Source organism: Magnetococcales bacterium (genome assembly GCA_015228935.1).
In the GTDB taxonomy this organism is placed as follows: domain Bacteria; phylum Pseudomonadota; class Magnetococcia; order Magnetococcales; family DC0425bin3; genus HA3dbin3.
Genome location: JADGCO010000006.1, coordinates 9,516 through 59,121, shown reverse-complemented (window position 1 = coordinate 59,121; position 49,606 = coordinate 9,516). Strand labels below are relative to the sequence as shown.

The 49,606-nt window shown below is 55.1% G+C and carries 35 protein-coding genes, 1 tRNA gene and 1 pseudogene; 26 read left to right on the top strand and 11 right to left on the bottom strand.

Annotation, left to right across the window (positions count from 1 at the left end):
• On the top strand, nucleotides 1–235 hold a 235-nt coding region (locus HQL65_03265; GenBank protein ID MBF0135231.1), incomplete at its 5' end, for a hypothetical protein.
• A gap of 422 nt (nucleotides 236–657) precedes the next feature.
• Here HQL65_03265 and HQL65_03260 read toward each other — a convergent pair.
• From HQL65_03260 to HQL65_03250, 3 genes are all read right to left on the bottom strand, one after another.
• Complete coding sequence (locus HQL65_03260) at nucleotides 658–2,139, bottom strand: S41 family peptidase (protein ID MBF0135230.1); 1,482 nt, start codon at nucleotides 2,137–2,139, stop codon at nucleotides 658–660.
• Nucleotides 2,140–2,207: 68 nt separating this feature from the next.
• Complete coding sequence (locus HQL65_03255; protein ID MBF0135229.1) at nucleotides 2,208–3,617, bottom strand: peptidoglycan DD-metalloendopeptidase family protein; 1,410 nt, start codon at nucleotides 3,615–3,617, stop codon at nucleotides 2,208–2,210.
• Nucleotides 3,618–3,785: 168 nt separating this feature from the next.
• Nucleotides 3,786–5,330 carry a 2,3-bisphosphoglycerate-independent phosphoglycerate mutase gene (locus tag HQL65_03250; protein MBF0135228.1) on the bottom strand — a complete coding sequence of 515 codons (1,545 nt, stop codon included), beginning with the start codon at nucleotides 5,328–5,330 and terminating at the stop codon, nucleotides 3,786–3,788.
• Nucleotides 5,331–5,489: 159 nt separating this feature from the next.
• Here HQL65_03250 and HQL65_03245 point away from each other — a divergent pair.
• A tRNA-Ser gene (locus HQL65_03245) sits at nucleotides 5,490–5,579 on the top strand.
• A gap of 379 nt (nucleotides 5,580–5,958) precedes the next feature.
• Nucleotides 5,959–6,234, top strand: coding sequence for a hypothetical protein (locus tag HQL65_03240; GenBank protein ID MBF0135227.1), 276 nt, complete (start codon nucleotides 5,959–5,961; stop codon nucleotides 6,232–6,234).
• A 113-nt stretch (nucleotides 6,235–6,347) separates the two neighbouring features.
• Here HQL65_03240 and HQL65_03235 read toward each other — a convergent pair whose 3' ends face one another.
• Nucleotides 6,348–6,584, bottom strand: coding sequence for a hypothetical protein (locus HQL65_03235; GenBank protein MBF0135226.1), 237 nt, complete (start codon nucleotides 6,582–6,584; stop codon nucleotides 6,348–6,350).
• A 418-nt stretch (nucleotides 6,585–7,002) separates the two neighbouring features.
• On the opposite strand from HQL65_03235, the gene HQL65_03230 reads away from it, so the two are divergent.
• Nucleotides 7,003–7,548, top strand: a complete 546-nt coding sequence (locus tag HQL65_03230) for a hypothetical protein (protein MBF0135225.1) — start codon at nucleotides 7,003–7,005, stop codon at nucleotides 7,546–7,548.
• Between the two features lie 494 nt (nucleotides 7,549–8,042).
• A complete protein-coding gene (locus HQL65_03225; GenBank protein ID MBF0135224.1) occupies nucleotides 8,043–11,831 on the top strand; it encodes an ATP-dependent helicase in 3,789 nt (1,262 codons plus the stop codon).
• Nucleotides 11,832–12,028: 197 nt separating this feature from the next.
• Here HQL65_03225 and HQL65_03220 read toward each other — a convergent pair whose 3' ends face one another.
• Nucleotides 12,029–12,436, bottom strand: coding sequence for a glycosyltransferase (locus tag HQL65_03220; protein ID MBF0135223.1), 408 nt, complete (start codon nucleotides 12,434–12,436; stop codon nucleotides 12,029–12,031).
• 261 nt (nucleotides 12,437–12,697) lie between these two features.
• Between HQL65_03220 and HQL65_03215 the strand changes: the two genes are divergently transcribed.
• The 16 genes and pseudogenes from HQL65_03215 (at nucleotide 12,698) to HQL65_03140 (ending at nucleotide 35,713) form a co-directional block, all read left to right on the top strand.
• Nucleotides 12,698–13,651, top strand: coding sequence for an NAD-dependent epimerase/dehydratase family protein (locus HQL65_03215; protein ID MBF0135222.1), 954 nt, complete (start codon nucleotides 12,698–12,700; stop codon nucleotides 13,649–13,651).
• A gap of 60 nt (nucleotides 13,652–13,711) precedes the next feature.
• On the top strand, nucleotides 13,712–16,933 hold the full coding sequence (locus HQL65_03210; GenBank protein MBF0135221.1) for a PAS domain S-box protein: 3,222 nt from the start codon (nucleotides 13,712–13,714) through the stop codon (nucleotides 16,931–16,933).
• 54 nt (nucleotides 16,934–16,987) lie between these two features.
• Nucleotides 16,988–17,959, top strand: a pseudogene (locus HQL65_03205) (diguanylate cyclase).
• A gap of 81 nt (nucleotides 17,960–18,040) precedes the next feature.
• Complete coding sequence (locus HQL65_03200) at nucleotides 18,041–21,703, top strand: CHASE domain-containing protein (GenBank protein MBF0135220.1); 3,663 nt, start codon at nucleotides 18,041–18,043, stop codon at nucleotides 21,701–21,703.
• A 6-nt stretch (nucleotides 21,704–21,709) separates the two neighbouring features.
• A complete protein-coding gene (locus HQL65_03195) occupies nucleotides 21,710–22,693 on the top strand; it encodes a response regulator (GenBank protein ID MBF0135219.1) in 984 nt (327 codons plus the stop codon).
• Nucleotides 22,668–23,612, top strand: a complete 945-nt coding sequence (locus HQL65_03190) for a hybrid sensor histidine kinase/response regulator (GenBank protein ID MBF0135218.1) — start codon at nucleotides 22,668–22,670, stop codon at nucleotides 23,610–23,612. Before HQL65_03195 ends, HQL65_03190 begins: the two co-directional genes overlap by 26 nt.
• A gap of 634 nt (nucleotides 23,613–24,246) precedes the next feature.
• On the top strand, nucleotides 24,247–25,359 hold the full coding sequence (locus HQL65_03185; protein ID MBF0135217.1) for a cobalt-precorrin-5B (C(1))-methyltransferase: 1,113 nt from the start codon (nucleotides 24,247–24,249) through the stop codon (nucleotides 25,357–25,359).
• A 299-nt stretch (nucleotides 25,360–25,658) separates the two neighbouring features.
• A complete protein-coding gene (locus HQL65_03180; GenBank protein MBF0135216.1) occupies nucleotides 25,659–25,856 on the top strand; it encodes a hypothetical protein in 198 nt (65 codons plus the stop codon).
• A gap of 192 nt (nucleotides 25,857–26,048) precedes the next feature.
• Entirely contained in the window at nucleotides 26,049–26,825 is a 777-nt protein-coding gene (gene rfbF, locus HQL65_03175) for a glucose-1-phosphate cytidylyltransferase (GenBank protein MBF0135215.1), read from the top strand.
• A 134-nt stretch (nucleotides 26,826–26,959) separates the two neighbouring features.
• Nucleotides 26,960–28,084: a CDP-glucose 4,6-dehydratase gene (gene rfbG / locus HQL65_03170; protein MBF0135214.1), complete on the top strand. Its 1,125-nt coding sequence runs from the start codon at nucleotides 26,960–26,962 to the stop codon at nucleotides 28,082–28,084.
• 130 nt (nucleotides 28,085–28,214) lie between these two features.
• Nucleotides 28,215–30,812 (top strand): CRISPR-associated helicase Cas3', encoded by a 2,598-nt coding sequence (gene cas3 / locus HQL65_03165; protein ID MBF0135213.1) that lies wholly within the window; start codon nucleotides 28,215–28,217, stop codon nucleotides 30,810–30,812.
• The gene (locus HQL65_03160; protein ID MBF0135212.1) at nucleotides 30,809–32,566 is read left to right on the top strand and encodes a CRISPR-associated protein Cse1; all 1,758 of its coding nucleotides are present in this window, start codon (nucleotides 30,809–30,811) and stop codon (nucleotides 32,564–32,566) included. The genes cas3 and HQL65_03160 overlap by 4 nt, the downstream gene beginning before the upstream one ends.
• On the top strand, nucleotides 32,553–33,125 hold the full coding sequence (locus tag HQL65_03155; GenBank protein ID MBF0135211.1) for a hypothetical protein: 573 nt from the start codon (nucleotides 32,553–32,555) through the stop codon (nucleotides 33,123–33,125). The genes HQL65_03160 and HQL65_03155 overlap by 14 nt, the downstream gene beginning before the upstream one ends.
• Nucleotides 33,122–34,264: a type I-E CRISPR-associated protein Cas7/Cse4/CasC gene (gene cas7e / locus HQL65_03150; GenBank protein MBF0135210.1), complete on the top strand. Its 1,143-nt coding sequence runs from the start codon at nucleotides 33,122–33,124 to the stop codon at nucleotides 34,262–34,264. The genes HQL65_03155 and cas7e overlap by 4 nt, the downstream gene beginning before the upstream one ends.
• Nucleotides 34,257–34,976, top strand: coding sequence for a type I-E CRISPR-associated protein Cas5/CasD (gene cas5e / locus HQL65_03145; GenBank protein MBF0135209.1), 720 nt, complete (start codon nucleotides 34,257–34,259; stop codon nucleotides 34,974–34,976). Before cas7e ends, cas5e begins: the two co-directional genes overlap by 8 nt.
• Entirely contained in the window at nucleotides 34,973–35,713 is a 741-nt protein-coding gene (locus HQL65_03140; protein ID MBF0135208.1) for a type I-E CRISPR-associated protein Cas6/Cse3/CasE, read from the top strand. Before cas5e ends, HQL65_03140 begins: the two co-directional genes overlap by 4 nt.
• A 15-nt stretch (nucleotides 35,714–35,728) precedes the next feature.
• Here the strand turns inward: HQL65_03140 and HQL65_03135 are convergent, their stop codons facing one another.
• The 3 genes from HQL65_03135 to HQL65_03125 form a co-directional block, all read right to left on the bottom strand.
• Nucleotides 35,729–36,997 (bottom strand): hypothetical protein, encoded by a 1,269-nt coding sequence (locus HQL65_03135; protein ID MBF0135207.1) that lies wholly within the window; start codon nucleotides 36,995–36,997, stop codon nucleotides 35,729–35,731.
• 299 nt (nucleotides 36,998–37,296) lie between these two features.
• Nucleotides 37,297–39,012, bottom strand: coding sequence for a chemotaxis protein (locus tag HQL65_03130; protein ID MBF0135206.1), 1,716 nt, complete (start codon nucleotides 39,010–39,012; stop codon nucleotides 37,297–37,299).
• A 352-nt stretch (nucleotides 39,013–39,364) separates the two neighbouring features.
• On the bottom strand, nucleotides 39,365–41,182 hold the full coding sequence (locus HQL65_03125; protein ID MBF0135205.1) for a methyl-accepting chemotaxis protein: 1,818 nt from the start codon (nucleotides 41,180–41,182) through the stop codon (nucleotides 39,365–39,367).
• Between the two features lie 541 nt (nucleotides 41,183–41,723).
• On the opposite strand from HQL65_03125, the gene HQL65_03120 reads away from it, so the two are divergent.
• From HQL65_03120 to HQL65_03105, 4 genes are all read left to right on the top strand, one after another.
• A complete protein-coding gene (locus HQL65_03120) occupies nucleotides 41,724–42,020 on the top strand; it encodes an antibiotic biosynthesis monooxygenase (protein MBF0135204.1) in 297 nt (98 codons plus the stop codon).
• Nucleotides 42,021–42,025: 5 nt separating this feature from the next.
• Nucleotides 42,026–43,219 carry an iron-containing alcohol dehydrogenase gene (locus HQL65_03115; protein ID MBF0135203.1) on the top strand — a complete coding sequence of 398 codons (1,194 nt, stop codon included), beginning with the start codon at nucleotides 42,026–42,028 and terminating at the stop codon, nucleotides 43,217–43,219.
• Between the two features lie 263 nt (nucleotides 43,220–43,482).
• Nucleotides 43,483–43,779: a BrnT family toxin gene (locus HQL65_03110; protein ID MBF0135202.1), complete on the top strand. Its 297-nt coding sequence runs from the start codon at nucleotides 43,483–43,485 to the stop codon at nucleotides 43,777–43,779.
• Nucleotides 43,766–44,053 (top strand): hypothetical protein, encoded by a 288-nt coding sequence (locus HQL65_03105; protein ID MBF0135201.1) that lies wholly within the window; start codon nucleotides 43,766–43,768, stop codon nucleotides 44,051–44,053. The genes HQL65_03110 and HQL65_03105 overlap by 14 nt, the downstream gene beginning before the upstream one ends.
• Nucleotides 44,054–44,134: 81 nt before the next feature.
• Here the strand turns inward: HQL65_03105 and ppk2 are convergent, their stop codons facing one another.
• From ppk2 to HQL65_03090, 3 genes are all read right to left on the bottom strand, one after another.
• Complete coding sequence (gene ppk2, locus HQL65_03100) at nucleotides 44,135–45,091, bottom strand: polyphosphate kinase 2 (protein ID MBF0135200.1); 957 nt, start codon at nucleotides 45,089–45,091, stop codon at nucleotides 44,135–44,137.
• Nucleotides 45,088–48,522 carry a class I tRNA ligase family protein gene (locus HQL65_03095; protein ID MBF0135199.1) on the bottom strand — a complete coding sequence of 1,145 codons (3,435 nt, stop codon included), beginning with the start codon at nucleotides 48,520–48,522 and terminating at the stop codon, nucleotides 45,088–45,090. Before HQL65_03095 ends, ppk2 begins: the two co-directional genes overlap by 4 nt.
• Before the next feature lie 112 nt (nucleotides 48,523–48,634).
• Entirely contained in the window at nucleotides 48,635–48,799 is a 165-nt protein-coding gene (locus HQL65_03090; protein ID MBF0135198.1) for a hypothetical protein, read from the bottom strand.
• On the opposite strand from HQL65_03090, the gene HQL65_03085 reads away from it, so the two are divergent.
• Entirely contained in the window at nucleotides 48,798–49,400 is a 603-nt protein-coding gene (locus HQL65_03085; protein MBF0135197.1) for a DedA family protein, read from the top strand. The two genes, HQL65_03090 and HQL65_03085, sit on opposite strands and share 2 nt — an antisense overlap.
• The last annotated feature ends 206 nt before the right edge of the window (nucleotides 49,401–49,606 follow it).

Here is a 49,606-nt window from a genome sequence, read left to right as displayed (position 1 = left end):
GCTGACCGAAGATGCGGATCCTCCCGACGGGACGCCCTGGCTGACCGAAGATGCGGATCCCCCCGACGGGACGCCCTGGCTGACCGAAGATGCGGACCCCCCCGACGGGACGCCCTGGCTGACCGAAGATGCGGATCCCCCTGATGGGACGTTTTGGCTGGCTGCGGATGCAGACCCTCCCGATGGGACGTTCTGGCTGACTGTGGGCGCAGGTTCTCCCGTCGGGATGGTCTGACTGACCGAAGATACGGGTCTCCCTGATGGTGCTGCATCACGCATTGCCGTCTCAAATGCCTGAGTCGTGGATGGCGTCGTAGAAAATGCAGCTTCCGAATGAGACGTTCTGATATCCGCATTGCCGGGTTCGTTGGTACCGAATGAATTGTCCAGAATACCACGATCAGCATCATCTCCCCAGGCTGGCAGCACGCTTTCCAGCGAAGAAGAAGCCATGGCCAGACGTTGCGGATCTCGCAACACTGGCCACAGATAGACACCGATACCGATCCAGGCAATCAGCAAAAGACCGAAAGTCAAAACTCCCTTTTTGTGGAAGGGACCCTTCTGTTCAGAAGCTTCATGGTCCGCGGACTCCTGGTCCGCATCTGGCACTTGCTCGGAATTGTCCAAAGTCATCCCCGGTTGTGGTCATTGTTCCTACTCCTCGACGGCGGGAGCGGATTCCAGACCCAACCGACGGGAGAACACCTGGTACCCCCGCAACAGATCCAAAGCCCTTTGCAACTGATAATCTTCCTTGCTCCGACCGGTTATCTTGTCGGTATCGGCGGGATCTTTTTCTTTATCTTTGTTCTTGTCGTCATCCTTGTTTTTATCTTTCTCCCTGGCTTTATCTTTGTCTTTATCTTTGTCTTTGTCTTTGTCTTTGTCTTTGTCTTTATGGGTCTCTTTGCCCTGCTCCGCAAAATCATCCTCGCCTGGCATCAAATCCCCTTCATCTTCGCTTCTCAGATGTCCCTTCAAATCTTTTTCTTTGGGACGGTCACCGACCTCCTGCTTGGCGGTGAAGCTTAAATCCTCGACAACCAGATCCGGCGCAATGCCCTTGGCCTGAATGGAGCGACCATTTGGAGTGTAATACTGGGCTGTGGTCAGACGCAGCCCGGATCCATCCGGCAAGGGGAATATGGTTTGCACCGACCCCTTGCCAAAGGACTGTGTTCCCATGATCACGGCCCGTTTATGATCCTGGAGCGCTCCTGCCACGATTTCCGATGCCGATGCCGAGCCGCCATTGATCAACACGACCATAGGCACGCCATCTGTCAAATCTCCTGGTTGGGCGTCAAAGGACATATCCTTTCCCGGGATGCGTCCCTTGGTATAGACGATTCGGCCACCATCCATGAAGGCGTCTGCCACTTGCACGGCCTGGTCCAGCAGACCGCCCGGATCGTTACGCAAATCCAGTACCAAACCTTGGATACCGCGTTTATCGACCTGTCTCTTCATCTCTTCCAGGGATGTTTGCAACAGGGGGAACGCCTGCTCATTGAATTGGATGATCCGGACGTAGCCAATATTGCCGGATTCCATCCGCCATTTGACGCTGTGAACCTTGATGATGGCTCTGACCAGATTGAAAATCAGAGGTTTGCTCTCGCCCCGGCGCATGATGGTCAAATTGATGCCGGTGCCGGGTTTGCCGCGCATCCGCTTGACCGCTTCCATGAGGTCCATGTCCTGGGTGCTTTCCTCTTCGATCTTGATGATCATGTCGCCGGCCTTCATTCCGGCCCGGAAAGCAGGCGTATCCTCGATGGGCGATACCACCTTGATGGCCCGGTTTCCCCGGGTGATCTCAATGCCGAGGCCACCAAACACCCCCTGGGTTTCTGTCTTCATCTCCTTGAAACTTTCCGGCGGCAGAAATGAAGAGTGGGGATCCAGGGTTTTCAGCATGCCATGAATGGCACCGTAGAGAACTTTCTTGTTATCGATCTCTTCGACATAATTTTGTTTGATCTGATCATAAACCTCTGAAAATACTTTAAGTTTTTCGTAGGCCACCTGATCAAAAGCCAGGACCTTCTCCGAGGCCACATGCAGTCCCACCAGGACGGCCAGTGCCACAAAGACATACCAGAAACGACTGCCTTTTTTGAACGATACGATCATCGATGACTCCTGCCTGCTCGGCTCACACAAATTCAATCCAGCAAACGTATTTGATTGTTACCGCGTTTTCAACCGCCACTTGCCAGCCATTGCTGGGGATTGTCCACCTTGCCCTGATGGCGGATTTCAAAGTAGAGACCGGGAATTCCTTCCAGGGATCCGGTATCTCCGGATTCGGCTATCTTGTCACCTTCATTGACCCAGTCACCCTGGTTGACCAGGAGGCGCTGATTGTGTCCATACAAGGAGTATGCACGGTGTCCGTGTCCCAGGATGATCATGAGACCATATCCCCGAAACCAATCTGCATAAACCACTTCGCCCCGATAAACAGCCCGCACCGGTGTGGCCGGTTGGGTCTGGAAAAACATTCCCGGGGGTTTTCTTCGTCCATGCCCGGGAACCGGCTGTGGCAGGCGACCCCGTTGTTCTTCTATCCGCCCGAATCTGGCATCTTTTTCAGCCGGAGCGTGGCGGATTTTTCCGGATCGATTGTCAACCGTGTCCTGATCGTCGTCGGCCTCGTCTTCTTTTTCCCGGATCACCTTGGCTGCCTTGCCCCGGGCTTCTTTGGCGGCTTGTTCCCGGGCTTCTTTGGCGGCTTTTTTGCGGGCGATTCTGGCTTCTTTTTCCTGGGCAGCCTTGATTTTTTCTTCCTGGAGGAGGGTCTCCAGCCGCGTCACGAAAGTTTCCAGCCGCTCCTGGGATTGAGCCAGTTCGGCAACCTGCCGATCTCGCGTTTCTGCGTCCTTTTTGACTCTCTGCAACAAGGTGGCGCGTTCTTCGCGGCGATGCAACAGTTGCTGGCGTTCTGTTTCCTGTTTGGCGGTGATTTTTTCCAGACGTTCCAACAGCGCTTTGTGGCCTTTGATGGCGGCATCGAGACGCACGACCGTGTCGCGATATTCCAGAAAGCGTCGATTGCGGGCCTGAATCAGATAGCCAAAATACTGGACTCCTTCGCGCCGCTTGCCAACATCCTGCGACGAAAACAACATTTTGAGCATGCCTTGTTCACCGATGCCGTAGGCCATTCGCAACTGCTGATTCAACAAATGCCGGGCGCGTTCCTGTTCCCCTTTCAGGATCTGGATTTGCTGGGTCAATTCGGGGACCTGTTCTTTCAACTGGTTGGCGTGGTTCATCAATTCCTTGCGGCGTTGTTCATCATCAGCCAGTTGCCGGTCCAGGATTTCCAGCTCTCCCAGCAAGGTTTTTTCCTGACCTTTGGCCTGATCAAGGGCGGATTGTTCCTGGTGCAGGCGGTTGACAACCTGTTGCAGACGGGCGCGATTTTGTTCCAGGGATCGGGCATCGTTTCTCGCTGCCCGAGCCAGGGGAGAGTACAATCCCAGGAGCAGCACAAGGGACCAGACAAACCAGTCTGATGATAGATTTTGCCGGAGCGCGACCAGACCATTGTCGGGCAATGGTGCAAAGAACTGGTCCTGCCAACCCTGGATCCACTTGATACGCATGCTTCAGGTACCTTGACTGGATGCCTGCGCCATTGCGCCACCCCGGATGGTATGCATTCATTTTGGCGACCAACCGGGGTGGATATTCACGTTTCGTTGCATACCGATGCGGTGTTGCTCGTCCGTTGCACGTCCAAAAATGGATGCCTGTTGCCAGACATGACCTGTTTACAACGTGATGAGCGGACGTCCAGTCATGGCGGCTGGTTGGGGCAAGTTCATGAGACGCAACAGGGTGGGGGCAATGTCACACAAAGCGCCATTGGTCATGGTGGCCTTGCGTCCCAGATAAAGTAAAGGTGCCGGATTGTTGGTGTGCGCGGTATGGGGTTGGCCGTTCTCATCGACCATCTGGTCCGCATTGCCATGATCTGCCGTGATCAACAATTCCCCGCCAGCACCCAGAACCGCATCCGCCAGACGTCCCAGACAGGCATCCACAGTCTCGATGGCCTTGACTGCGGCAGAAAATATACCGGTGTGACCAACCATGTCCGGATTGGCATAGTTGACCACAATCAAATCATACTGACCACCCTGAATACGTTCCAGGACAGCATCTGTCAGGGGCATTGCGGACATTTCAGGCTGTAGATCGTAGGTTGCCACCCGGGGTGATGGAATCAGCAGTCGATCTTCTCCCGGGCAGGGAGCCTCTTCGCCCCCATTGAAAAAGTAGGTGACGTGGGCATATTTTTCGGTTTCGGCGGCCCGCAACTGTTTCAGACCATGGCGGCCAATTTCCTGACCCAGCAGTTCCTGCAAACGTTCGGGCGGAAAGGCCACGGATACATTTTGCAGGGATTCATCATAAAGGGTCAGGGTGACGAAGGCGGACAAACGGGGCAGACGCTCCCGTTTAAAGCCGGTAAACGCCTTGTCGCCTTCGGTGGGATCGGTAAACACATGGCTGATTTCGCGTACCCGGTCGGCACGAAAATTGAGCATCAGGATGGTATCTCCATCCCGGACCGTGCCGATGGCCGCGCCGTTTTCCACGATGACCGTTGGTTTGACAAACTCGTCATTTTCGTCTCGCGCATAGCCGGCCCGCACGGCGGACAATCCATCCGCAGCCGTGAAACCCTTTCCCTGGGTCAGCATGTCGTAGGCGGTTTGGACCCGGTCCCAGCGTTTGTCGCGATCCATGACCCAATAGCGCCCACATATCGTGGCGATCCGTCCGGCTCCCAGGGCCTGCAACCCCTTTTCAAAGTCGGCCACAAATTCCATGGCAGAACGGGGTGGTGTATCCCGACCATCCAGGAAACCATGCACAAATATTTTTTTGGCACCGTTGTCTCTGGCAGTTTGCACGGCAGCAAGCATATGGTCCGTATGAGAATGAACACCGCCTGGAGAGAGCAGACCCATGATGTGAACCGCACCACCGGCAGCCACGGCCTTGCCAATCCCTTCAACAAAGGCCGGATTCCGATGAAAGCTTCCCTGCTTGACGGCCAGGGTGATCCGGGTCAACTCCTGGTAGACGATGCGCCCGGCTCCCAGATTCATGTGTCCCACTTCGGAGTTGCCCATTTGACCATCCGGCAACCCCACATGACCGGCTGATGTTTCCACCAGGGAGTGGGGACGGGATTGCATCCACTGGTCAAAATTGGGCGTTCGCGCCGCATGAATCGCGTTATTGGCTGTTTCACTCCGGAAGCCCCAGCCATCCAACACCACCAGCACCATCGGTTTCGGTCTCATGGTCCATTTCTCTATCGGCAGCAAGGTTGCAAAAAAATATCGGATGGAAAATCTAACACACTCTCGTCAAGGAACCAATGGTACTGCCAGTACACATCGACAAGTTCTTGCTTGACAGAACAGGTTCGTCTAGAGTTGGGGACCAGGTGGCTTTTTTCTGGAGGAGTGCCGGAGCGGTTGAACGGGACGGTCTCGAAAACCGTTGTGGGGGCAACTCCACCCAGGGTTCGAATCCCTGCTCCTCCGCCACCCCTTTTCCAAAAGGCTTTCTCACGCCCCCAAAGAAACCGCTTATCCCCTCCCAGTCCTGAAAAATTCTTCAATAATTCCAAATGTTACGAAGTTGCCTGGGTCTTGGTTCACTCGTTTGACTCTACCTTCCACCGTCCCAGAGACGGCTGTTTTTTTCTCTCTTCGCCCCCATTCTCCATTTCAACTATACCGTGGGCCAAAAGGTATAGTTAACTTCACCTCTGATTTCATTGGACTTTTTTTTGGCCATTCCGCACCAGTGACTGGGTGGGCAAGAGGTACCCAGGATAAACTTTTCTCTATCATCAATGCACTGAAATTTCTGTGAATTTGTGTATTCATGATGGCTCCTGGTTGCCAAGAGGATGGTGGTGTCATGACGAAAAGCTGCAACCAGCAGAAACGCGCTGACCAACGTGCCCAGCGGAAACGGTCACGGTCTGGAAAGCATCCGACGCCACGCAAACCCCTCACCCGGGCAATGACCGAGGAAGAGTTTCAGCAGGTGATCAATCCAATGGTGGCCAAGGTGGCTGGAAAAACGGGATTGGAAGACGGCAAGATCAAGGTTACCATCCAGGCCATGGCTGAGATGGGTGTGGTTGGGATCAATGATCGTGATGAGATTTTGCCGTTGAATCGGCTGAAGTAATTGAAAGTGGAAATTAAACACGGAGGGTGGAAACTTGTTCCACCCTCTTTTGGCGTGTCATTGATCAGACTGGAGGTCCAAATGACACCCGCATCGTACCAAGGGGGATTGTTTTACGCCATTGCAACTTCTGGAAATCCATACTTCCGCCGCTGCTCTTCCCAGGCCAGAGGGATACCATCGCGCAGTTCCTGGAGGGTCAGACCGGCAGGTTGACGCCCATCCAGAATCGCTTCGATGATGTCCGGGGCGAGCAAGGAGAGGTCAAACAAGCGGCTGACGTAGCCGATGCTGATGTTTTCCTTGGCGGCAATCTCCGTCAGGTTGGATGCCTTTCCTTGGTCCAGCATTTTGCACCACTTCCAGCCACGAGCCACGGCCTGGATCAGGGTGTCATCGCGGTGGGTTTTGGGTGCGACTCGGCTCCCTCCATGGTCTGGATGGCTGTCACCTGTCGCAATACGCTGATGCTCATGCCCGTTCTCCGTTTGGTTGTTTCTTGCGAACATGAGGGCGTGTTCTTGGCGACTTATCCAGTGGAATTTTCTCTGTTTTTCTCAATTTCAGCACCCGTCTGACCCCGGCGGCCAGGATGGCAGCGACCTCGGTCAGGCGCTCTTCGGTGGTCATGTGGGCGGGGTTGGTAGATGCGATCAAAGAGCATTACCTCTGCGACGTGACCGTTGATTTCATGCTATCGTAACAGAGGAGGAAATCGACTATAATGCATCGAGGTGTCCGGACATTTTGGTTAAAGGGCTGCAGAGGATGGACTATTCAGAAATTCTTCATGAATTACAAAGTGCAAGCTCGTTCGATTTGTATCGGCTGAGGATTGGGATTGATGGCATGTTGGACCAACCGGAACGGCTTCTCCTGATCAAGCGGCAGTTGCGGCCCGGGATGGAGATATCCTATTTCAGCAGCAAGGAAAACAAACTGGTCGATGCTGTCGTGGAAGATGTGCGTCGAACTTGCCTGTATGTACGTAACAAGGCAGATGGCAAACAGTGGAGCGTTCCCCTGTACTCAGTCAACCTGGGTGGGGTCAATACGGACATCCATCTGCGTCAGGGGCAAAATGGACTGGACAAGAACCAGTTGAAGGTTGGAGACCCCGTTGGGTTTCATGACCGTGAGAACCGGGAGCAGTACGGAAATGTCCTTCATCTTAATCAGAAAACGGCTTCCATCATGACTCGAAATGGTTCGCGATGGCGCGTGGCTTACAGTTTGTTGTTCAAGGTTATGGATGGAAATGGTCGGCAGGAGTCTGAAATCAACCTGATTGAAGGCACGATTCTGGAGCGATGACCATGACATCACCCCAAGAAAATACCTCGTTGCAGACAGTCCAGGAAAATTACAACCGATTGACGGCAACCGAACAGGTTGTCTTGCAACTGCTTTCCATCCTGTTGGAATCCACTAACCGAACAAATCTGGCACTGTATTTGGGGAAATCTGGCATCGTTGGAAAAAACGGTAAACCTCTAACTACGATGGCATTGGCTCCGATTCTTGAGCGGATGCAGGTTTTTGGTCTGATCACAGTTGATAAATATGCTCCCAATATGTTTCGCTGTAATTCGACCATTGCTGACCATGCGACTCGGTCTGCCATGGATGCCGACAGGTTTCTCAAAATGGTCGCTGTCATTCGGTCGGAGTCACGATCATATTACTATCCAGGAAAATTCGTCAGCTTTGATCATTGCTTGCGAGATCTGCGTATCTCCATTTATTCTCGTGACCAAAAGTCGTTTGTGAGCATTCTGGAAACTGCTTATAAGCAATTCCCGAGAGAGATGGCGCAGAAACGTCCGTTTGTCATGATTTGTGCCACTCCTTTTGATGCAGGTCGATTTTTGGATTTGCCACCATCCATTCAGGTTGAGGCACTGGAAGAGATTGTTTCTGAGCATTTGCATAAATTTTCTGATATTGCGGAAATTCTGCGTGTACTGCGTGAACTCTGCCATCACCCAGATGCTGTGGTGGGTTCTCGACTCAGAAGGTTGTTGGTGGTCACCCTTGTTTTCCAGGGACATCTTACGGAAGCCCAAGCCATTTTGGATGCCACAGAACCGGTTGATCGCGCCCTCCAGTTGCAAGGATGGATTTATTTTTTGCGCGGGGAGAATGAAAAGGCCATCCATGCTTATGAGGCAGTTCTGAAACTCGCGAAAAAGAACATTGAAAAACATAGAATTATTTCAGGAACAATAAGTGGTGTCTTTTTTCTCTTCGCTTTATTGAAGAGTGAGGATTCTGCTCACCGTATTCGGTTGGCCGAATTACTGGCTTTGGCTCGCAAGACGCCGAAGGTCCCTTCTGACCCAACTCTACGCTGTTTGGATGCCGTGCTTTTGGCGCAAGAGAATAAAACGGCTCAAGCCTTGGCACACCTTGAAGGAGGTTTTGTGGATCAGGGAGTGGACCTGGGGGATTTCTTGCCGGAGGGAAAGGGTAGCAACAGCAACTTGTTCAAAATGTTCAGAATGGAGATGGAAAGTATCTGGCCAACCAAAAAAGAAGACGATACATCCCTGGTGAAGCTGTTCAAGATGGTGGCCCGATATTGGATTGATGGCGATTATGCCAAAAAGCATGTCCATGACCTGAAAGCTCTGTTTGACCAAGCTGAAAAGAACGGTTACCGATGGGTTGCCATGGAGTGTGCCGCACTCATGGTTGCCTTGGACCCGGAAGCAGCCACCCTTGCCGAGTATGCAGCCACAATCCAACGGGAAACTGGTCTGCAAAGCTTGTTGCCCATTGTTCCTCGGGAAGAGGGGTGGAAACGCGCTCTGAAGGCGTTGGCCAACATGGGAGTTCCCGATAAGAGTAAGATTGCGGTCAAAGCCGGTGGCAGCAGCCGTTTGATCTGGATGATCAATTTGCGAGACAATCATGTCACCATCCAACCTCGGGAACAGGTGCGATCTGCGACCGGCATCTGGTCCAAGGGACGACCAGTGGCCCTGAAGCGATTGTCTCGGAATCCTGAGAACCTTGATTTTTTGACCGATCAGGATCGGCGGATATGCGCGACAATTGTCCAGGAAACCAACTATTACGATGGAACATTCTACGAATTTGACTGGTCGAAAGCCATGTTGGCCATGGTGGGACATCCCCTGGTATTCTGGGAGAAGTCACCCCAGATCAACGTCGAAGTGGTCAAGGTCGAACCGGAACTTCTTGTCAAGCAGAAAGGTGGGCAGGTCAAGGTTCGTTTTGCCACACCAGTGGAGAGAGAGGGGGTCATTGCCATCCAGGAAACCCCTACACGCTGCAAGTTGATCGAAATCACGACAGCCCACAAGAGAATTGCTGAGATTCTCGGTGCGAGAGGCTTGCAAATCCCGGTCAAGGCCAAGGAACAGGTGATGCAGGCCATGCAGGCGGTCTCGTCGCTGGTGACCATCCACTCTGGTATTGGTGGTGGCATGGTCAATATCGAAGAGGTTCCAGCAGATGCCACCCCGCATCTTCATTTGTTGCCACATGGAGATGGACTCAAAGTCAACTTGTTGGTTCGTCCGTTTTCTGGTGACGGTCCCTACTTCCAACCAGGCAAGGGGGGCACGACCATCATTGCCGAGGTCAACGGCAAGCGGGTGCAGACCCACCGGCAATTCAAGGAGGAAAGTAACCGTGCCCGTTCCCTGGTGATGGCCTGCCCTACCCTGGCCGGGGAGGAGAGTCAGACCGAGTGGATTTTGGAAGACCCGGAGGCCTGTCTGGAACTGCTTTTGGATCTGAAGACCGTGGCAGAGCAGGTGATCATCGCCTGGCCTGAAGGTGAAAAAATGCGGGTAAGCAACCCTGTGGCCATGGATGGTTTACGGGTCCGCATTCAGCGCGATCAGGATTGGTTTTCCGTGACCGGTGACATCTCCCTGGACGAAGACCTGGTCATGGAAATGGGACGGATGTTGGACATGATGCGCGACAAGGAGAGCCGTTTCATTCCCCTGGGTGAGGGCCGCTTCATTGCCTTGACGAAAGCATTCCGCAAACGCCTGTCAGAAATCGATGCCTTTTCTGAAAAAAATGCCCAGGGACAACGCTTTCACCCCCTGGCCAGCCCGGTTTTCCGGGAGTTGCTTGCCGATGCCAAGACGGTCGAAACCGATCAGCACTGGCGTACCCACCTGAAGCGTTTTGATCAGGCCCAGGGTCTTGATCCAGAGCCTCCCTCCACGTTGCAAGCAGAGTTGCGTGATTATCAGGTCGTGGGTTTCAGATGGCTGGTTCGCTTGGCGGCCTGGGGGGTAGGTGCCTGTTTGGCGGATGACATGGGTCTGGGCAAGACCTTGCAGGCCCTGGCACTTCTTCTGTACCGGGCACAGGAAGGACCATCGCTGGTGGTGGCCCCGACATCTGTTGCTTTGAATTGGCTGACAGAGATCGACCGCTTTGCTCCGACTCTGCGTGGCGTCGTATTCGGTGGTGGCCAACGCCAGCAGACTCTGGATACCCTGAAACCCTTCGATGTGGTGATTTGCAGTTATGGTCTCTTGCAACAAGAAGCCGATATGTTGGCGGCGATCCGATGGAACGTCATTGTGCTGGATGAGGCCCAGGCCATCAAGAACCGGCTGACCAAACGCTCCCAGTCGGTCATGGCCCTGGCCGGGTCGTTCCGGATCATCATGACCGGCACACCCCTGGAAAATCATCTGGGCGAGGTGTGGAATCTGTTCCGATTCATCAATCCTGGACTGCTGGGGTCGCTGGATGTGTTCAACGAACGATTTGCATCTCCCATCGAACGCTACGGGGACAAGGGTGCCCAGAAAAGATTGCGGAAATTGATCCAGCCTTTCCTGCTTCGGCGCACCAAGAGCCAAGTTCTCGAAGAACTGCCGCCCCGGACCGAAATCATTTTGAATGTCGAGATGAGTCCCGAAGAGATGGCTTTTTATGAGACCTTGCGCCGCAAGGCCATTGAGCAGATTGAAAATCTCGATGGACCCGTCGAACAGAAACGATTCCAGATTCTGGCCGAGATCATGCGCCTACGCCGGGCTTGCTGCAACAGTCGCCTGGTTTTGCCTGACAGCCCCATCGAAAGCACCAAACTGGCCATTTTCTGGGAGGTGGTGGAGGAGCTGCTGGAGAACCGGCACAAGGCACTGGTGTTCAGCCAGTTTGTCGATCACCTCGCCATCATCAGGGGGTTGCTGGACGAAAAGAAAGTCGTCTACCAATACCTGGATGGCAGCACACCGGCCAATGAACGGCAGCGCCGTGTCGAGGCCTTTCAATCGGGAGAAGGCGACTTGTTTCTCATCAGCCTCAAGGCAGGAGGGGTCGGCATCAACCTGACGGCGGCGGACTATGTGATCCATATGGACCCCTGGTGGAATCCAGCGGTAGAGGATCAGGCTTCGGATCGTGCCCATCGGATTGGTCAGATGCGTCCGGTGACAATCTATCGTTTGGTCACCCAAGAAACCATTGAGGAGAAAATTGTGGATTTGCACCGGCACAAGCGAAATCTGGCTGACGGCCTATTGGAGGGTGGTGACATGAGCGGCAGGCTGTCGGTGGAAGAGTTGCTGAACATGATTCGCGGGCAAAAGTGAATTGGCTTTGTCGTGTTTCATTAGAGGACATCCGGCATGTGCATGTTGCTCGAACGAAAAATTTGCCATCCTCCATTGTCAACAAGGAGGATGCCATGCACCACGATGTCATGGATGATCTTTGGGAGCAAATTAGAACCCCTTGGCATCCATGCTGAGTCTCCTTCTGTACACTCCGTTTTGGTCAACCAACATGATCAAAGATATGCGAAAAAATTACCAGAATCAACCGATTTTAGATCGTCCACGGTTAAATGTGGTGGTACCGATCCCGGTTCACTCGCATGAAAGGTGGAGACGACGGGAATGCCATGCAGGCGGGCCGCCAGGCGACCCAGCACACCCGCCTTGTAACCGTGGGTGTGCAACACCCCGGGACCTTCCTGCTGCAAAACCCTGGAAATATCCAACGGATTTTCCGGCAGATACCGGACGGGAACATTCCCGGTAAGCAGGCGTTGTTCCAGGGGATGGCGATTATGGCGCTGCAAAAAAACCACCCGTGCATGATGGCCGGCCTGACACAAAGCCACGGCCAGATGTTCCACATGGGTTTCCATGCCGCCCATGCCCCGCGAGTCCAGCAATAACAAAACTTTCCGCATCGTTGTCTCTCCCCGCCATGACATGGACAGAAACCCGATCCACGACCGCCCGGATGCACCCGTCTTACAATCCATTGTTTCGAATCGCAAAAATTTTGATTTTCATGGCCGTCTGCCGTCCGGAATCCCTGGTCCCGGATTTCATGTTCGGAATCTCTTGTTTCGAATCGCAAAAATTTTGATTTTCATACCCATTCGCCGTAAGGTGGCCTGTTGGCGATTGTGTGCGGGCCGGGGTTGTCATGAATGAGGAGAAGACACATGTCACGTTATCTGGTTACCGGAGGTGCCGGGTTTATCGGTTCGCATCTGGTGGAGCGTTTGTTGTTCTCGGGACATCAGGTCCGGGTGCTGGATGACCTCTCCACCGGCTCCCTGAACAATATTCCACCCGGAGTGGAATTGATACAAGGCGATGTGACCGACGCGGAACCAGTCAGACAGGCCATGCAGGAGGTGGTCGGATGTTTCCACCTGGCGGCGATTGCCTCGGTCGAGCGATCCAATCGGGAGTGGGTCGATACCCATCGCGTCAACCAGACCGGGGCAGTACGCATTTTTTCCGCAGCCCGCGCAGCCAATCCAGATGCCCCCATACCCGTCGTCTATGCCTCATCGGCGGCTGTTTATGGGGACAATCCAGCCCTGCCGCTCTCGGAAACAACACAACCCATGCCCCTGACCGCCTACGGAGCCGACAAGCTGGGATGCGAATTGCACGCCCGGGTGGCAGGTCTGGTGCATCGCATTCCCAACGTGGGACTGCGCTTCTTCAATGTCTACGGATCGAGGCAGGATCCCCTTTCCCCCTACTCGGGTGTGATCTCCATCTTCATGCAACGTGCCAGGCAGAAAGAAAGCCTGGCAATCTTCGGTGACGGGGGCCAGACAAGAGATTTTGTTTTTGTGACAGATGTGGCAGAAATGCTCTACAGGGCCATGGAGCAGGCCCATACCGGGATGGGAGTGTTCAACGTCTGTACCGGTACAGCCACGTCTGTCCGGGAACTTGCCATGCAGGTCAATCTGCTGCAAGGAAATGCCGCAACCACGATATATCATCCCTCCCGCCCCGGAGACATCCGGTTTTCCCTGGGAAATCCTGCCCGGGCAGAACAGGTGTTGGGATTCCGACCCGCCACACCCCTGGTCGAAGGGTTGCGAATCCTGCGCGAGTGGCAAACCGGCACAGATGGATCCGCGTGCCAGGCGTGATGCCGGCGTCAATAAACGTCCGCAAACAGTTCCTTCAACCACTCATTCCGAGTGAATCGCATGCATCGTATCACCCATTTTTCTTCCACAGACATGGTGTTGCTTGGCGAGAAGCTGCGTTGCTCCGGGCAGAATGCCGGTTCCATGGAACAGGTTGCCCGGAATATAACCCGCCTGCTTTATGAAGGCGTGGGCGATATGGAGACCCGGGAGCGTTCCTTTGTTCTGGTTCGCCTGTTCAAAACCCACCCACTCCAACAATTACCGGAATCCTTGCAGCGTATCGCAGAAAGCACTTTGCCAGGGGAACGGGCAATCCAACAACCACAATGTTTGACCCTGCTTGGTACATCTGGAGACAAGGATGCCTGGAACCATCGCCAGGATTCCCGGAATCATCAGGCCATCCCCTTGTTCAGCGAAGAATTTACCCGATCCCTGCCGATGGTGGCGAATCTGTTGACCGGACTTGGTCTGGAAATATCGAGCGTCATCCAACCGGTGGAATCCGTTCGGGTCACAGGCAACGATCCCAGATTCAATGTATTCTTTGTCGAGCAGGCAGCGGGCAGTCCGATCATTCCGGCACAGGATGAATTTGTCGTACCCTGTGGCATTCAGTCCGTGATTGGTTTTGGTGGCGTTTTGCCCTCCAACAGCGTGTTTGCCGTCATTGGTTTTTCAAGGCACCCGATTTCCCCTGCCACCGCAACCATGTTTCAAGCCCTGGCAAGAAACGTCAAGGTTGCCCTGCTCCCGTTCGAGAGGCAGGTGTTTACTGACGCTTCCGAAAACGGGATCAGGCAGGAGATCGACCTTGCCGGTTCGGACAACGAGACCCTGAAAAATCAGGTGCAGGCACTCAACGACATATTGTCCGTAACCGTGGAAACAATCCAAAACCATGACAAGGAGCTGCACAACATCAACCTGCGGTTGCAGCAGGCCAATGCCGAACTCATGGTCCAACGCAATGCCCTGCTGCTGGCAGAAGCACGCAACCGTTCCATCGTTGACACTGTTGTGGATGGCATTGTCAGCATCGATGACCAGGGATTGATCCTGACGTTCAACCCGTCGGCAGAAAAATTGTTCGGTTACAGCCGGGAAGAGGTGATCGGAAAGAATGTCAGGCTGCTGATGCCCGAACCTTATCACAGCCAGCATGACGGTTATTTGCGCAACTATATCACCACGCACGAGGCAAAAATCATCGGGATTGGTCGCGAGGTGGTGGGACAGCACAAGAATGGGAGTGTATTTCCCATGGAGTTGGCCGTCAGTGAAATGCAGGTGGAGGGACGGCAAATGTTCACCGGCATCGTGCGCGACATCACCCATCGCAAGAAAACGGAACAGGCTCTCCTGGAATCCAAGGAGTTGGCCGACAAGGCCAATCGTGCCAAGGGCGAATTTCTCGCCCACATGAGCCATGAAATCCGCACCCCCATGAATGCCATCCTGGGCATGTGCCATCTGGCCATGCGCACCCACCTGACCGACCAACAGCGCGATTATCTGTCCAAGATGCATGCTGCGGGCACCTCTTTGCTGGCCATCATCAACGACATACTGGACTATTCCAAGATTGAGGCCGGCCAGCTTACCATGGAGTCCATCCAGTTTGATCTGGATGCGGTTTTCAACCAGGTTTCCAACATTGTCGGTCTCAAGGCTGCGGAAAAGGGGTTGCAATTGAAGCTGTCCCGCGCCGCGAACCTCGCCTTTCCCCTGATCGGCGACTCCCTGCGCCTGGGACAGATACTGGTCAATCTTGTCAACAATGCCGTCAAGTTTACCGAACACGGCGAAGTCGTGGTCAATGCCGAACTGGTGCAAAGCCGGGAAAATTGGGTGCAACTCCGTTTCTCGGTCCGGGATACCGGCATCGGCATGACCGGGGAACAGGCTGACAAACTGTTCAAGGCGTTCAGTCAGGCCGACGCTTCCACCACCCGGAAATATGGGGGAACCGGTCTGGGACTGTCCATCTGCAAAAAACTGGTGACGTTGATGGATGGTGACATTCGCTTGGAAAGCAGATTGGGAGAAGGAAGCACCTTCACCTTTACCATCTGGCTGGGAGCTGCCGTGGGCGAAAATGATCCTGCCTGCGTCGTGCAACCAGCCCGGCAGGACAATCTGGAACAGGGTGGCTTGCAGCACGATCTGCCCCTGAATTCGGCAAGGGGCAGAACCGTACACTTTTTTTCGAATACCAGGGTGTTGCTCGTCGATGACAACCGGATCAACCAGCAGATTGCCAGGGAATTGCTGGAAGATGTGGGCATCACCGTCACCATTGCCAACAATGGCAGGGAGGCCGTGGCGGCGGTCAACCAGGATGTTTGCGACATCGTTCTCATGGATATCCAAATGCCGGAAATGGACGGCCTGCAGGCCACCCGGATCATCCGAACAAATCCGAGGTTTGCCAACCTGCCCATTCTGGCCATGACTGCCCATGCCATGGCCGAGGATCGCCAGGTCAGCCTGGCTGCCGGGATGAATGATCATATCACCAAACCCATTGACCCGGATGCCCTTTACGCAACCCTGGCCCGCTGGCTTCCCTTGCAGGACCGGACCACATCCACTTCCGCACATCCCGTACAACCACAATGCGAACATCCGGACGCCGGGTCGTTTCCTGCATCCATACCAGGGATCGACCTGGTTGTTGGTTTGCGAAGCGTGCGCGGCAATCGCCCCCTGTTGATCAGGCTTCTCCTGAATTTTCACCAGGATTACGAAAATGTCATACCCCGGATGCATGCCAGCCTGGCACAAAATGATCTGGACACCGTGCAACGCACGGCCCATACTTTAAAAGGGATTGCTGGATCCATCGGCGCACCGGCACTGGGCGTGATTGCGGGGAGAATGGAACAATCTGTCCGGGATGGAAATATTTCCCCACTGAAGGCCATGATCAACGAACTGGAATCCTGTCTCGTTCCGGTTTTGGCGGGCCTTGCCTCACTGCGTCAACAACAGGCACCGACCGGCAAGACCGGAGAGCCGCCCCCCCCTGAAGAGAATCACCCCCTGGATATCCAGGCCCTGACGCCTCTTTTCGCTGTGATGATGCAGTTTCTGGACGAGGGAAGGGCCACGCGGGCTGTGGAAGTCCTTAAAGAAATCAAGATATTAATGAAAAACAGGGAGCGCCGGAATATTGAACAACTGGAAAAATCGCTTGACGATTTTGCCTTTGATGCGGCACAGGATTGCCTCAAAAACATGACGGCGGCGATGGATCTTCAGGTCGCAAAAACATGATTTTCATGATTCAACCCCTTGTCCGGGAGGTTTGCAACGTTGCGGCGCGAAACAATCCTCATCGTGGATGACGAAAAATACAATATCAACATATTGAAAGAGTTGCTGGACAAGACCTACGATGTCATGGTGGCCATGAACGGCGAACAGGCCATCAAACGGGCCAATGTCTCACCTCCCCCCGATCTGATCCTGCTGGATATCATGATGCCTGGCATGGATGGTTTTCAGGTCCTCGAACGTTTGCGAGCGGATCATGCGACATCTGAAGTTCCCATCATTTTCATCACAGCGATGGGCAATACGGACGATGAAACAAAAGGATTGGCCCTGGGAGCGGCGGATTATATTGCCAAACCATTCTCTCCCTCGGTGGTCCTGGCCCGGATTCAGACCCAATTGCGTCTGAAGTCAAGCCTCGTCCGGGAACGGCACCTCAATCAACAGTTGGTCTCACTGAGTGATGAGTTGATCCAAAAAAACAGCCAGTTGATCGAATTGAACAAAACGCTGCAAGACCTGGCCAGTCTGGATGGCCTGACCGGAATACCCAACAGACGCCGGTTTGACGAGTATCTTCAACAAGAGTGGAACAGGTCCATGCGGGACAAGATCCCGCTGGCGCTGATCCTGATCGATATCGATTTTTTTAAACCTTTCAATGACCATTATGGCCATGCTGCCGGTGATGAGTGCCTGAAAAAGGTCGCCCGGGTCCTGGTCGCCTCCATGGTGCGGACCATCGACTTTGTGGCACGTTACGGCGGTGAGGAGTTTGTCTGTGTCCTGCCGGAAACCGATGCCGCAGGGGTACACCTGGTGGCACAACGCCTGTTGGAAAATGTTGTTACCTTGGCCCATCCCCATGAACAGTCCAAGGTTGCAGCCCACGTCACCATCAGTCTGGGAGGGGCTGTCGTGATCCCTTCCCAGGAAGATTCGTTGCAACTGTTTTTGCGCCAGGCAGATGAAAGACTCTACAAAGCCAAGGCAGGGGGCAGAAACCGGTTTGTGGGTCAGGATTGAACAAATGAAAATGTATCCGCATCAGAATGTATTTGGACAATATTCGATCATCCGGATATGACAATGACCAGGAATTTCAGCATGTATTCAATCGGCAGAACGGTTCCGTGGCTGGTGCTGGGGATCGGGCTTTATGTCACTTTTGTATTGCAGGAAATCGAAAAAAATAATCTGCACCAGGTTTTGCGCAGCAATTTTGATTACCAGACCCGTGAAATTCTGAGTCGTATCGAATTGCGCATGTCAGCCTATGAACAGGTGTTGCGTGGTGTCAAAGCCCTCTTTATGGTCTTTGCCGGTGTCAAGAGGAATGAATTTCAACACTATGTGGCAACCCTGGAATTGGCCAATAAATATCCGGGTATTCAGGGCGTGGGATTTTCGTTGCTTGTTCCACCTTCCGAAAAAAGCCGGCACATTGAAGCCATAAGCAGGGAGGGGTTTCCCGATTATACCATTCGCCCGGAGGGGGAACGGGATCCATACACGGCCATTATCTACCTGGAACCCTTCACCAGCCGGAATTTGCGTGCCTTTGGATTTGACATGTACTCCGAAGCCGTGCGCCGCGCCGCCATGGAACGCTCCCGGGATTTCGACCAACCCGCCATCTCCGGCAAGGTCAAACTGGTACAGGAGGAAGGCAAGCAGGTCCAGGCAGGTTTTTTGTTGTATGTGCCGGTCTACCGGACCGGCCTTCCCCATGGAAACATCGCCGAGCGCCGGGCCAACATACAGGGCTGGGCCTACTCTCCCTTTCGCATGAATGACCTGATGTCGGGCATCCTGGGCCAACAGGTTGCCAATCTCGACCTGGAAATATTTGATGGAGATACGCTATCGATTGATTCATTGTTGTACGATGCGGATGACGTTCTGTCGCTCAATTCGATTCAAACAGTTTCGAAATTCCAGGAAGTAACCAAAATAATAATGACCGGTCATCCGTGGACCATCAAGGTGCGCTCCCTGCCTGCATTTGAAGCCCAGATGGAGATGAAACGGTCCTGGATGATCATCCAGGTTGGTGTCCTGGTCAGTATATTATCATCCCTGTTCATCTGGCTGCTCCTGAATGGTCGGGCAAGGGCGGTCGGCATTGCAGAACAAATGACCCATGATCTGCGTCGCAGTGAAGCCACGGTCCGGGCAATCCTCGACACGGCGGTCACTCCCATCATCACCATCCGTGCATCCGGAAAGATACAATCTTTCAATCCGTCCGCCGAAAAGCTGTTTGGTTATGCAAGCCGCGAGGTATTGGAACAAAACGTCAACATGCTGATGCCGGAGCCTTATCGTTCGGAGCATGACGGTTATTTGGCCCGCTATCTGCGGGAGGGTGAACCCCGAATCATCGGTAGAGGACGTGAGCTTGCAGGACGCAGAAAAGATGGATCGATCTTTCCCATGCACCTCTCTGTCGGGGAGGTAACCGTTACCGGCGAGTCCATGTTCGTCGGCATCGTCGTCGATATTTCGGAGCGCATATCCGCCGAAGCGGAGTTGCTGCGTCATCGCGATCATCTGGAAGAGCTGGTCTCCATTGCCACCGCCGAGGTCAAGGCCATTGTCCAGACTGCGGTCAATGGCATCATAACCATTGATGAAAGCGGCATCATCCATGTCTTCAACCCGTCAGCGGAAATGCTTTTTGGCTGGACCAGGGAAGAAATACTCGGAAAAAACGTCTCCCTGTTGATGCAGGAACCATTTTCTTCTCAACACAATGATTATATTCAAAGATTTTACAAAACAGGCGAGGCCAGGATTATCGGCTCGGGGCGTGAGATCACGGCCAAACGCAAGGACGGAAGCACCTTTCCCGCCCATCTGGCCGTGGGACATGCCCGCCTGTCGGCAACGAAACACTATTTTGTGGGTTTCGTTGCCGACATCACGCAACAAAAAAGAAACGAGGCTGACCTCAGACAGGCCAAGGAGGATGCCGAGGCTGGTGCCCGCGCCAAGGCGGCCTTCATGGCCAACATGAGCCATGAAATCCGTACCCCCATGAACGCCGTCATCGGCTTTGCCGAAGTGTTGCTTCAGGATGCCGGTCTTGCCCCGGCCAGTCGCCAACATGTCAAAACCATTCTCTCCTCTGCCAGGGCCTTGCTGGGCATCATCAACGATATTCTGGATATTTCCAAACTGGAAAGCGGAAAGTTCGTCCTGGAAACGGTTTGTTTCCATCTGCCCAACTTTATGACGGACACCCTGCGCACCGTGGAACATCGTGCAGCGGAAAAAAGCCTGAAAATTTCCATTGACCTTGATACCGCACTGCCCAACCGGCTCTTGGGTGATCCAACCCGCCTGCGCCAGGTGATGTTGAACCTGGTGGGCAATGCCATTAAATTTACCGAAAAGGGGCAGATATCGATCACCGTGCAAGCGGGAGAAAAACCGGACATGCTCCTCTTTGCCGTGCGGGATACCGGCATCGGCATGACGCCGGAACAGATGGCCAAGGTATTCGAACCTTTTTCCCAGGCGGATGCCAGTACGACCCGCCGTTTTGGTGGTACCGGCCTGGGCACGACCATTTCCAAACAAATCGTGGCCATGATGGGTGGAACAATCCGGGTGGAGAGTGAATTGGGCAAAGGGTCGGTTTTCCTTTTTACTGTCCATCTTCCACCCGCTTCCGGAGACGAGGAGTGCCTCTACGAAGAGAGTGATATCCTTGCAGAAGGGTATCTCTCCCCACGCCTGTTCCGGATTCTCTTGGCCGAGGATATCGAAGCCAATGCCACCTTGGCTCTGTTGCGCCTGCAAAAACAGGGTCATCATGTCACATGGGTCAAGAATGGCCTGGAGGCCGTTGCGGCGTATCGGGAACAATCCTGCGACCTGATCCTCATGGATGTCATGATGCCTGAACTGGATGGTTTGGAGGCAACCAGAAAAATTCGTGCCCTGGAAAAAGAGAGTGGCACGCATATACCCATTCTGGCACTCACCGCCAGTGTCATGCGCGAAGAGAATGAACAATGCCTGGCGGCGGGAATGGACGGCGTCGAGGCTAAGCCAATTGATTTCAATAGATTATTTTTGACCATGGAACAGACGGTTCCTGCCGGGGTCGGGCAGCCCGACACCACGCAACACACAAGCCATATCGTCCAGCCAAGGATTGATTTTTCCTCTCTGGCCGGGGTTGCCGATCATGAAAAAGCCCTCAAAAACTGGCAAGACTCAACCGCCTACGTCAAGGCACTGGCATCCTTTGCCCACGAACGCCTGCATGACGCTGACACCATGCGGCAGCTTATGACCAACCATCCCGACGATGGTGAACCGGCCCGCCGGATGGCTCATGCCCTGAAGGGGGTGGCGGGCAATCTGGCCCTTGACCGCATTGCCGGACTGGCCAAACAAGTGGATACCGACCTGAGAGAGGGTCGCAGACAGGCTGTTGCAGCCAGACTGGAGGATTTGCACCATGCCCTGACAGATGCTGCGGCAGCCATTGGCAGGTTGTCGTCCATGGCTGACGAGTCACCCCCGACAGGTCAACCCTTTGCTGCCGAAACAGTACAAAACCTGTTGGGTAAACTCGCTGTGGTTTTGGATGATCTCAATCCGGACAGTGTCGAGCCGGTTTTGTCCAGACTGGCAGAATATATTGCCAGGTCCGATCTCGCTCCCATTCAAAAAAGCGTGGATGCCTTCGATTTTGATGAAGCAAAACACCAGACAATCGTCCTGGCCGAAAAACTGGGCCTGCACCTGGAGTGATCGAACATGCTCAAAAAAATATTGCTCGTCGATGATGAACCAAATAATCTTCAGGTGTTGCGACAAATTCTGAAAGAATACTATCAATTGATTTTTGCGCCCAATGGCGAAAAAGCACTGGAAGCTGCCAACAGACATGTGCCCGACCTGATTCTGCTCGACATCATGATGCCCGGGATGAACGGCTACGAAACCTGTGAAAAACTCAGGGCTACGCCCGCCACGAAAAACATTCCGGTGATCTTTGTCACCGCCATGAGCGAAGTGGAAGACGAGGCACGTGGATTTGATGTCGGGGCGGTGGATTATATTCAAAAACCGATTTCGGGACCCATTGTTCTGCGCCGGGTACGGACCCACCTTTCCCTGGTACGGGCACAGGAGCTTGAGGACAGCCAGAAAGAGGCCATTTTCATGCTCGGTGAGGCCGGTCACTATAACGATACCGACACAGGTCTCCATATATGGCGCATGGCTGCCTATGCCAGGGCCCTGGCCAGGGCGGCCAAGTGGCCGGAATTCATGGCAGAACGGTTGGAATTGGCTGCTCCCATGCACGATACCGGCAAGATTGGTACCCCGGATGCCATCCTGAAGGCACCTCGTAAATTGACCCCGGAAGAGTGGCAAATCATGAAGCAACATGCGGAGATTGGTTATGGCATCCTGAGCAAGTGCGATACCCCCATTTTTGTCATGGCGGCTGAAATCGCCCGCTACCACCACGAAAAATGGGATGGCAGCGGTTACCCGGCAGGTCTTGTCGGTGAGGCCATTCCCGAATCTGCCCGCATCGTTGCCCTGGCGGATGTCTTTGACGCCTTGACCATGCGCCGTCCCTACAAGGAACCATGGAGCATTGACGCTTCCATGGCCGAAATCCGCAAAAATTCGGGAACCCATTTTGAGCCGCGCCTGGCGGATCTTTTTGAAAAAATTCTTCTGGAGATCGTGCAGATCAAGAATGAATGGGACGAAAAAGGTGCCTGACCTGCCACGCAGCACAATTCTTGTCGTTGATGATGAAAGGTTCAATCTTGACCTGTTGCGGGACATACTCAGCCCGACCTGCGACATCATGGTGGCCACGAGCGGCGAGCAGGCCATCCGCCGGGCGGCATCTTCTCCCCCTCCAGACCTGGTTCTTCTGGATATTCAAATGCCCGGCATGGATGGCTATCGGGTATTGGAATTGTTGAAGGCAGACAGGGCCACAGCGGATATTCCTGTCCTGTTTGTGACCAGCATGAGCGAGGCAAGCGACGAGACCAGGGGCCTGGCCCTGGGTGCCGTGGACTATATTACCAAACCATTGGTGCCATCGGTGGTTCTGGCCAGGATCCAGACCCAGCTCCGGTTGAGACAGAGCGTCGAACAGGAACGAATCCTCAACCAGAAACTGGCAGGATTGAATGAGGAGTTGTCCGCCAGCAATCAGCAATTGCTTGAATTGAATCGGGGCATGAAAGGTTTTCTGGGCATGGCCGCCCATGACCTTTGCAATCCCCTGACCTCCATTCATGGCATGAGCGAACTTCTTCTCTCTGCCAATCTGAAACAGGAGACCCGGCAGGAGTTTTTGACCAGCATCAAGCGGGTCAGCGAGCATGGCCAATCTTTGGTATGGACTTGGTTGTTGCTGGAAAAATGCATCCACATCTTTTCCGCCGGTGGTTTTGGCCATTTCTGGTCGGATGGATCCCCCCTGACCCTTCTGATTGACTCGTCAAGCCTGTCAGGGCAATCGCACTTGAAAATCAGCATGTTTAATTTTAGATGGTTACAATACACACAATCAGTGGTGTTGATTTACAACAGGTTGATTTTGAGTGCATGCCAGTTTCAAGTGCAATTGCCCTGTCGAGCCTGTCCCTTGCGATTGACTTGTTCAGCCCGATTTCAGGCATAATGTTGGGGCCTTGTTGCGGATTTTGGTGGACTGGAGGGGTAAAATCCTGGACAATCCTGGCAGGGGGAAACTGTTTCTGGATGGTTCAGTATCGCAACCTCGAATTTTGGGCGCGGGTCTTTGGAACCAATTTTTTCCATGGCTCTTTGAAAATTGAAAAGTTGACAAGGATTTGGGCTGTTTTTCGCAGGTACTGGTGGTGCAGACCGATCATGTGTGGGATGGCGACTATGGGATTTTGCCAAGGCGAATCTGGAAGGGAGTCGGAAAATTTCTGCCTTGTAAAGATTTCGTGACAATTTTTCTCGGAGAATTTTTTTTTGGGTACCTGTGCCAAAAGAGGTTGCTTATTGCGGGTTGGTAACGGTTCAGCCCTCCACATTAAAAAACGTTTGAAAAACTGGGATGGATGTCAAAAGAAAGGGCCGTACCCTTCTTCCGGGCGAGGTTTTGGGCGGATTTTCAACAAAGTTTTTCATAATCAAATCCTTTTTTTGCAGGGATTCTCAATAGATTCCGGGCTGTTTATTGGACATGTTCTTTGGGGAAGGTCCAACCTGGAATAAATTTTCGGTCATTTTTGGAGACTTTTTTCGGACCTGACAATCTTTTTATGGCAAAACGGCTTCATGACATGAGAAGCAGCACAGGATATCAACGGGGTACACGAACCGGTTTCACGACCGGAGCCTGTGCGGCGGCGGCGGCTCGGGCTGCCGTGACGGGTTTGCGCCAGGGTGTTGTTCCGGAACGGGTGGCTGTGGTGCTGCCGAATGGTCAGACGGTCACTTTTTCGGTAAGCGAGGGGTTTTGTGGTCCGACATTGGCCGAGTGTGTGGTCATCAAGGATGCCGGGGATGATCCTGATTGCACACATGGGGCACGTTTGACCGCCCGGGTTCAACTTGTGCCAGACCAGGCCCGGGTCATTCATCTGCGTGGTGGGGAAGGGGTGGGTATCGTGACCCGCCCCGGATTGGGTACTCCGGTGGGCGAAGCGGCCATCAACCCGACTCCACGTACCAACATTATTCAGAATGTCCGGGAAGCTGCGGGCCATCTTCTGGAAACCTCCGGGTTGGAAGTGGTCATTGCCATTCCCGGGGGAGAACAACTGGCGCGCCGTACCCTCAATGGCCGGCTGGGAATCGAGGGGGGACTCTCCATATTGGGAACCTCCGGCATTGTCTATCCCTATTCCACAGCCGCCTACAAGGAGTCTGTCCGACAATCCGTCCGGGCGGCGGCGGCCATGGGTCTGACCACAGTGGTCCTGACTACGGGCCGGCGCACAGAACGTTTTGCCCGTGGTATCCTGACCGATTTGTCGGAAAGCGCCTTTATCCAAATGGGAGATTTTGTTGGTGCCGCCCTGGAAAGTGTTGCTGCCGTGGGTATGCCCCGGGTGGTGGTGGCTGCCATGGCCGGCAAGTTGGCCAAGATGGGTCAGGGAGTTGACAATACGCATGCCCACAAGGTTTCCCTCGATATGGCGCGGGTGGCAACATTGGCAGCCGCCGCCGGGGCAGGACCGGATGAACTGGCGCAGATTCGTACCGGCATCACGGTCCGGCATGCCGCCGATGTGTTGACTGGACGTGGTTTGGCTGCCCCGTTTTATCAACAACTGGTCGCTGGTGTGGCCACTGTCATGCGCCAGCGTCTCACGGCTTCCATCCGGGTGGAGGTGTTGGCCTTCGATGCCGAAGGGGCGCTTCTGGCACAGTGGCCCGTTCCCGCTTCCTGACTGGATTTTAAATAAACTTATAAATCATGGTTTTGTAAATCAGGCGCACATCCTCTTGAATCCCGGGTGGTCATGCGCTATATTCCACCGGATTTCCTGGTAGAATTCCGGATTGTCCTCGTGTACGTGTTCTTCGATGTCATCCTGAACAAAAATTCGGTTGTTTCTCAGTCAAATAGGATACAGACGCCATGCGGGTCAGATATGGACATCTCACCATTTGCAAAGAGTGCGGTGGAACGGGTTTTGTTGCCCCGCCCACGGGAGTCAGGGCATCCTGGTTTCCTTGTGAAAAATGCATGGGTACGGGTACCTTGACGGGGTTTGATCTGAGCGGACGGATTTCCCTGGCTCTCCGTGAGTTGGCTCTGCAAAGATGTACCTGTGCCTCTGTCAGAAATTCACCTGGTTCGCTGGGTCAGGAGTGTGCCGTTCACGCACTCGATTTTGATGCCATGGCCAATTCAGTGCTTGAAATTGTTGAAAAATATCAATAGAGTCTAACAGAAAGCCCCCGCGAATCGTGGAACGGCTTGCCCCGTTGCCGGTATCCATCGTGTCCACGCTTTTTTTCAGGCCACGTGTGGCGTTTCGCTGGTCGGGAAGAACAATTGCCCGATGGGACTTTCGAGTGTGGTGACAGTTTTATCAATCAGCCGGATTTGCACGGAGCGGTGGGGTATTGATCCATGCAGGTTGTCATTTTATGTGGTGGTTATGGAACCCGGCTGCGTCAGGAAACCGAATTCCGTCCCAAGCCCATGATCGAAATCGGCAACAAACCGATCATCTGGCACATCATGAAACTCTTTGCCCATTATGGCATGAAAAATTTTATTCTTTGTCTGGGATACAAGGGCTTTCTGATCAAGGAATATTTTCTCAACTATGAAGCCATGAATCGGGATTTTACCATCACTCTGGGCGACCAGCACCACATTTCATTCCACCGCAGCCACACCGAGGATGACTACCAGGTCACTCTGGCCGATACCGGACTGGAAACCATGACCGGTGGCCGCATCAAGGCGATTGAAGGTTATCTCCAGGGGGATACCTTCATGGTCACTTATGGAGATGGTTTGAGTGACGTGAATCTTGATCATCTTCTGGCATTTCATCATGGTCATGGCCGGCTGGCCACGGTCACGGCGGTTCACCCTCTTTCCCGTTTTGGGGTTCTCAATATTGAAAAAAATGGTGCCGTGACCAGTTTTCGGGAAAAACCGCGTGTCGATGGCCTGGTCAGTACCGGCTATTTTGTCTTCAACCGGGCCGTATTGGCGTATCTGGACAAGGGACCGGCAACCATATTGGAGGAGGCCCCGCTGGCCCGTTTGGCCGAGGAAGGTGAGCTGATGGCCTACAAACATGACGGGTTCTTTTTTGCGATGGATACCTACCGGGAATATCAGCAGTTGCAGAATATGTGGGATTCGGGTTCTCCCCCCTGGAAAATCTGGTAATATATATATTACAACTTATATTTAAAAGCAACCAAACTGCTTGGGAGAAAAAAATTGGGAAAATTTTTCATGCGTTTTTTTTTTTTGAAAATACACATTCCAAGGTGAGTATCGAATGAGCGTGGTTTAAAAAGATGAAAATGCTCCCAACAGCCTCCTGGTATCGGGGTCGCCGGGTGTTGGTAACCGGTCATACCGGCTTCAAAGGTGGCTGGTTGACCCTTTGGTTGCATCACTGGGGTGCCCGGATTCATGGTCTGGCCCTGCCCCCGGCGACGCAACCCAATTTGTTTGAAGTTTTGCAGATTCATTCCCTGTTGGAGCAGCATCGGGAGGGTGATGTCGGCGATGCCGAGACGGTCCGGCAGGCTGTACTGCAATCGGATGCGGAGATTGTTTTTCACCTGGCGGCCCAGGCCCTCGTGCGCCCCGGTTACCAGGATCCCGTGGGCACCTTCAAAAGCAATGTCATGGGGGTCGTCCATCTGTTGGAGGCGGTCCGCCAGCGGCAACGACCCTGTGTGGTCGTGATCGTGACCAGTGACAAATGTTACCTGAATCAGGAGCAGATCTGGGGTTATCGGGAGTGCGACCCCATGGGCGGGGAAGATCCCTACAGCGCCAGCAAGGGAGCCGCCGAACTGGTCGTGGCTGCGTTTCGTCGGGCTTATTTTCCTCCGGAAAAACTGGCCGAACATGGTGTGGCCCTGGCCTCGGTGCGGGCAGGCAATGTGCTGGGGGGGGGAGATTGGGCCAGGGATCGCCTGGTCCCGGATATCGTGCGGGCCGTCACCTCTGGTACACCGGTGTTATTGCGCAACCCGGGTGCCGTGCGGCCCTGGCAACATGTCCTGGATCCCCTGCACGGTTATCTGATGCTGGGTGAACGCCTGGCCAATGCCCCGGAACAGGCTGCCCTCTTTTGTTCGGGATGGAATTTTGCCCCTTTTCCCCAGGATACCGGGATGACGGTGGGGGAAATCACCCAACGTTTTACCAAGTGTTTCGAGGCTCCGGCCTGGCAGGCCGATGCCGGGAATCATCCCCATGAGGCCCATGTGTTGCGTCTGTCCATCGACAAGGCACTTCAGCATCTTGCCTGGCGTCCGGTTTGGGACATGCCAACCACCATCGACCACACGGCCCGCTGGTATCGGCGGTTCAGGGATGAACCGGAAATGATGCTGAATTGGAGTGTGCAGGATATCGAGGCGTTCCTGCATGCTGCTGCAAACATTTCCAATAAAGAAAACAAATGAAAAACTGGGATGGAGGTCCAGGAGGAAGCGGCTCTGCCCTTCCTCCTGGTGTGGTTTGGGGCGAGAGCCACCCAATAAAATCTTTCTTCTTGATTTGTTTTATCCAATAGTTTATTTTATCCGAAAGTTTATGGGCGGCTTCGCAGCTACAAACTTAAAGGAATTTAATGTGGCGTTTCGCTCACCCTGGGGAAAAAAATCTGGACCAGTGAGCCATCATCTGGCCCATCATTGTGCGGATGTGGCGGTGTGCTTCGAGGGGCTTGTCACGCAACCGGTTGTGCGGAACCGGTTGGAGCAGGTAGCGGGGAGGGCGCTCACTGCGCTGGATATCAAGCGTCTGGCCATGCTTGCCTTTCTGCACGATGTGGGCAAGTTGCATCCGGGTTTTCAGGCCAAAGGGTGGCCAGATGGCACCTGGCGGTCCGCGAAGACGGGACATGTCGCTGCCGGCGCGGCGATTTTTCTCTCCGGCGCAGCGGAGTGGACCATCGCCTATAATCTGCATATGAAAGCCCTGGAGCTTTGGGGCGTGAATGAACATCTGCTTTGCGCTGTCTTGGCCCATCATGGTCGTCCGTTCCAGCCAAATGGCGTCCAAAATTGGCAACCTGTAGCGGGATATGATCCGGTCGTTGCGGCACGGGAGATGGGGGAGGTCCTGTTGTGCTGGTTTGCCCCCGCCTTCGCCGTGGGCGGTGCGTCGTTGCCGACAAATCCTGATTTTCAGCATTTGCTGTGCGGTCTGGTCACCCTGGCCGACTGGCTGGGCTCGATGCAGGCGATCTTTGACTATCAGCCCGAACTCGACCTGCACTACATGGAACAGGCCAGAACCAAGGCGCGCCGGGCGCTGGTGGAAACTGGTCTGGAGGTTGGAGCGTTGCAGAGGATCGGTACGGCACGAACCGATTTCGCCACCCTCAGTGGCAGGATGGATCCTCCCCGTCCGGCGCAACGACTCGTCGGTGCATGGTCGCTTGACGATAAGCTGCTGATCCTCGAAGCCGAAACGGGATCGGGCAAGACAGAGGCCGCACTGTGGCGCTTCGCCCAACTTTTTGTGGCGGGCAGGGTGGAGAGCCTCTATTTTGCCCTGCCGACGCGGGCGGCAGCCAGACAGATTCATGGCCGCGTGCAGCAGGCGATGCGGCGTCTGTTCGGCGAGCAGGCACCTGAAGTGGTACTTGCCGTGCCGGGCTACCTTCTGGCGGGGGAGGTTGCAGGCCGGGCACTTGCCGGCTGGGAGGTGCGCTGGGACGATGACGACGGCAGAGACGAACGACAGCATTTGGCCCGCTGGGCTGCGGAAAGTACCAAGCGTTATCTCGCGGCCACCGTGGCCGTCGGCACGGTAGATCAGGTCATGCTGGCGGGACTTCAGGTCAAACATGCCCATCTGCGCGGGGCGGCGCTCTCCCGATCACTGCTGGTGGTCGATGAGGTCCATGCCTCCGACTCCTACATGAACACGGTACAGACCCACCTGCTCAAGATGCATGTCGGGCGTGGTGGCCATGCCATGCTGATGTCAGCGACCCTGGGTTCCGTGGCACGTACCAGGTGGCTGACCCAGCGAAGACAGGCACCCGTACCTGCATTTCAGGAGGCGATTGCTGCACCATATCCGGCGGTCTGGGGGCTGGGTCGGTCGGAACCCCTGGGCGTGGAGCCGACAGGACGGGAAAAAAGGGTCATCATGACGCTGGCCTCCTCCTGGGAGGCTCGGGAGGCGGCGCGTCGCGCCATGGCTGCGGCACAGACGGGTGCCCGGGTGTTGGTCATCCGCAATACAGTCAAGGCGGCTGTGGGGAGTTTTCGTGCGGTCAGGGACGCAGGCGGGGAGTCCCTGCTGTGGCAGGTGGCTGGCGGGGCGGCTCTGCACCACAGCCGGTTTGCCGGCGAGGATCGTGCGCTTCTCGACCGGTCGCTGGAAAAAACGCTTGCGCCGCATGGCGTGCGCATGTCGGGGGGTGTCATCGTTATCGGGACGCAGACACTGGAACAAAGCCTGGACATCGACGCCGATCTGCTGATCACGGATCTGTGTCCCGTCGATGTGCTGTTGCAGCGCATCGGGAGATTGCACCGGCATGATCTGCCCCGGCCGGCGGGATTCGAGACGCCGGCCTGCATGGTACTTGCGCCGCAGGAGGGTCTCGACCGGTTGGCCACGCCAGCCTTCGACAACGGGTTGGGTTGCATGCGGGACGGCGGTGGCGTCTATCGCAATCTGCATGCCTGCGAGTTGACGCGACGGCTCGTTCTTGACCATCCGGAGTGGGTGATTCCCGCCATGAACCGGTTTCTGGTCGAAAGCGCGACGCATCCACACAAAATCGAGGCTCTCAATGTGGAAAAGGGGGCAGTCTGGAAGAACTATTGGGACGATGTTGTCGGACGGGAGATGAACGAGGCGGGTGCGGCGGACCGCGTGCGCCTGGCAACGGATCGAGAGTTTGCCGATGTGCGTGTGAGGTTTCCTGACAATGAGGAGAAGATTCGCACCCGGCTTGGCGCGGAAGGGGCGCGGATAATTTTCCAGGAACCTGTGGTGGGACCATTCGGGCAGATTATCAATGGTGTGACGTTGCCGGCTCACTGGTCGCGAGGAGTGGTTCCGGAAGAGAAGGTGGCGGCGCGTGTCGAGAATGGCCTGGTGTTTTTTCACGTGGGTAACGATTCGTTCTGCTACGGCAGGGAAGGGTTGGCAAAGGTGGGCAGATGACGGCTCCGCGCTACAATCTCCTTGATGAACCCCACATTCGGGTCCTGCCCCTGGGGCTGCTGACTCTGCCCGGCCTGTTGGCCGCCCTGGCGCGGGATGAGGTGGAAGGGTTTCCGGCCCTGAGGCCGCATCAGGTTCCGCTCTGGCATATGTTTCTGGTGCAATTGGCGGCACTGGCGCTGCATGGCGCGGGTGAGACGGCAATTCCTGCGGACGAACACGACTGGAAACGCCTGTTGCGTGGCCTGACGACCCGAAACTTTCCCGATGACGAACCCTGGTGCCTGTTGGTCAATGATTGGACGAAACCCGCCTTCATGCAGCCGCCGGTGCCGCCTGGGGTCGATCTGGAGAAAACCATTCAATCGCCTGACGCGCTCGACCTGCTGATCACATCGAAAAATCACGATCTCAAGCAGGCTGTCGCCCGTGATGGCACGGTGGAGGATTGGGTTTTTGCGCTCATGACACAGCAGACTGGCGGAACCTACGACGTACAGAATGCCCATACCATCAGAACAGGCAATATATATGCTCCGCGTGTCTGCATGGGGTTGGCACCCATGTTTCCAAATCGACCCATGAATCAATTTCCTCGACCTGGCGCATGGTTTCATCGAGATGTGCAGACTTTGTTGAAATACAGGAGCAGTCTTGATGAGATGCCATTGGATTACCAAAAAAAAGGAGAAGTTGGTTTGACATGGATCGAACAATGGCAGAATGGAGAATCTCTGCAAACGAGCAATCTGGATATATGGTTTATTGAGGCATGTCGCAGGATCCGTATTACGTCCGATGAACGCTCCATTTATGCCAGAAAAAAACCGGAAAGAACCCCGCGAGTAGTCGGTCCATGCGTTGAGAAGACAAACGACTCTCATGCCAAAAAGAAATCAAACAAAAACGAACGAGTCGTGAGGATAAAAGACCCATGGACGCCGGAACACAAAACTGACAATAAGGTTTTTACTCTTACAGAAAAAGGATTTAGTTATAAGGATTTGGTTAAAATACTTTTTGGAGAGAATGATAGCCAGAATTGGACTCTTCCAATCTTGCTCGAACCAAGTAAAGACGATCTTAACAATTACGATAATCTTTTTATTGTTGCGTATGGTCTTGCCGGAAAAAGAGACAAGGCTGGAACACTTGGTTTTCATTCTCGTATTTTACCGCTTTCTGGCAAGGTTTCCCGCGCACTCGGTCCCAAGCGTGCCGAACTGCATCAACTGGCTCAGAATCAAATGAAAGCCATCGCAGAATTCAACGTGGCGCTACGTGAGGCACTGATATCCGCTGCGGAAAAGGGCAGCAAAAGCAATAAGGACAAAGATCACGAGGAAGAGGGCAACGAGGACGAAGGCAACAAGGACAAAGGCAGAAAAGGTAAAGGCACCAGGATCAAAAAGAAACTTGACATTTATACACTTACGGCCTGCGGCCATCTTGACCGTTACGCCGATTCCATATTTTTTGAGCGGCTATGGGTGCGGTTCGAGGCGCAGGAGCTGGGAGCGAAGGCGTTGCACACCGAAGAGGAAGAGTTCACACGCCTGCTCTGGGATCGCACGCAGAAGATTTTTGCCGAGGCTCTGCCCGCCATGCCTTGCACCGGCCTGTTCCGCCACCGGGCCGAGGCGCGGGCGCGTCAGAAGCTCAAGGCGGCGATTCGCAAGAAGTACCCCGATCTTTTTACGCCCGCAACCACACCGGACACGGATCAGGAGAATGCCGACGATGCCTCCAGATAACAATGCTATTGACCTGGGAGATGCCGTCTCCAAAACCTCGGCCTTTCTGCTGCGGCTTGACCCCGGACCCCTGGCCCGTTTGCGGCGCATGGACGCGCATGGTCCCGGCGAGAGTGATTTTTGGCAATTGGCCGGGAGGTGCGGATTCCTGACCGCGATCCAGGGGGGGGATGAATGGCTGCGGTTGGTCAAGATCATGGCACTTTTGGTGCCGAAAGGCGATCCGGCGAACAGGGGCAGGCTGCACCAGAGTACACGCGCCTTCGGGGCGGTGTTGTGTGACGGCGGACAGCCCGGCTGGCCTGGAGAGAGACCCTTTCTCTCGGAAAACCGTCTGGCGCGGTTTCTCTCTCTGCCCACGGCTAAACGTGGCGCGGCGCTCGAAGGCATGGTGCGCATGCTGGCCGCCAGTCGCGCTCCGGATTTGGGCGTCAACTGTCTCGATATCGCCTATCTGTTGTTTTCGAACAAAGTGCAACATACCCGCAAATTGGCCAGCACCTATTATGACCGTCTCGACTCTAAAAGCCAATCCGAGCAAAAGGAAAGCGCCGCATGACCGCTCCCAGATTCTTGCAGATTCACACGCTACATTCCTACACCGCCGCACTCTTGAACCGCGACGACAGCGGCCTGGCCAAGCGGCTGACTTATGGTGATACGCAGCGCACGCGCATCTCCTCGCAATGCCTGAAGCGTCACTGGCGTATGGCCGATTCGGATCCCCACGCCCTCCAAAAGCTGACGGGTTATGTGGACTCCTTCCGCTCCCGCGAACTGGTGACGGAAAAGGTGATCGCGCCGCTCAGTGGGCGTTATCCGGAGGATGTGGTGAAGGCGCTGGATCTGGCATTCCAAAAGCTGGTTTATGGTAAAAAGGGCAACACCAAGAAGAGTCGGCAGACTCTGTTGCTGGGCCAGCCTGAGTTGGCTTGGCTGGCTACGCAAGCCGAAAAGATCGCTGCCGCATCATCGGGTGCCAAGGAGGTGGAAAAGGCTGTAGCCGAATGGGCGAAGGACAAAAACTTCAAGGCCATGAGCGAGAATGCGGCCATGCCGGGAGGTTTGATCGCCGCACTTTTCGGTCGCATGGTTACCTCCGATCCGGCGGCCAACATCGAGGCGCCGGTGCATGTCGCGCATGCTTTCACGGTTCACGCTGCGGAAGCCGAAGGGGATTATTTCACCGCTGTCGATGATCTCAAGCGGGACGAGAATGACGGCGGTGCCGATACGATCCAGGAAACCGAACTCACCTGCGGTCTTTACTATGGCTATGTGGTGATCGATCTGCCCGGCCTCATCGGCAATTGCGGCGGGGATCAGGAGTTGGCCGCCGGAGTTATTCACAATCTTGTCTACCTGATCGCAGAAGTCTCTCCCGGTGCCAAACTTGGCTCGACTGCACCCTATGGCCGTGCCGAGTTGATGCTGCTCGAAGCGGGCGACCGGCAGCCACGTTCGCTGGCCACCGCCTACCGTCGGGCCATCTCACACGATTTGGAACAGGCGGTTGCGCAACTCGATCACCAGCTCGCCCTTTATGACGCTACCTATGCCACGGGCGAGGTGCGTCGTTATCTTTCCACGGTGACGATGCCCATGAAAAGTTCCGACTCAAGCACTCTGGAAAGGCTTTCACTCAAAGATCTGGCCGCATGGGCTGCCAGTCAGGTCCGGGTTGCCACCGATGCCTGATCACCGCTGGCTCATTCTGACGCTGGAAGCCCCGCTGGTTGCCTTCGGCGGGGTGACCATCGACCAAATGGGCGTCACCCGCGATTTTCCCGCAGCCTCCATGCTGACCGGTCTGCTCGCCAACGCGCTGGGTTATGCCCGTACCGACTGGCAACAACACCAGCATCTCCAGGATCGACTGCTCTTCGCGGCTCGTTGGGAGCGGGAGAATTCGTCGGGCCTGCTGACGGACACCCAGAATGTCAGGTTGGAGAAAAACGACAAATGCTGGACGACATGGGGTGAACCCGAAGGTCGAACCGGAGACAGCTACGGGGGTCCGCATCGTCGCTTTCGGAAATACCACATGGATGCACACGTAACGGTTGTCCTGCGTCTCGAACCGGACTCTTGTGTTCCCGATCACGATACGCTCACGGCCTGCATTGACCGTCCGGCCCGGCCCTTGTTCATTGGACGCAAGCCCTGCCTGCCCAGTGGCCCATTGCGTCGGCATGAGTCAGTCCTTGCATCCAGCGCTTACGCGGCCCTGCGACAGATACCCGGACAGGGACGGTTGCGTGCCCTCTGGCCCCTGGGAGAGGGGCCGGAGGCGGGAGAAAATGTTCAATGTCACCTCGATCTGCCGGATATCCGCAACTGGCGCACCGGCCTGCATGGCGGCACCCGTCGGGTCGTCGAAGGGTTCGTGCATCCGGAGCAGGGCCTATGAGTACACTCTCCATGATCAGTCTGCCGCTGGATCTGCGTGCCTTGCGTCGTTGGTCTGCCGGTCGGAATCTCGCCATCGACGAAGGGTGCGCACTGCATCACCTGCTGAGCGAAACGTTCGGCAAGGGCATTTTGCAACCTTTCCGCCTGATGGTGACGCGGGAGGCGCGGGTCGGCACGCTGTACGCCTACACTGCTCAGAACCAGACAGCCCTGCGGGAAACGGCACGTGAGACCGCCTGTCCAGAGGCCCTGGTGGTCTGCGATCCGGCACGGATGGCGGTCAAGGCCATGCCGGATGCGTGGCGCACGGGGCGACGACTGGCTTTCGATATTCGCGTGCGTCCCGTGCGACGCCTGCGGCAGCCAGTGGGGGATTTCAAGCGCAAGGGGGCGGAAGTGGATGCGTTTCTTGTCGAAACGCTACGTCGGTTTCCCGACGGCTTGCCGGAGGAGGCCGGGGTCGGTCTCCAGCGTGATCAGGTCTATGCGCAATGGTTCGCCGAACGCCTCGGCGAGGCGGCGCATCCGGAAATCATCCGCATGACGCGCTTTGAGCGCAGCCGTGTCTTGCGGCATGGCTCGGTACTCGCGGAAGGACCGGATGTTGCGTTGCAGGGCGAACTGACGGTTACCGATGGCGAAAAATTCGCCGAAAAACTCGCCAAAGGGGTCGGTCGGCATACCGCCTATGGCTATGGCATGCTGCTGCTGCGTCCGGCGCAGAGGAGAGCGTGATGCCAAGAGCGCCCATCATGGCGGAACGCCCAGGCGGGAAGGATCCAGGACATGACGGATGGTGCGCACATGCTCCGGTCCGTCGATCAGGTATTCTGCGCAGGTCAAATGAGAGAAAAAATGAGATGATTTGGCTGTATAGCCGCCGTCTTGATAAATGCCGATGTAATCTCCCACCTGCGGCATGGGCATGAAAATTCCGTTATTTTGCTCAAGGAGATCTGAAGTGCGCAGTCCGGTCAGAAGCACCGGGACCGGCGGTGTTCCATCTGGATTGGAAAGGTTGATGGCACATCCGGCTGGAAGATGGGGCGGAATTTCATCATCCAGGATGCAGCAGGTCATGGTCCCGGCTTGCCGGGTTGCCACCACCCGGGCAACATGGAGTGTCGTCATGGGTCCCAGGGAAGGATCCATTTCCAGAATGCCGGAGACGGCCGGTGGCTTGTGTTCAGCCTTGAAGGTGGCCCAAAGGGTTGCCAGGTCCCTGGTCAACGCAACCTTGTCCTGAATATGTTTTTCCGCATGCGAAGGGAGTACCGGGCACTTGGCAAAAATGACCCGTTCCGGCCATTGTTCAGTCATTTGAGCCAGTTCGGCAATCGTTGCAAGGGCTTGACGAAAACCATCCAGCATCGGCTCCGTATTCGGGTTGATGGTTCTGGAATCAGGGTCCGCCCGCAGGCTGCTGGTATTGAAATTGAAATAAAGCCCCCCGTAGCGGCATCCAGATCGACTGCCCAGGGCTTTGATCAGCGCGGCTCCCTGGTCCAGATCAAAGCCAGGGCAGGGGTGGTACTCTGGCCTGGTAGGACCGGAATTGTCGCCGGAATCGTGCGTGGGTGAACGGAGATGGATGCGCAAGGCCAGCACGGCCTTGCGCCCCAGACGACGGCCAATGTGGTCGATACGTTCCAGTTCTGTCGCCGACTCCAAACTGATGGAACCGAGACCGCTGCCGATGGCCAGTTCCAACTCGGCATCGCGCTTGCCGGGAGCCAGGAAATCAAGTCGTTGGGGATGCATGCCGGCAGAAATGGCCAGACGCAACTCCACACCGGATGCCACGCTCAAACCATCCAGATGGGGTTGCATCCAGCGCAACAGGTGGGGATTGGGAGTGGCACCAACCATTCTGGAAAGAGCCAGATGAGTTGTCAGGGAGGCACGCAGGTGCCGGTTCCAGGCCGCGATGGTCGGACCATCATGGATGTAACAGGGGGTTCCCTTCGAGACCACAAAATCCAGTAGATCAACATCACCAAAAGGCAGGGTATCCATCATGGCCTTTGCAGTTATTCGCCAACAGGATTATTGCCATCGGCCTGCCGGCGCGAGACGTGCAGGTCCCGGTTGGTGCGAGACGCACAAGCCACGATTGGCGCGAGACGCGCAAGCTCCGGTTGGCTGAACATACGAGTGGCAAGAGTTGTCCGATCACGGCGTGGTGTTCATGATTCATAAGTGGATTCTATGACCGGTGGAGAGTCCATGTCAACGTCGTTTGCCGCCGACGACCGGGCACTGGATCGAAGCGATTTTGTCTGATCGGTCATTGAGTTGCCTGTTTGGAAAAAGGCCATTTATTGTCGTAACAGATTGGCCTGCGAGGAGAGTTCTTCAGCGGTGGCGGCAATTTCCTCGGCGGCACCGGCATTGCCCTGGACTGTTCCTTCCAGGGTTTGCAATGCCTGCCGGATGCGGTCGGCATGGGTATTTTGTTCGACACTGGCACGGGCGATGCCACCAATCAAGTCGGTTGTTTTCTGGATGTTCGGCACCAGTTGCTCGAGCATTTTGCCGGCATTTTCCGCCACGCTCATGCCGGAGGTGGTGATTTTACCAATTTCGGCTGCGGCCAACTGACTGCGTTCGGCCAGTTTGCGCACTTCGGCGGCCACGACCGCAAATCCTTTTCCCTGTTCGCCGGCCCGGGCGGCTTCGATGGCGGCATTCAGGGCGAGGAGGTTGGTTTGCCGGGCGATTTCCTCGATGATGGAAATGCGTTCGATGATGTCGCGCATGGCCGTGACGGCCTGGGCCACAGTCTTGCCACTCTCCTGGGCATCCCTGGCCACCTGGGTGGCCATGTTTTCGGTTTGCTGGGCATTTCTGGTGTTGGTATGGATGTTTTCGGCCATGGCGTTCATGGAGCTGGTTGTCTCCGCCATGGCCTGGGCTTCCTGAACCGCAGCATCCGACATGCGTTGCGACTGGTCCGACAGTTCATGGCTGCCCAGTGTCACATTGTCGGCTGCGGCCTGGATTTCCTGGGTGATTCCCTTCAAATGCAAAGTCATTTTGGCCAGATGTGCCTGGACTCCCCGGGAACTGGCCGTGCTGCATTTCGGGTTGAGATCACCTTGGGAGACCGCTTCGGCCATATGGGCCAACTGCATGGGGTCGCACCCGAGCTGCTCCCGGGTAACCCTCTCAAAAATGAAAGAGATATACAGGGCCAAAACAATTCCTAGACCGGTCCAGACCAGGGCCTGGTGGCGTGATCTGACGGTTCGGCTTTGGGCTTTTTCCGTGGCGGATTCGGCTTCGGCGTCCGACTCCTTGAGACCGGTGGAAATTTTCTGCACCATCTCTGCGGCACGTTCCTGCATGAATTTGGACCGCTTATGCATTTCTGTCGTATTGGTCACCATGGCCGTGAAGGTCTTGTCATAGATGGCCAGGGCTTTCCGGATGTCGGCCACGGTTTTTTGACCGGCCACATCCCGGGAAATGCGCTCCAGGATCACCTTGATCCGGTTGACCTGTTCAGGCCCGGATCTGGCGTAGTAGGACAACTCCGCCACCTGGAATTCACTCAAGGCCGATTCCAGGTTGGCATTGCCCAATTCATAGATTTGCGTTTCCAAGGCTTCGCGATCTTTGGTCAGTTGTTCCCTGAACCGGCTGTTTTCCTCGACACTTTTGACAAGCGAGGCAAAGTTTTTCTCGTACTCTGTCAAACCATTGTGAATCGCATCTGTTTGGGAGTTTTTCAGTTGCTGGAGCATCTCTTGTGCACGCTGCAACGCCGGAGTGATCCCTTGTGCCGTGGCCGGTGCATGATCGAGCAGGTAGCCCAGACGGGTCATTTCGGCTTCATGTATCCCTTGAACCACACCATGCCATTGGCTCTTGGCTGCCAGGGGACCCGAGAGAAGGTCGGCATATATATTTTGCACCTGACCCAGGGCAATATAGATCAGGGAAATCACACCCAGGAAAACCGTGAACGAACTGACCGACATGAGTATGACCAACCAGCGGAAACGCAGTTTGCCAAACAGGTGCATGATCATGATCAACATCTCCAGAAATAAGATCCGTTTTCTGATGACAGAATCCTGGGTATGTTCCCGGAACATCCATGCCGAGAAACAAGATGGAATCAGGACCCTGTTTTGAACTTGTGTTGATGCATTTTGTATTGACACATCTGGCAGGTTGGACCGGCATGTTGCGGCAAATGTTCCCGCTATTTATTAAAAATAATTAATTTTCGGCCTGATCATTCATGGGGTGCGATGCTTGCTTTTTACAAAAATTGATGTAAATTCAAAATGAAAAAAAACCCTCTCGTTACCGGAGAGGGTCTGGCAAAATTCAAAAGATAAATATTTTTATTGATTTGAAGGTGTGACAGGCTGTAGGCTACAGGGTTTCAATCGTATCTGCGTCCGGGGCCGGCAGACGGGCAGGTTGGTGAGGCAATCTGGCCGGGCTGCCAGCCTGGCGGCCAATTTTGAAGAAAGCGATTGTCTGCCGCAACAATTCGGCCTGGGTGGTCAGCTCCTCGGCAGTGGCGGCAATCTCTTCGGCGGCACCAGCGTTGGCCTGGACCACCCCTTCAAGGGTTTGCAGTGACTGACTGATCCGCTCGGCATTGGCATTTTGTTCGACACTGGCACCGGAGATTTCCCCGATCAGATCGGCGGTTTTCTGGATGCTTGGGACCAGCTTTTCGAGCATTTTACCTGCATTTTCGGCAACTTCCATTCCAGAAGTGGTGATTTTGCCAATTTCGGCGGCGGCCAGTTGGCTGCGTTCGGCCAGTTTGCGCACCTCGGCGGCGACGACGGCGAAGCCCTTCCCCTGTTCTCCGGCCCGGGCGGCTTCGATGGCGGCATTCAGGGCCAGCAGGTTGGTTTGTCGGGCAATTTCTTCAATGATGGATATGCGTTCGATGATCTCGCGCATGGCCTTGACCGCCTGGGCCACGGTTTTGCCACTCTCCTGGGCATCCCGGGCCACCTGATTGGCGATTTTTTCCGTTTGCTGGGCATTGTCGTTATTGGCACGGATGTTTTCGGCCATGGCATTCATGGAGAGAGTCGTTTCGGCCATGGTGCCTGCCTCGGTGGCCGAGGCTTCTGACATACGCTGGGATTGGTCCGACAGTTCGTTGCTGCCGATTGTGACATTGTCGGCGGCGGTTTGAATCTCTTGCACAATCTCCTTTAATCGCACGGTCATCTGGGCCAGATAGGCATTGACCCCCACACTCCGGCCAACACTGCATTTTGGTATGAGATCCCCTTCTGCCACATCTTTTGCCATCCTGGACAGATCAATGGGGTCACATCCCAGCTTTAAAAAGGTAACCCGTTCGAACATATAAGAAATGTACAGGGCCAGCAGGATACCCAGGCCGGTCCAGATCAGGGCCTGGCGTTGCGCAGCCTGGGCACGGCTTTGGGCATTTTTTGCAGCGGCTGTTGCGACGCCATCGGCTTCATCAAGACCGGCAGAGATTTCCTTGACCATCACGTTGGCATGTTCCTTCATGGAAACAGAACGTTTGTTCATTTCCACCGTGTTGGCAACAATAAAGGAAAAGGTTTTGTCGTAAGTCGCGATTGCCTGCCGCAGATCCGTCACGGTTTTCTGGTCGGCGACATCGCGGGAGAGCCGTTCCAGAGTGACCTTGACCCGTTTGACCTGTTCGGGGGCGGGCTTGGCAAAATAACTCATTTCCGCGACTTGGACCTCTCCCAGGGCAGATTCCAGGGTGGGGATGCCAATTTCGTAGATTTGGGTTTCCAGGGCTTCCCGATCCTTGACCAATTGCAGCCTGGCCTTGGCATTTTCCTCGACGCTCTTGACCAGCATCGCAAAATCTTCCTCGTAGACCTTCATGCCATTTTGAATGGCTTCGGCCTGGGCATTTTTCAACGCCTGGAGCATGCCCCGTGCATGGTGCAACGCGGCGGCCATCTCTTGTGCCGTGGAGGGCGCATGTTCAACCAGATAATTCAAGCGCGTCATTTCGGCCTCGTGGATGCCGTGGACCACGCCGCTCCATTGACTTTTGGCCTCGATGGGACCCGACAGAAGATCGGCATTGATTCTTTGTACCTGTCCCAGGGCAACATAGATCAGGATGATCACACCCAGAAAAACTGTGAACGAACTCACCGACATGAGAATGACCAGCCAGCGAAAACGCATTTTTCCGAACAAGTGCATCATTTTTGTCCCCCACCCGGCTCTGGATTGAGAGGCTGTCTAATAACATGTTAATTTCAAAAAAAAGAATGAAAAACTGGGATGGAGGTCCAGGAGGAAGGGCTGTGCCCTTCCTCCTGGCGGGGTTTGGGGCGGAGTCCCAATAAAGTCTTCCTTTCAAATTTTTTTTATCCGAGGGTTAATAGACATCCTCTCAGGAGAAATCTGAACATCTTAAATTTTATAAAATATACTGCGGAACACAAAATATTTATTAAATATCTTATCTTTCTGGTAGATTTCAATCCCAGTATAGACATTGAAAAAAGATGGTGTATAGAAAAAATAATTTATATTTTTAAATATAATATTGAATACCATGGCAATCGATGGTTGCATCGGGACCTCCATGTCGGTTTTTTAAACGTTGCTGGAATTTCCGAAGATGCGGCAACGATCAGGGAGAGTGTTCCCCTTGGACAAGAATGCTGTTGCGGGGTACCCTCTCTGATTCAATGGCAGCTTGTTTTTTTGTGGTCCTTTGGTCAAAAAGGGGAGACGGATCATGCATGTCACGCTCGTCCATGTTGCGGTCAAACCCGAATTCACGGCGGCTTTCATTGAGGCAACCCGCATCAACCATGAACATTCGGTTCGGGAAACAGGCAACCGGCGGTTTGATGTCCTCCAGGATCCGGGCGATCCAACCCGGTTTATTTTATACGAAGCCTATGTTTCGGCGGCGGCAGCAGCGGCCCACAAAGAGACCGCCCATTATCTGCGATGGCGGGATACCGTGGCACCCATGATGGCGCAACCCCGCCAGGGCATGCCTTTCAATGGCTTGTTTCCAAAAGGATGAATTATATGTTTCCCCTGGAAGGTTTTACCATGGCCGCCCTGCCCCGGATTGTTTTTGGTGCCGGGGTTCTGCCCCGGGCGGCAGGCGAGGCGGCGGCATTTGGTCAACGTGTCCTGTTGGTGACTGGCGACAGCTCCCTGACCCGGGGTGGTCAGTGGCCGTTGCTGCAACAGGCCATGACAGAGCATGGTTTGCACTGGGAACAGGTGCGGGTTGCGGGTGAACCGTCACCTGAACTGGTTGATGCAGCGGTTTCCCGTTTTGGGGGAGCGGGGATTGAGTGTGTTCTGGCCGTGGGGGGAGGGAGTGTGCTGGATGCGGGCAAAGCCATTGCCGGTTTGCTGCGTACCGGACGCACGGTCATGGACCATTTGGAAGGGGTCGGTCCCCAGCTTCCCTATGCGGGTCCGGCAGTGCCCCTGGTGGCGGTTCCCACGACGGCGGGAACCGGCAGCGAGGCCACCAAAAATGCCGTTCTCAGTCGCCATGGACGCGAGGGGTTCAAAAAATCGTTCCGGGATGAAAAACTCGTGGCCCGGGTGGCGGTGGTTGATCCGGAGTGTCTGGTTTCCGCGCCCCGGCCTTTGCTGGCTGCCCATGCCATGGATGCCTTCACGCAACTCCTGGAGGCCTATGTTTCCACCCGCGCCAATCCCATGACCGATACCCTGGCCTTGTCCGGCATGCGGGCCTTTCGGGATGGTTTTTTTGCGGCCTGGGAGGGTACAGCCGAGGCCGCTGCCGGTCGTTCACGTCTGGCCTATGCTTCCCTGTTGTCGGGTATTTGTCTGGCGCAGACCGGCCTGGGGGTGGTGCATGGTCTCGCCTCCCCGTTGGGCGCGTATACCACCATTGCGCATGGTGTGGTGTGCGGGACCCTGCTGGCCGAAGCCACGGCAATCAACATCCAGGCCATGCAACAGAGAGAACCGGCCAATCCGGCCCTGAAAAAATATGCCCGGATCGGTGCCCTGCTTGTGCGGCGGCATCTTGCGTTGGACGAGGGCCTTGTCACCCTGGTGACGACCCTGCGGGAGTGGGTGCGGCGTCTGGAAATTTCCCCCCTCGTTCCAGCCGGTTTTGACGTGGCGGACATGGATCTTGTCGTCGCCAAAAGCGGCGGCTCCAGCATGAAAACCAACCCCCTGATCCTGACGGCTGCCGAGGTACGGGAGATTCTCCAGAGGCGGCTCCGGTGATCTGTTCGTACCGGACTGGGTTTAACTTTATCGCCTTGTCTACCTTTGTTGATTGCCTTGTCTATCTTTGTTGGTGGTGGTGTTCTCCGGTGACCTGACCGATTGTTTTGGATAACCTTATGGGACATCACTCTTTTCGGATCGTGTAGACATTCGTGCATGACGACTCATCCAGGCAACTCTCTCCTGCAACGTCACACTTTTGATGATTGTTGAGCCAAGTCATGTATTGACAGAATGAATACTTTCAGCAAAAATCCAGCATGGACGCGACTTATAATTTTCAGGGCATCTCTTTTGTATGGAATGTTCAGAAAGCACGTGTCAATCAAACCAAGCATGGCGTCAGTTTCAAACATGCCTGTGAGGCTTTCTTTGATCCTTTTTTCTGCATAGTGGATGCCAGCCAACAAGAAGAGACTCGGGATGCCATCATTGGAGAGGATGCTACAGGTCACTTGTTGTTCGTGGTCCATATCCAGCAGATCGGGGACATTTTTCGCATTGTTTCCGCCCGCAAGGCCACCAAGTCGGAAAGAAAAATCTATGAAGACCAGTGAATTAAAAAAACGGATGCAAAAGGATCGCCCTATATCCACAATCTCGTTGCGCATGCCGGAGGATGTGGTTGAAGAGATGAAACAAATGGCTCCGCTTCTGGGTTTTTCGGGATATCAGCCCTTGATCCGTCACTATATTGGTCAAGGATTGCGCGTTGACAAAGAGCGGCTTGAGAACTCGCCTCTGGATGCATTCATTAAAAGCCTGAAGCAGCGGGGTATCGATGACACAATACTTAGCCAAGCCATGGCTGATATCCACCACGGATCGTGAGGGTATCTTTTCCCGGAATCATGACGTCGCCATGATTTCAACGATAGGGTACCGGATGCCATCGTGCGTATGCCCTTCGTCTCAAAGAGTGAATTTTCCCTCCTGAATCCGTTGTGCGTCCATCAATTCCAGTTCCTGCTGGCCGGAGACCACCACTTCGGGGTCGGGAACATAGTCCAGGTCCGGGTTGCGATCCGGGTAGGGAACGGCATTCAGGACCACTTTCATGGCGTTCAGGCGGGCCTTGTGCTTGTTGTCGGAGCGGATGAGGGTCCAGGGGGCCTCCTGGGTGTGGGTCCGTTTCAGCATGAAATATTTCATGTTGGTGAAATCATCCCAGTGATCCTGGGCCTGAAGATCGACCTCGCTCAATTTCCAGTTGCGCAACGGATCGTTGCGGCGGCGGTCAAAACGAGCCTGTTGCACCTCCTTGGACACACTGAAGTAGGTCTTGACCAGAATGGTGCCCTGCCGAACGATGTCCTGTTCAAAACCGGTCACGGCCAGCATGAAATCCTGGTATTGGCGCTCGGTACAAAACTTGAAGACCGGTTCCACCATGGCCCGGTTGTACCAGCTCCGGTCAAAGAAGACCACCTCGCCGCCGCTGGGAAACTGCTCGACATAACGTTGAAAAAACCACTGGGTACGCTGCACGTCGGTGGGCTTGCCCAGGGCCACGACGCGATAGTGCTTTTCGTTCATGTAACGGGTGATGCGGCGCAGGGTTCCCCCCTTGCCGGCCCCATCCCGGCCTTCGAGGATGACGATCATGCGCATCTCCTTGACCTCCAGGTGATGCTGCATCTTGATCAGTTCCGCCTGGTACGGCTTTAAATCATCCTCCTGTATCCGTTCCTGGACGGCCCTGGAGGTGTTTTCCCGCAATCTTTTGACTTCGTTTTTCAAAAGTTCCATTTCCCGGGATTGATGCTGCACCAGGGTCAGGAGTTCTTCCCGGGTTGCCAGGGACGGGTCGGCTGGCGGAGGGGACGGATTCACGTTTGCAGCCGGCGGGGGAGGGGAGTCCGGAATCATGCCAGTTTCTCCAGAGCGATACGCAATGAGGTGCTTTCCAGTTTGAGGGCCGCGCCCGTCTGGAGACCGGGTTGATGGGTGATCTCCTGGGCCAGCAGCTCCTGACAGAGCAGGGTGTGGTGGATCTGAATGGCCTGGACCAGGGATTCCGGGCCATCGAAGAGAATGCGGATGCGGTCGGTAATTTCCAGGCCGGTGTCCCGGCGCAGATTTTGGGCCAGGCGGTTGAAATTTCTGGCCATGCCTTCCGCAGCCAGTTCCGGCGTGATGCCTGTTTCCAGCACGACGAGGGTGCCTTTGTCGCGTCCGGCCAACTGGTCGGGACCGGCATCCCAGGAAAATTGCAGGTCGAGGGCGGTGATTTCCAGTTCCCGGCCATCGTCGAGTTCCAGCAGCCAGGATTTGCCACCGGCAACGGTTTGTTGCAATTGGGCCGCATCGGCGGCGGCAATGCGGGCTGCCACCTGTTGCATCTGTTTTTCGGCCTTGGCACCCAGCGTGCGGTAGTTGGGGCGCACCTTGACCTGGATCCCTTCGGCATTGTCCAGGATGACGAGATTTTTAATGTTGCACTCGTCCAGGATCTGCCCGACGAGGGACGGATCACGCAAAACGGCCTCTTCCTGCGGGTCGCTGGGCAGGACCCGAATGCGACCCAGGGGTTGTTTGGTTTTGATGCGCCCCTCGTTGCGCAGGGCCAGGACCATGTTTTTGACTTTGAGGACGCTCTCCATCTGTTGTTCGAGAAGGGCATCCCGCAACTCTGTCCTGGCCTGGGGAAAGCTGCGCAGATGGACCGATTCCGGGGCTGTCGGGTCCACGCTGCGGAGGAGATTCTGGTAGATCTCTTCGGTCAGGAAGGGGAGGATCGGTGCCAGCAGGTCCACACAGGTGATCAGGGTTGTGTGCAGGGTGGCATAGCCGGCCCGTTTGTCCGCCGACACGCCATCGCCCCAGAACCGGCGCCGGGAGCGGCGCAGGTACCAGTTGGACAGTTCATCGACAAACCGTTCAAAATGTTCCATGAACCGATGCACGGCGGCATCGCGATAGGCATCGTGGGCCTGCTGGATCAGCAGTTGCAGGCGGCTGAGAATCCAGCGATCCGGCTGGGGACGGGCTGCCGGTGGGGGATCCTCGGGGCCGGGGGACCACTGGTCCACCTGGGCATAGGAGACAAAAAAGCTGTAACAGTTCCAGAAGGTCAGCAGCTTGCGGCGCACTTCGGCATCGGGGTGGACGGTTTTGTTGTCCTTGTGATCCAGGCGGGGAAAATTGAGATTGGTACCCGGATTTTGCCCGGCGTAGAGATACCGCATCACATCCGCGCCCAGAATGTCGGCGGCGTCATCGAAAAAGATGGCATTGCCGGCGGATTTGTGCATCTCCTTGCCCTGTTCGTCGCGCACCAGGGCGTGTCCCAGCAGGGTTTTGAACGGGGCGCGTCCTTCCAGTTTGACGCTCATGGCCAGCAGTGAATAGAACCAGTTGCGAAATTGCCCCGGGAAACATTCGATGACCATGTCGGCTGGAAAGTGATCCTGCCAGTAGGGACGGTCGCTGTTGTAGCGCACGGTGCTGAAGGGAACGATACCGGCGTCCAGCCAGGGGTTGCCGACATCGTCCACGCGGCTGGCCAGTTGGCCGCACTGCTCACAGGTGATTTTGACCTGATCGATATAGGGCCGGTGCGGGGAGTGGCCCGCAAAGGCTTCCCAGCCGGCCACGGCCCTGGTCTTGAGTTCCTCGGCACCGCCGATGACCGTGAACCAGTTGCAGGCATGGCACTCCCAGATGGGCAGCGCCAGACCCCAAAAGCGTTTTTTGGAAATCAGCCAATCGCCCATGTTGTGCAGCCAATCCAGCTCGCGGGCTTCGCCATCGGCTGGGATCCAGCGAATTTCCGGGACCACTTTTTTGATCTGGTCTCGCCAACGCATGTCGATGTACCAGCCGTCGATGAGGCGGAAGATCAGTTCGGTCTTGCAGCGCCAGCAGTGCGGGTAGACATGGGGGTATTGTTCCCTGGCGATCAGGATTCCCTTGCTTTTCAGATCGTTGACCATGGTTTGGGCGATGGTCAGGACATTCTGGCCGGCATAGGGGCCGAACGGTTCCAGAAAGATGCCGTTGTCATCGAGGGGGGCCACGATGGCCAGGCCATGTTCCTTGCCCAGATGGTAGTCTTCCGTACCGCAACCCGGGGCGATATGCACGATACCGGTTCCTTCCGTGCCACTGATCTCTTTCCAGGGGATGGCACGATGGCAGGTGCTGGCGCTCGCTGCCACGCCGGGGGTGGGACCGAACGGGGTGACGCCGCCCGGGGTTTGCTGGGCAGGCAATTCGTCGCAGGGGCCGTTGTAGGTCAGGCCGAGCAGATCGGTGCCGGGCAGTTCTGCCAGCACGTCCGCCGCGCCGCCCAGACCGCTCAGAATCTGCGCCAGAGAGGGCAGGTTGGCCGTGCGTTTTTGTCCTTCGGCCTCCAGGTCCTGACGGCGTTTGTGGGTGAAATTTTCCTTGCCAACATAGTAGATCCAGCCCCCATGCCGAATCTTCAGATAGGTCATGTCCGGATTGATGGCGACGGCCACATTGGAGGTGAGGGTCCAGGGGGTGGTGGTCCAGACCAGGAAGGCCTCTTTGTCTCGTTCCCGGAGGGGAAAGCGGACATAGACCGAGGTGTGTTCCGTGATCCGGCGGCCTTCGGCGACTTCCATCTGGGAGAGTCCCGTGCCGCACCGGGGGCACCAAGTCATCACATCCGTGCCGCGATAGATGTGTCCTTCGGTGTGACACTTTTTCAGGAATCCCCAGATGGTGTAGTTGTTCTCGTCGGAGAAGGTGAAATAGCTGCCGCCATAGTCGGGGCTGCCCAGATTGGCGATGATCTGTTCTGGCGGGGCCGTGATGGTTTTTCCGGAGGCTGTCGTATAAGTGACTTCGGGTTGCTGGTCATGCAGGGCTTTTTGCAGGCGGCGCAACTGGTCCGGATCGTCCCAATCCATCCAATAACCGAGGCGGATCGATTGTTCTGTCTGTTTGGCGGCAAAGGTCAAGACCCGTTCCTTGCAGGCCCGGACAAAACGATCCATGCCGAATTCAAGAATATCCTTCTTTGACTTGAAGGCATGTTCTTTTTCGATTTCCACTTCCACCCACAGGCCCTGGCAGTCAAAACCGTTCTGGTAGCGCAGTTGGTCGCCCAGCATGGCGTGATAGCGCTGGAAGATGTCTTTCAGCGAGCGGCCCCAGGCGTGATGGACGCCCATGGGATTGTTCGCCGTGATGGGGCCATCCTGGAACGACCAGATGCTGCCGGTGGCGTTTTTCTTTTTCAGTTTGGAAAAAATACGATTTTCTTGCCAAAATTTGAGAAACTTTTTCTCGATGGCCACAAAATCGAGAGATTTATCGACCTTCTTGTACATCCTGACACCAGAACATTTATTGAGTGATGGGGGTGATTTTGTCGGGAGGGGATCTGGTCCTGCAAGACAATCGCCATGTCCAATTTACAATAAACATGGATCATACAGCGCGTCAAGTGCTGGCAATCTGCCAGCCGGTGATGTCGGGCGTGCAGAAGGTCACGAGCGTTTCCGGGCGCATGCTGGTATACTGGGCGGATGGGTGGCTTTGGTCACCCGGGACCGTCTTTTTCATCAGGGATGATTGGGCAGGAAGCGACGAAAGGATGCCAGGCATGAGTGAGCAGTTTACCGAGTATTTGCTGGCCCTGATGGGGCAGCTTAACTACACCGCCATTTTTGTCCTGATGGCGGCGGAGAGTTCCATTCTGCCGGTTCCTTCCGAACTGGTCATGATTCCCGCCGGCTATCTGGCTTCCCAGGGACGTTTGGACCCGTGGCTGATTGTCCTCTCTTCCAGCCTGGGGAGTATTGCCGGTTCCCTGGGCAGCTATTATCTGGCCTATTGGCTGGGACGCCCGTTGATCCTGCGTTTTGGCAAATATTTTTTGATCACCCCGGAACACCTGGACAAGACCGAAACGTTTGTGCAGCGCCATGGGGAAATTTCCATTTTTACGGGACGTTTCATTCCCGGCATCCGTCACCTGGTCTCCATGCCTGCCGGGTTGGCCCGCATGCGTCTGGCTCCCTTCACGTTCTACACCCTGGTGGGGGCCACCCTCTGGAATGTGGTGTTGCTCATTCTGGGGTATGTCATTGGCGAAAACCGGCAATGGCTCCAGGACAATCTGAAACTGGTGATCGGGGGGGGAGTCGGGTTCGCCGTACTCGTGCTGCTCGGATATGTCCTGTGGCAGCGCAGCAGGCATCGATGATGTTCATTGGAGAGAAAGATTTTATTGGGGCTCCGCCCCAAACCCTAAAAAAAATTGGAAAGGAAGATTTTATTGGGGCTCCGCCCCAGACCCCTAAAAAAAATTGGGAAGAAAGATTTTATTGGGGCTCCGCCCCAAACCCCGCCAAGAGGAAGGGCACAGCCCTTCCTCCTGGACCTCCATCCCAGTTTTTCATTCGTTTTTTT

What these genes read in the sequence shown, in the direction of transcription:
- HQL65_03260 (MBF0135230.1), bottom strand. Translation starts at nt 2,139, where the DNA reads ATGATCGTATCGTTCAAAAAAGGCAGTCGTTTCTGGTATGTCTTTGTG.
- HQL65_03255 (MBF0135229.1), bottom strand. Translation starts at nt 3,617, where the DNA reads ATGCGTATCAAGTGGATCCAGGGTTGGCAGGACCAGTTCTTTGCACCA.
- HQL65_03250 (MBF0135228.1), bottom strand. Translation starts at nt 5,330, where the DNA reads ATGAGACCGAAACCGATGGTGCTGGTGGTGTTGGATGGCTGGGGCTTC.
- HQL65_03240 (MBF0135227.1), top strand. Translation starts at nt 5,959, where the DNA reads ATGACGAAAAGCTGCAACCAGCAGAAACGCGCTGACCAACGTGCCCAG.
- HQL65_03235 (MBF0135226.1), bottom strand. Translation starts at nt 6,584, where the DNA reads ATGCTGGACCAAGGAAAGGCATCCAACCTGACGGAGATTGCCGCCAAG.
- HQL65_03230 (MBF0135225.1), top strand. Translation starts at nt 7,003, where the DNA reads ATGGACTATTCAGAAATTCTTCATGAATTACAAAGTGCAAGCTCGTTC.
- HQL65_03225 (MBF0135224.1), top strand. Translation starts at nt 8,043, where the DNA reads ATGGCGCAGAAACGTCCGTTTGTCATGATTTGTGCCACTCCTTTTGAT.
- HQL65_03220 (MBF0135223.1), bottom strand. Translation starts at nt 12,436, where the DNA reads ATGCGGAAAGTTTTGTTATTGCTGGACTCGCGGGGCATGGGCGGCATG.
- HQL65_03215 (MBF0135222.1), top strand. Translation starts at nt 12,698, where the DNA reads ATGTCACGTTATCTGGTTACCGGAGGTGCCGGGTTTATCGGTTCGCAT.
- HQL65_03210 (MBF0135221.1), top strand. Translation starts at nt 13,712, where the DNA reads ATGCATCGTATCACCCATTTTTCTTCCACAGACATGGTGTTGCTTGGC.
- HQL65_03200 (MBF0135220.1), top strand. Translation starts at nt 18,041, where the DNA reads ATGTATTCAATCGGCAGAACGGTTCCGTGGCTGGTGCTGGGGATCGGG.
- HQL65_03195 (MBF0135219.1), top strand. Translation starts at nt 21,710, where the DNA reads ATGCTCAAAAAAATATTGCTCGTCGATGATGAACCAAATAATCTTCAG.
- HQL65_03190 (MBF0135218.1), top strand. Translation starts at nt 22,668, where the DNA reads ATGAATGGGACGAAAAAGGTGCCTGACCTGCCACGCAGCACAATTCTT.
- HQL65_03185 (MBF0135217.1), top strand. Translation starts at nt 24,247, where the DNA reads ATGAGAAGCAGCACAGGATATCAACGGGGTACACGAACCGGTTTCACG.
- HQL65_03180 (MBF0135216.1), top strand. Translation starts at nt 25,659, where the DNA reads ATGGGTACGGGTACCTTGACGGGGTTTGATCTGAGCGGACGGATTTCC.
- rfbF (MBF0135215.1), top strand. Translation starts at nt 26,049, where the DNA reads ATGCAGGTTGTCATTTTATGTGGTGGTTATGGAACCCGGCTGCGTCAG.
- rfbG (MBF0135214.1), top strand. Translation starts at nt 26,960, where the DNA reads ATGAAAATGCTCCCAACAGCCTCCTGGTATCGGGGTCGCCGGGTGTTG.
- cas3 (MBF0135213.1), top strand. Translation starts at nt 28,215, where the DNA reads ATGGGCGGCTTCGCAGCTACAAACTTAAAGGAATTTAATGTGGCGTTT.
- HQL65_03160 (MBF0135212.1), top strand. Translation starts at nt 30,809, where the DNA reads ATGACGGCTCCGCGCTACAATCTCCTTGATGAACCCCACATTCGGGTC.
- HQL65_03155 (MBF0135211.1), top strand. Translation starts at nt 32,553, where the DNA reads ATGCCTCCAGATAACAATGCTATTGACCTGGGAGATGCCGTCTCCAAA.
- cas7e (MBF0135210.1), top strand. Translation starts at nt 33,122, where the DNA reads ATGACCGCTCCCAGATTCTTGCAGATTCACACGCTACATTCCTACACC.
- cas5e (MBF0135209.1), top strand. Translation starts at nt 34,257, where the DNA reads ATGCCTGATCACCGCTGGCTCATTCTGACGCTGGAAGCCCCGCTGGTT.
- HQL65_03140 (MBF0135208.1), top strand. Translation starts at nt 34,973, where the DNA reads ATGAGTACACTCTCCATGATCAGTCTGCCGCTGGATCTGCGTGCCTTG.
- HQL65_03135 (MBF0135207.1), bottom strand. Translation starts at nt 36,997, where the DNA reads ATGATGGATACCCTGCCTTTTGGTGATGTTGATCTACTGGATTTTGTG.
- HQL65_03130 (MBF0135206.1), bottom strand. Translation starts at nt 39,012, where the DNA reads ATGATCATGCACCTGTTTGGCAAACTGCGTTTCCGCTGGTTGGTCATA.
- HQL65_03125 (MBF0135205.1), bottom strand. Translation starts at nt 41,182, where the DNA reads ATGATGCACTTGTTCGGAAAAATGCGTTTTCGCTGGCTGGTCATTCTC.
- HQL65_03120 (MBF0135204.1), top strand. Translation starts at nt 41,724, where the DNA reads ATGCATGTCACGCTCGTCCATGTTGCGGTCAAACCCGAATTCACGGCG.
- HQL65_03115 (MBF0135203.1), top strand. Translation starts at nt 42,026, where the DNA reads ATGTTTCCCCTGGAAGGTTTTACCATGGCCGCCCTGCCCCGGATTGTT.
- HQL65_03110 (MBF0135202.1), top strand. Translation starts at nt 43,483, where the DNA reads ATGGACGCGACTTATAATTTTCAGGGCATCTCTTTTGTATGGAATGTT.
- HQL65_03105 (MBF0135201.1), top strand. Translation starts at nt 43,766, where the DNA reads ATGAAGACCAGTGAATTAAAAAAACGGATGCAAAAGGATCGCCCTATA.
- ppk2 (MBF0135200.1), bottom strand. Translation starts at nt 45,091, where the DNA reads ATGATTCCGGACTCCCCTCCCCCGCCGGCTGCAAACGTGAATCCGTCC.
- HQL65_03095 (MBF0135199.1), bottom strand. Translation starts at nt 48,522, where the DNA reads ATGTACAAGAAGGTCGATAAATCTCTCGATTTTGTGGCCATCGAGAAA.
- HQL65_03085 (MBF0135197.1), top strand. Translation starts at nt 48,798, where the DNA reads ATGAGTGAGCAGTTTACCGAGTATTTGCTGGCCCTGATGGGGCAGCTT.
- HQL65_03090 (MBF0135198.1), bottom strand. Translation starts at nt 48,799, where the DNA reads ATGCCTGGCATCCTTTCGTCGCTTCCTGCCCAATCATCCCTGATGAAA.